Annotated in this window: 31 protein-coding genes (1 of these 31 running past the window's edge); 16 read left to right on the forward strand and 15 right to left on the reverse strand. The window is 69.0% G+C overall.

Features of this window, described 5'->3' with window-relative positions:
- From CFP71_RS43695 to CFP71_RS22170, 6 genes are all read right to left on the reverse strand, one after another.
- A partial coding sequence (locus CFP71_RS43695) for a flavodoxin-dependent (E)-4-hydroxy-3-methylbut-2-enyl-diphosphate synthase (RefSeq protein WP_167406229.1) occupies nt 1–175 on the reverse strand: 175 nt, incomplete at its 3' end.
- Nucleotides 172–1,965, reverse strand: a complete 1,794-nt coding sequence (locus CFP71_RS22150) for a 1-deoxy-D-xylulose-5-phosphate synthase (RefSeq protein ID WP_093935859.1) — start codon at nt 1,963–1,965, stop codon at nt 172–174. The genes CFP71_RS22150 and CFP71_RS43695, both read right to left, overlap by 4 nt.
- Before the next feature lie 26 nt (nt 1,966–1,991).
- Complete coding sequence (locus CFP71_RS22155) at nt 1,992–3,230, reverse strand: 4-hydroxy-3-methylbut-2-enyl diphosphate reductase (RefSeq protein ID WP_208636008.1); 1,239 nt, start codon at nt 3,228–3,230, stop codon at nt 1,992–1,994.
- Between the two features lie 706 nt (nt 3,231–3,936).
- A complete protein-coding gene (locus CFP71_RS22160) occupies nt 3,937–16,212 on the reverse strand; it encodes a WXG100-like domain-containing protein (RefSeq protein WP_482746722.1) in 12,276 nt (4,091 codons plus the stop codon).
- Between the two features lie 158 nt (nt 16,213–16,370).
- Nucleotides 16,371–17,618 carry a helix-turn-helix transcriptional regulator gene (locus CFP71_RS22165; protein WP_093935861.1) on the reverse strand — a complete coding sequence of 416 codons (1,248 nt, stop codon included), beginning with the start codon at nt 17,616–17,618 and terminating at the stop codon, nt 16,371–16,373.
- Between the two features lie 196 nt (nt 17,619–17,814).
- On the reverse strand, nt 17,815–19,200 hold the full coding sequence (locus CFP71_RS22170; RefSeq protein WP_093935862.1) for a helix-turn-helix transcriptional regulator: 1,386 nt from the start codon (nt 19,198–19,200) through the stop codon (nt 17,815–17,817).
- 191 nt (nt 19,201–19,391) lie between these two features.
- Here CFP71_RS22170 and CFP71_RS22175 point away from each other — a divergent pair, with 191 nt between their 5' ends.
- The 4 genes from CFP71_RS22175 (at nt 19,392) to CFP71_RS22190 (ending at nt 23,536) form a co-directional block, all read left to right on the forward strand.
- On the forward strand, nt 19,392–20,021 hold the full coding sequence (locus tag CFP71_RS22175; RefSeq protein ID WP_093935863.1) for a type VII secretion system-associated protein: 630 nt from the start codon (nt 19,392–19,394) through the stop codon (nt 20,019–20,021).
- Between the two features lie 64 nt (nt 20,022–20,085).
- Nucleotides 20,086–20,544 carry an SsgA family sporulation/cell division regulator gene (locus tag CFP71_RS22180; protein WP_093935864.1) on the forward strand — a complete coding sequence of 153 codons (459 nt, stop codon included), beginning with the start codon at nt 20,086–20,088 and terminating at the stop codon, nt 20,542–20,544.
- 155 nt (nt 20,545–20,699) lie between these two features.
- The gene (locus CFP71_RS22185; RefSeq protein ID WP_093935865.1) at nt 20,700–22,952 is read left to right on the forward strand and encodes a hypothetical protein; all 2,253 of its coding nucleotides are present in this window, start codon (nt 20,700–20,702) and stop codon (nt 22,950–22,952) included.
- The gene (locus CFP71_RS22190) at nt 22,949–23,536 is read left to right on the forward strand and encodes a type VII secretion system-associated protein (protein ID WP_093935866.1); all 588 of its coding nucleotides are present in this window, start codon (nt 22,949–22,951) and stop codon (nt 23,534–23,536) included. Before CFP71_RS22185 ends, CFP71_RS22190 begins: the two co-directional genes overlap by 4 nt.
- Before the next feature lies 1 nt (nt 23,537).
- Here the strand turns inward: CFP71_RS22190 and CFP71_RS22195 are convergent, their stop codons facing one another.
- Entirely contained in the window at nt 23,538–26,246 is a 2,709-nt protein-coding gene (locus tag CFP71_RS22195; protein WP_093935867.1) for an AAA family ATPase, read from the reverse strand.
- Between the two features lie 691 nt (nt 26,247–26,937).
- On the opposite strand from CFP71_RS22195, the gene CFP71_RS22200 reads away from it, so the two are divergent.
- The 6 genes from CFP71_RS22200 (at nt 26,938) to CFP71_RS22225 (ending at nt 37,240) form a co-directional block, all read left to right on the forward strand.
- Nucleotides 26,938–29,523, forward strand: coding sequence for a helix-turn-helix transcriptional regulator (locus tag CFP71_RS22200; protein ID WP_093935868.1), 2,586 nt, complete (start codon nt 26,938–26,940; stop codon nt 29,521–29,523).
- 40 nt (nt 29,524–29,563) lie between these two features.
- Nucleotides 29,564–31,972, forward strand: a complete 2,409-nt coding sequence (locus tag CFP71_RS22205; RefSeq protein ID WP_093935869.1) for a right-handed parallel beta-helix repeat-containing protein — start codon at nt 29,564–29,566, stop codon at nt 31,970–31,972.
- Between the two features lie 59 nt (nt 31,973–32,031).
- Complete coding sequence (locus CFP71_RS22210) at nt 32,032–34,557, forward strand: hypothetical protein (RefSeq protein WP_093935870.1); 2,526 nt, start codon at nt 32,032–32,034, stop codon at nt 34,555–34,557.
- Nucleotides 34,554–35,798, forward strand: a complete 1,245-nt coding sequence (gene mycP, locus CFP71_RS22215) for a type VII secretion-associated serine protease mycosin (protein ID WP_093935871.1) — start codon at nt 34,554–34,556, stop codon at nt 35,796–35,798. The genes CFP71_RS22210 and mycP overlap by 4 nt, the downstream gene beginning before the upstream one ends.
- Before the next feature lie 97 nt (nt 35,799–35,895).
- Nucleotides 35,896–36,546 carry a helix-turn-helix transcriptional regulator gene (locus tag CFP71_RS22220; RefSeq protein ID WP_093935872.1) on the forward strand — a complete coding sequence of 217 codons (651 nt, stop codon included), beginning with the start codon at nt 35,896–35,898 and terminating at the stop codon, nt 36,544–36,546.
- Nucleotides 36,547–36,616: 70 nt separating this feature from the next.
- Complete coding sequence (locus CFP71_RS22225; protein ID WP_093935886.1) at nt 36,617–37,240, forward strand: response regulator transcription factor; 624 nt, start codon at nt 36,617–36,619, stop codon at nt 37,238–37,240.
- A 188-nt stretch (nt 37,241–37,428) separates the two neighbouring features.
- Here CFP71_RS22225 and CFP71_RS22230 read toward each other — a convergent pair whose 3' ends face one another.
- A complete protein-coding gene (locus CFP71_RS22230) occupies nt 37,429–39,621 on the reverse strand; it encodes an ATP-binding protein (protein WP_167406230.1) in 2,193 nt (730 codons plus the stop codon).
- 697 nt (nt 39,622–40,318) lie between these two features.
- On the opposite strand from CFP71_RS22230, the gene CFP71_RS22235 reads away from it, so the two are divergent.
- Nucleotides 40,319–40,654 carry a hypothetical protein gene (locus tag CFP71_RS22235; RefSeq protein WP_093935874.1) on the forward strand — a complete coding sequence of 112 codons (336 nt, stop codon included), beginning with the start codon at nt 40,319–40,321 and terminating at the stop codon, nt 40,652–40,654.
- Between the two features lie 68 nt (nt 40,655–40,722).
- Here the strand turns inward: CFP71_RS22235 and CFP71_RS22240 are convergent, their stop codons facing one another.
- Entirely contained in the window at nt 40,723–41,139 is a 417-nt protein-coding gene (locus CFP71_RS22240; protein WP_093935875.1) for a cold-shock protein, read from the reverse strand.
- Between the two features lie 79 nt (nt 41,140–41,218).
- A complete protein-coding gene (locus CFP71_RS22245) occupies nt 41,219–41,668 on the reverse strand; it encodes a hypothetical protein (protein ID WP_208636009.1) in 450 nt (149 codons plus the stop codon).
- Nucleotides 41,669–42,108: 440 nt separating this feature from the next.
- Between CFP71_RS22245 and CFP71_RS22250 the strand changes: the two genes are divergently transcribed.
- Together CFP71_RS22250 and CFP71_RS22255 are read left to right on the forward strand one after the other, a co-directional pair.
- On the forward strand, nt 42,109–43,425 hold the full coding sequence (locus tag CFP71_RS22250; RefSeq protein WP_208636010.1) for a helix-turn-helix transcriptional regulator: 1,317 nt from the start codon (nt 42,109–42,111) through the stop codon (nt 43,423–43,425).
- 27 nt (nt 43,426–43,452) lie between these two features.
- On the forward strand, nt 43,453–44,721 hold the full coding sequence (locus CFP71_RS22255) for a helix-turn-helix transcriptional regulator (RefSeq protein WP_093935877.1): 1,269 nt from the start codon (nt 43,453–43,455) through the stop codon (nt 44,719–44,721).
- Between the two features lie 113 nt (nt 44,722–44,834).
- On the opposite strand, the gene CFP71_RS22260 is transcribed toward CFP71_RS22255, so the two are convergent.
- The 5 genes from CFP71_RS22260 to CFP71_RS22280 are packed head-to-tail and all read right to left on the reverse strand — an operon-like array spanning nt 44,835 to nt 50,007.
- Nucleotides 44,835–46,100, reverse strand: a complete 1,266-nt coding sequence (locus tag CFP71_RS22260) for an acyl-CoA dehydrogenase family protein (protein ID WP_093935878.1) — start codon at nt 46,098–46,100, stop codon at nt 44,835–44,837.
- Complete coding sequence (locus CFP71_RS22265) at nt 46,097–46,819, reverse strand: HAD family hydrolase (protein ID WP_167406232.1); 723 nt, start codon at nt 46,817–46,819, stop codon at nt 46,097–46,099. Before CFP71_RS22265 ends, CFP71_RS22260 begins: the two co-directional genes overlap by 4 nt.
- On the reverse strand, nt 46,816–47,895 hold the full coding sequence (locus CFP71_RS22270; protein ID WP_093935880.1) for a polyprenyl synthetase family protein: 1,080 nt from the start codon (nt 47,893–47,895) through the stop codon (nt 46,816–46,818). The genes CFP71_RS22265 and CFP71_RS22270 overlap by 4 nt, the downstream gene beginning before the upstream one ends.
- A 16-nt stretch (nt 47,896–47,911) precedes the next feature.
- Entirely contained in the window at nt 47,912–48,409 is a 498-nt protein-coding gene (locus CFP71_RS22275; protein WP_244199784.1) for a nitroreductase family deazaflavin-dependent oxidoreductase, read from the reverse strand.
- A complete protein-coding gene (locus CFP71_RS22280) occupies nt 48,406–50,007 on the reverse strand; it encodes a GMC family oxidoreductase (protein ID WP_093935881.1) in 1,602 nt (533 codons plus the stop codon). The genes CFP71_RS22275 and CFP71_RS22280 overlap by 4 nt, the downstream gene beginning before the upstream one ends.
- Before the next feature lie 472 nt (nt 50,008–50,479).
- On the opposite strand from CFP71_RS22280, the gene CFP71_RS22285 reads away from it, so the two are divergent.
- From CFP71_RS22285 to CFP71_RS22295, 3 genes are all read left to right on the forward strand, one after another.
- On the forward strand, nt 50,480–51,703 hold the full coding sequence (locus CFP71_RS22285) for an NAD(P)/FAD-dependent oxidoreductase (protein WP_093935882.1): 1,224 nt from the start codon (nt 50,480–50,482) through the stop codon (nt 51,701–51,703).
- A 399-nt stretch (nt 51,704–52,102) separates the two neighbouring features.
- Nucleotides 52,103–53,092 (forward strand): S1 family peptidase, encoded by a 990-nt coding sequence (locus tag CFP71_RS22290; protein WP_093935883.1) that lies wholly within the window; start codon nt 52,103–52,105, stop codon nt 53,090–53,092.
- A gap of 106 nt (nt 53,093–53,198) precedes the next feature.
- Nucleotides 53,199–57,671, forward strand: partial view of a WXG100-like domain-containing protein gene (locus tag CFP71_RS22295; protein ID WP_093935884.1) — the beginning only. It continues 15,339 nt past the right edge of the window; 4,473 of the gene's 19,812 nt are visible here — the first part of the coding sequence; its start codon is at nt 53,199–53,201; its stop codon lies off the right edge, out of view.

Genomic DNA, 57,671 nt, shown 5'->3' on the forward strand with positions numbered 1-57,671 from the left:
CGGCGATCTGCTGCAGGGTCGCGTTGACGTCCGAGGTGAGCGTGGTGGTCATCGACTGCACCGAGATCGGGTGCTCGCTGCCGACGCCGACCGGCCCGACCTGCAGCTGTCGGGTCTTGCGACGCTCGGAGAGGACGGGAGGAGGAAGCGCTGGCATACCAAGCGCGACGGTCATCGAGTGGCCTCCGCCGAGGTGGGAGCGCCCTCGGGAAGAGCCGGTATGGACGCCGACGCCACCCGCGCGATCGAGGGGCCGTCGAGTCCGCACGCGCGAAGGATGGTGGCACGATCGCCGTGGGCGAGGAACGACTTGGGCAACCCCAGAGTCACCACCGGAGTCGTGACCCGGGTGTCCGAAACGGCCTCGCGCAGGGCGGAACCCATCCCTCCAGCGCGGACACCGTCCTCGACCGTCACCACGAGCCGGTGCCGCGCCGCGAAGTGTACGAGCACCGGATTGACCGGCAGGATCCAGCGGGGGTCCACCACGGTCACGCCGAGGCCTTCGCTCTCCAGGAGTTCAGCGGCTTCCAGCGCGGCGGTGGCGGTGACCCCGGCGGCGACGATCAGGACGTCCAACGGCATGCCGGGGCTGCGGCGCAGCAGGTCGACACCGTCCATCCGTTGCATGGCGGGGATCGCGGGTCCCGCGGTCGCCTTGGGAAAACGCACCGCCGTCGGGCCGGTGGACACCGCGACCGCTTCGCGAAGCAACAGCGAGAGCTGGTCAGCGTCCCGCGGGGCCGCGACACGCATGCCGGGTATGCGGCCGAGCAGGGCCAGATCCCACATCCCGTGGTGGCTGGGGCCGTCGGGCCCGGTGACCCCCGCGCGGTCCAGGACGAACGTCACCGGCAGTCCGTGCAGGGCGACGTCCATCAAAGCCTGGTCGAACGCGCGGTTGAAGAAGGTCGCGTACACGCAGACCACCGGATGGCTCCCGCCCATCGCGAGACCGGCGGCCGAGGTCACCGCGTGCTGCTCGGAGATACCGACGTCGATGACCCGCTCCGGGAATTCCCGGGCGAACCGGCCGAGCCCGACGGGCAACAGCATGGCGGCGGTCATCGCGACCACGTCTTCGTGCTCGGCGCCGATCTCGGCGATGACGTCCCCGAACAGGCTGGTCCAGCTCCGGCCCGACCCGGGCTTCTGTTCGCCGGTCTCCGGATCCATCGCGCCGACGGCGTGCATCCGGTCCGCTTCGTCGTTTTCGGCGTGGACGTACCCGTGTCCCTTCTCCGTCACACAGTGCACGACGGTCGGCTCGCGCCGAGACGCGGCCTCGCGGAGCGCCTCTTCCACCGCCGCCGTGTCGTGCCCGTCGACCGGGCCGAGGTAACCGAGACCGAGGAGTTCGAAGAGAGTGGTTCCGGTGCCTTCACCCGAGCGGAGGGCGGCGAGGTGGTCGGCGAGGCCGCCGGCCGTGGGCGCGTAGGAGCGGCCGTTGTCGTTCAGCACCACAACGACGGGGGAGCCGCCGGCGCCGAGATTGTTCAGTGCCTCCCAAGCGAGACCACCGGTCAAGGCTCCGTCACCGACCACGGCGACCGCTGTCCGGTCGTTCTCGCCCCGCAACCGGAACGACTTGGCCAGGCCATCCACATAGGACAGGGCGGTCGAGGCGTGCGAGTTCTCGACCAGGTCGTGGACGGATTCGTAGTTCTGCGGATACCCGGCGATCCCACCGGCCTTGCGCAGGGTGCCGAAGTCGACCGCGCGTCCGGTGAGGATCTTGTGCACGTAGGACTGATGGCCGGTGTCGAAGACGATCTTGTCCTTCGGCGAGTCGAACACGCGGTGCACCGCCAGCGTGAGCTCGACGACCCCGAGGTTCGGGCCGAGGTGACCGCCTGTGCGGCTCACCTCCCGGACCAGGAACGTCCTGATCTCCTCGGCCAGCTTGGACAGTCGATCGTGGCCGAGCTCCTTGAGCTCCGAGAGGCCCGGAAAGGATCGGGTCACGTGAGTTCACCTCTTCCCATGAATAGTCAGCCGGTCTGCCGTCGTACGGCCGCGGGCAGTCCGAAGTGGATCGTCTCGCGGGTGACGGCGCGTTCTTCGACGGTGACCTCGCCGAGGCCGCCCAGGGCGGCCACGACCTGGTCGACCAGTCCCGGCGGAGTGGAGGCGCCGGAGGTCACTCCGACCGTGTCCGCCCCCGCCAGCCATTCGGGCCGGATGTCGGCGGTGTCACCGATGAGGTGCGCGGACTTGCCCGCGCGGCCGGGGATTTCGGCCAGTCGCACGGAGTTCGACGAGTTCGGGGATCCGACGACCAGGACCAGGTCGGCCTCGGCCATGATCGCCTTCACCGCGTTCTGCCGGTTCGTGGTGGCATAGCAGATGTCTTCGGTCGGCGGTTCGCGCAGCGCGGGGAACTTCGCGCGCAGGGCCTTGACGACGTCCGCTGTCTCGTCGACGCCGAGCGTCGTCTGCGTGAGGTAGGAGATCCGCTCCGGATCGGGCAGGTCGAGATCTGCGACGTCGGCCGCGGTTTCGACGAGCACTGTCGCGTCCGGTGCCTCACCCATCGTGCCCTCGACCTCTTCGTGTCCCGCGTGACCGATCAGGACGATCGTGTCACCGCGTGCCGCGAACCTCTTGGCTTCGGAGTGCACCTTCGTCACCAGCGGGCAGCTGCCGTCGATCACTTCGAGACCACGTCGGTCGGCTTCCTTCCGTACTGCGGGGGAGACGCCGTGTGCGGAGAAGACCACGGTGGCCCCGTCGGGCACCTCGTCGAGCTCGTCGACGAACTTCGCGCCCCGGCTCGCCAGGTCGTCGACGACGTGTGCGTTGTGGACGATCTGTTTCCTGACGTAGACAGGGGTTCGCCGATCCTCGAGGACTCTTTCGACTATCTCGATCGCCCTTTCCACCCCCGCGCAGAAAGACCGCGGGGAAGCCAGCAACACCCGTCGGGGCGCGGTGACCGCGCTCCAGGTGGCCACGACCCGGCTGACGGTGTCGTGGTGGGCGGTGGAAGCACCGGCGAAGACCGCGAGATCCTCGTAGTCATCGAGAGGTTTGCTGACGATGTGCAGGGTCTGGTCCGCTGTGTCGAGCCGCGAACGTTCCTGGATCGGGACACCGGCGCGACGGAGTGATCCACGGAGCAGACCGCTCGCCGGGCAGCGGAGGATCCTGTCCCCATCGTGTAGTTCCGGGCTCAGTACCGCGTAACCCGCCTCGGTCTCAGCCTCGGCAGCTCCGGATTCGGTACGCATCGACACCTCTCTCGCGGACGCTGGGCGTTCCGAGCCCGATCGTCGTCCGTGTGGCCCCGGAACGTGCTGTGTCATCTCCGGATTCTGGAACAGGGCGTGGCTGGACCAAAACGGGCGTTCCACGCGGCGGACCCGCGGGACGGCCCTCCTGCTGCCTGGCAGCTCCATGACGACTTTTTGAGGGTTGCTGTGGTAGGGGGTCGTGAGCGGCGGAGGCTCGGAGGTGTCGCGAAAGCCACTTTCGCAACGGTGAAGGTTGTGAACGTGGCTTTCGCATCACGACCACCCCGCCTCAACGGACCCGACCCAGCGGTCCCGATGGCATCACGCGTCGCGACATGCCCACAACTCCTTCGCCAGGTCGGTCCAGGTGGTCGTGAGTGGCAATGAGTGTTCTATTGAGGGGTAGGCAAAGGTGTCCTGTCGGGTGTCGAGTCCGTGACCTGCGCTCGACGGTGACGACCGAGGCGAAGGGGACTTTCCCCTCATCGCATGAGCGGAAAGTCCCCTTCACCTCGGGTCTTGCGGTCGTCGTGGGTGACGGAGGCCCGGAGGTGTCACGAAAGCCACTTTCAGGACGCCTGATGTCCCGAAAGTGGCTTTCGCGACACCCGAGGCCGACGTGCGGACGAGCGACACAACACGCCACATTTGCCTTACCCCTCAAATAGAACCCGAAACGCCACTCACGACCCGTGCGAGCCGGTCAGGGGAGCGGAGCCTCGTCGTCGCCCGACGTGTTCATGATCTCGATCACCACATCGTGCGACTGGCCGCCGGTGCGAGCGCGCGACTCGCCGACCCGGAAAAGGTGCTCCGCGACGGCCGAAATCTCCGAGTCGGGGCCGAACCGTTCTTGCCGGCGGGCTCTCCTCGCCGCTTCTTCACGAGTGAACCATTCAGCCGCACGTGCTTTGAGCTCGGACGCGCGCGCCTTGGCTCGCGCCGAGGCCTGCGCGGTGCCGGTGGCGGGGGAGTCGAAGAGGCCGGTGATGAAGACATGCGGGTAGTCGTATCCGGCGTTCGCCGCAACCCGAAGCGCGCGCACGTAGACGTGACGGAAGAGGTTCTCCAGATGCCGGTTGCCGTCGCGGACGACAGCCGGACCTGGCGGGAACCTGACCTCGACCTGCCGGGGGAGCGTGATCGGCTCCGCGCCGGGGACCGGTGGCCTGGCGTAGGCGGCGCCGGGTGGAGCGACATGGGCGTCGAGGACGGACGGGGCGGGTGCGGCCGGCGTCGCGGGCCCCACCGCCGGTGGCGCCAGGTAGGCCTCGGCGGCTTCGGCGGCCATGGTGGCCCGCTGCTCAGCCATGGCCGCTCGCTCGGCGTTCTCGGTCGCGGTCAACGGGTGCCACGGCACCGACGGCGCGGCGAGGCCCGAGTCCCGGACCGCCTCCGTGTGGCCGAGCTCGTGCCGCCAGCCGATGGGCTCCCGCGAGTGGACGGCGACGAGCTCACCGTTTCTGAACAAACCCCAACGTAGAGCGAAAGAGGTCCGGCCGTCGGACAAAAGCTGGTCGATCGGTGCGAGGACCGAGCCGCCCAGGGTTTCGGAGAGGATGGCGGCGAGCGACAAATCGGGCCGGACCGGATGGTCGGGACGCTGCCCCGGCTGTTCACCGGCTCGGTCGGAAAGCAGCAGCACCCTGTGCGAGCCGGGCGCCATATCGCGCACCCAGGTCGCGAAGTCGCGATAAGAAACCCGGGTGCTGTCCCTCAGAAGCACCTCACCTCGGGGATTCGGCTGGGCCCAGATCGTCAGGACACCGTGGAACGGACGCAACGCTCCCCAGTCCAACCCCATGAGATCCGTCCGCGACGGGAAGATCATCGCCCCGCCGGGCGCCTCCATGGCCAAAGCCGGGCCTTCCGCTACGAGGAATCCGAGCTCGGCCAGGCGCTCTGGGCCGAAGGAGGGGGAAAAACGGAGTGGCCCGAGCATCGACGAGTCGACTCCGTGAGGATCCCGATAGGTGAATGTGGGCACCCGCGCCGGAGCCTGGGGGAAGGGCGGAATCTCGACGAAGGCGCTGCGACGTCGTTCCGTCAAGGTGCCGCCGAGGCTCTTGGGGGATGGGGCACGGCCGCCTGAAGTGGCCACGATCGCCTGTGCCAGCTGCGCGGGATCGGTGCTGGCTGTGCCGGACTCCCGGCTTTCGTGCTCCTCCCTCATGCCGTTCAGGATCCGCAAGCGCACCGAATCCGCGCGTTCCTGACCGGTCGCGGTGGCCTGCGCGGTAATCCGGGAGTTTCCATACCCGGTGATCTCGATCCTGGGAAAGGGTCCTCCGGCCCGCTGGGCGTTCACCAGGGGAGAGTAGAGAGCTGTCCCTAAAGCGTGGAGTCGGTCCACGGCGTCGTGGTCCACAACCGAGCGTGCGCCTTGAGGAAATCTGATGGTTTGGTTTGTGGGGTTGAGGATGACGGCTTCGGGGTGGGGGGTGTCGCCGGGGTGGAGGGGGCGTGCGCCGTGGTGTTCGGTGATTTCGGTGTGGGGGCTGGTGGTGGTGTGAATGGTGCCTTGGTAGCCGAGTTCTTGTGCGGTGGTGCGGATTTGTTCGGTGTGGGTGGGGTCGGGGAGGCAGGTGACGAGGAGGATGTCGTGGTGTTTCCAGGTGGTGCCGAGGTAAGCGAGGGTGGTGTCGAGGGTGGTGAAGAAAGTGGCTGGGCCGGCGGGATAGGGGATGGTGTAGCCGGTGTGGTCGTGGTGGGCGAACACGAGCCGGGCGCCGGGGTGGCCGAGTTGGGTGGCGAGGTCGTAGCGGGCCGCTGCGACGCGCAGGGCGGGGGCTTCGTGCTCGGGTAGGAAGCCGACTCCGGTGATGGTGCCGTCGGCGTCGACGAGGTGTTGGTAGAGGGCGCTCGGGGCGGCGTGCGGTGTGCTCGGCCGGCTCGCGGACGAGGCGCCCGCCGCTTCTTCCGCTGTTTCCCGGAGATTGAACAGTTCGATGACGACCTCGTGGGTCGTGTCGCCGTCGTAAGGGCGGGAGCCGAGGCGGATGAAGGACTCCAGAAAAGCTTTGCTCTCTTCCGGGGATCCCGCGTCGAATGTTGATTCACGGCGTGCGGCTCGCTCGTCGAGTTCCTTGGCCATCCACTGCACTGCCAGGTCTTTGACGGTCCGTGCGCGAGTCTTTCCCAGCTGTTTCGACCTTGGCGTGTCTTCTTCGAGACCGGTGATGACCACCTGGGGAAAGGTTTCCGCCTCGTCATAGGCCTCTTGGGCGTGAAGGTATACCTGGCGAAAGAGTCGTTCGAGTTCGTTGCGGTAGCGAAGTTCGATTCTGGGCGAATCCGGTGAGAATTTGATCCTGGTTCGCGCGGGAAGTTTCACCGGCTTGGAAGCGCTGGGCAGCGGAGGCGGTGGAGGCGGTGGATTGATGTAGGCGTCCGCGGCCGCCGCAGCCGTCAACCGGTCCACGGATTGTGCGGTCTCAGCATGCCGCGGGTATTCCAGGCGGGCGGCGGCGACCGCGTAATGAACCGCGGAGCCCTCGTAGTTCCCAGTTCTGGGCCTGTCGTAGACCTCGAGCAGGGCGCCGTCGTGGAAGAGGCCCCAGCGGTTGGCGTGCAGTTCGCCTCCGTACGTCCAGGTCGTGCCGGTGAGCGTGGTGAGGACGCGGCCGTGTGTGATCGAGGACAGAATTCCGCCGAGCGAGGCTCCGGGCACGCCGGGCTGGCTTTCGGTGCGCCGCGGTTGTTCGCCGCCATGGCTGGTCAGCAGCAACAGCCTCTGGGCGTCCGGTGCTCCGTTCAGCATCTCGTGGACCCAGGTCGCGAAGTCGCGGTAGGGCATGGTGAGTCCGCCCCGGAGTAGCACCTCGCCGGTATGGTGATTCACCCGGAGCCACAGTGAGATCACACCCTGATACCGGCGAATCCGGCTCCATTCCGATCTCATCGCGACCAGGCAGTTAGGGAAGATCATCGCACCGGTCGGGCTCTCCAAGGCCAGGGCGGGGCCCGGGGGGACGAGAAAGTCCCGGGGAACCCTGATCGGATCGAACCGGCTGCCGAATCGAAGAGGCTCCATCCAGGAGATGTCCATACCGGACGGATTCCGGTACGTGAACGTGGGAACCCGTCCGGCGGGCAGTGGGAACGCCGGTATGCGCACGAACACGCCGCGGCGTCGTTCCTCGAGATCGCGGCCGCTGCTCAACGGGGATCCCGCTCGGCCGTGAGTGATCTTCGTCATCGCCTGGGGCACCAGATCGAAGTCGGGAAGCCTGTCGGCGGCGGGCCGGTTCTGGTGGGCGACGTTCAGGCCGAACAGCAGCGCGACGACCACCGAATCCGCGCGGGCGACACTCGTGGCCATGGCCCGCCCCGGACGCCGGGAGTTGCCGTAGCCGTGGACCTCGATCTCGGGAAGCTCGCCCCTGGACTCGTAGGCGTTGAGCAGGCCGTCGTAGAGGGATTCTCCCAGCTGGATGACCCGCTGGGCCGGATGATCGGCGTTGAACCAGTCTCCCGCCATCAGGTCACGGACCCCTTTGGCGAAAGTGACCGTCTGGCTTGTGGGGTTGAGGATGACGGCGTTTTCATGGGGGGTGTCGCCGGGGTGGAGGGGGCGTGCGCCGTGGTGTTCGGTGATTTCGGTGTGCGGGCTGGTGGTGGCGTGGATGGCGCCGCGATAGCCGCGTGCTCGTGCGGTGGCGCGGAACTGTTCGGTGTGGGTGGGGTCGGGGAGGCAGGTGACTAGGAGGATGTCCTGGTGTTTCCAGGTGGCACCCAGCCCGGCGAGGGTGATGTCGAGGGCGTCGAAGAGACCGGAAGCGTCGGTGGGGTCGGGGACGGTGTAGCCGGTGTGGTCGTGGTGGGCGAAGACGAGCCGGGCGCCGGGGTGGCCGAGCTGGGTGGCGAGGTCGTGGCGGGCCGCGGCGGCGTGGAGGGTGGAGGCTTCGGTTTCGGGTAGGAAGCCGACTCCGGTGACGGTGCCGTCGGCGTCGATGAGGTGCTGGTAGCGGGCGGTCGGGGTGGCTCGCGGTGTCGGCGTGGGAGCGGGGAAACCGGCGCCGACAGTGGTCCCACCCGAGCCGAGCGGTGTCGTTGCGGGGCGGGTGAGCGCGCTGTGTGCGTGGGCGGTCAGCAGGTACTGGGGGCCGGTGACCTTGTGGAGGCGCATCTGGCGGACCAGCTGCGTGAGCCGCTCCGGGTTGCGGGAATCGCGCAGGGAAGGCTTGTCGGCGAGGATCTGTTCGACGCGAAGCCTCAGGAGGTGGTGATACGCGGGGCGATCGGCGGGCAGGGATTCGAGCCGGTCACCGTGGAGGTCGGCTTCGGCCACCGCCTCGGTGATCACGCGGAGCAGGTCCGGCTCCGGCCCGGTGACCCCGTCCCGGCGCAGTCGCGTGGCCAGCTGCTCGACGGTGTCGGTCTTGTGGGTCCAGGCGGTGGCGTAGGCGAGATGCCCGATGATCTCGCGGTTCCCGGCATCGGCCGAGTCGAGAACGCGGCCCAGGATCGCCCCGGCCGGCCGGGGAGCCAGCAGCGCCCGGGCGGCCTCGGGGTCCATGGCGGGGAGCCCCAGGCGGGCCTCCACCAGCTGATGCAGGCCACGGAGTCCTTCTTGGACGCTGTGCCCCCGCAGACGGTCCACTAGAGCGGGAGTGTCGAGCCCGGGTTCGCTGACCAGCAGCGCGTCGATCAAGGAGTGGATACGCGGATGGTCGCTCGGCCTGGCCGCCGAGAGGACCCTCCGCTGGTCGTGCACGGCGGAGTCGACAGCCAGTTCGGCGTTGCGCACGAGGTCTTCTCCGCCGAGGAGGCCCGCCTGCTCGGCGCGATGCGCCAAACCGGCGGCGGTGTCCCGCGGGTGGTCGACGGCCAGCCGCCAGAGTAGAAGAGTGGCCGGGCCCGGTTCGTCCGGGGCGAACACCCCCGGCCGCCGGTCTCCTCGATAGGCCGGGCGCCACGCGGAACCTTCGGCTTCGGCCCGCGCCAGCGCCTCGGTGATCGCTGTGTTCAGTTCCGGGTGCCGGATGCCTTCGGTATTCAGCTGGAGGCGTACCGCGGCGGGAGTAAGGCTTCCGTGCGCGTCGACCACCTTCCTGGCCAGGATTTCGGCGATCTCCCGTCCTGTCACCAAACCACCGGTGCGTCCCGCTACCTCGGACAGCGGTAGTGACCGGTTCCCCGTCGAACGGCTTGAGAACTGTGCTTCGACCCAGGCGTTCAGGTGAGATGCGGGGGCGAGGCCGGGGGCGTTGTCGACCCGGAATCGCTCCAGCACCCCGGCCAGCGTTTCGAGGGGAAGCCCGGCCAGGCGCGACATGGTGGGCAGCGTGGCCCGGTCCAGCAGCGCCCCATCGGCTTCCGGCTTCAAGGAAGCGACTTCAGCCAGCGGAGCAGCAGGGGCGGGCAAGGCGGGAACGGCTGTGTCACGCGAAACCGCTGAAGACTCCGCTTCATTTTCCTCGACGAATCCGAAGCGGATGGCGCGACCGCCAGCGCCGCCCCCCTCTGGAGTCTGGTCGTTGCCGGAATTCGCGCCGCGCGCTTTCGGAGGCAGAAGTGAGGCACCGGCGTCCGGATCGATCTCGACGATCTGGTCCGTGATCACGCGTAGGTCGCCGGTGTAGCCGTGGTCGCGCGCGAGCTCTCGGAATTGGTCGGCTTCGGCCTGGCTGACTTCGCACGAGGCCAGCAGGAGGTTCTCCTGGCGCCAGGGCAGGACCCCATCCTGCACGAGCGCGTCGAAAATCCTGAACATGATCGTTGCGCTCGCTCGGCGTAAGCGATCCTCCTCGCGCGAGATCAAGAACCGGTCCCGGACATGGTGGGTGAAGATAACCCGGGCACCCGGATGACCCAGCTGAGCGGCCAGATCCCGGCCCTGCATGGTTTGCGCGAGGGTTTCGGCCTGCTCCTTGTGCCAGAAGGCGACCGCGCGGACGACCCCGCCACTGTCGATGTAGCGGTAATAGATCGACCCGTCTATCTCGCCTCGGACCGCCGACACCGAGGCGGCCTCAGAGCCGAGGATGAGAGTGCCGGCGGGGTGATTGCCGTTGTCGGCGAGACGGCGGCCACCCGTGGGAGTGAAGGCGACGGGCTTGTTCGGATGCGCGACGGTGAGATCCAGATGCCGCCAGCCGGTTCGCCGGCGGATGAGCCGGGTGAGGTTCGTCCCTGACTCGGGGGTGACACGGCAGGAGAACAGTTCGATCGTGCCGGTCGACGCCCAAGCGGCGATCGAGGCGGGGAGCTTGGCGAGCACCTCGGCGAACTGATCGGGGTCATGCCCGACCTCGACGGAAGTGAGGAAACCGGGTAGGAGGAAGGCGCCCCCTCGGTGGTGTTCACGGGGGACGACGACGCGCAGGGTGCCCGTGTTCGGCTCCGGGAAAGCGTTGAAGATGTTCTGGGTGAAGGCTTCGCTGACGAAGGCGACACCGCCGGCGAAGGGCATCGCCCTCACTGGTATCCCGGTAGGTGAGGTGACAGGGATCGACAAGGAGCCTGCTGGCGGAACATCGGGCCGGATCGCGAGCATGGTCTGGGCGTGGTCGCGCAGAACGTCTTCCGGTGTGGTGACTTGCCGTTCTCCCGGCGCCCTGACGAGGCCGGTCATCCTGTCGGGGTTGTCGGGATCCCGGAGTTCCGGATCGGACAGCAGGATCTCGCCGCTCCGCCGGCGAAGGACTTCGTCCACGAAGGGGAGCGGCGGTGCCGGGGCGCGGCGCCGGGCCGCTTCGGCCGCCGCCTGAACGACCACTTCGGTCAGCGCCGCGGGATCCCCGAGGAGCCCCTCCTCGATGAGGCGGGTGACAACTTGCTCGGTAGCGGCGGAACGGAGGGACTCCGCCTGTTCGGGACTGAGGCCGTGATTCGGATCCTCATCGATCCGCGGGTGTTTGACACTGCTTTCGGAGTATGTCGATTGTCCGCGTTTGCCGCCGAGGGTGAGCGTGCCGGGCGGCAGGCCGGTGGGTCGCTCGACGGTGGCGACGATATCGCCGCCGCGGGTGATGGAGACGAAGCGGCCAGGGTGGGCGGAAGTGAGTTCGACACCGAGAGCCGCACGGGCGATGGCGGCGAGCCGGCCGGTGTGGCCGGCGGGGAGATCGCAGGCGAAGAGCTCGATTTCCCGGTAGTTGTGCCATCCCGCCAGCCGTGAGGGCAGGTGTCCGAGGGTTTCGACCAGCTGCGCGGCCTGGTGGGGGACGGGCCGCACACCCTCGCCAGGCAGCAGGAACAGGTCGTTCCGGTGGTGGACGACCAGAGTGAACACGCCCGGCCTGGGGTGGGGAAAGGCGTTGAGAACGTTGGTGGCGTAGGTGGTGGGGACGAAGGCGACGCCGCCGTTGCCGGGTAGGGGGATGGCGTTGACGATGAGGCCGTCGTGGGTGGGGATGGGGATGGTGTGGGTGCCGGGTAGTGGTTGGTGGGTGGGGAGGGTGTAGACGGTGTGGGCGATGTCGCGGAGGGTGTTTTGGGGGCCGGTGATGTGGTTGCGGCGCATGTGCCGGACGAGGTGGGTGGTGGCTTGGGCGGGGTCGCGGGTGAACAGTTCGTGGTGGTTTTTCAGGACGAGTGATCCGGTGCGGCGCAGGATGGCGTTGTGGTCGGCGGGCCGGTGGGTGGAGAGTGTGGTGTAGCGGTCGCCGTGGGTGTCGGCTTCGGCCAGGATTCGGGTGACCAGGGGTGTCAGGGCGCCGTTCGTGTCACGGATGCCTTCTTGGATCAGGAGGGTGACCAGTTGTTGGATGGTGTCGGTTTTGCGTTCCCATGCCGCGGCGTAGGCGAGTGAGCCGATCCAGTTTTGATCGGCTTCGTTGGCCACGTCGAGGAACCGGCCGTGGTATGTGCCGGTCGGTTGCAGGGTGGGCAGGCCGTGCTGCCGGGCGGCTTCGGCGAGCGCGGGATCGTCCGCCAACGCCTGTTGACGCTCGCTCGCCAGCGCGCGCACCGCGGATTCCTCTCCGTGTGCGTTGAATTCGATCAGTGACGCGGCTATCTGTTTTTGCGTGAGAGAGGAGCTGTTCGCGAGAATCCGGTCGAGCAGAGCGATGCCCCTGTCGCGGTGCTCCGGTTTGGTGATCGTCAGGTGCATGTGACGGCGGCCGTCGTTCGTGGCTGCTTCCATGGCGGCCCTCGCCGCCTCCAGGAGCTGCTTAGTGCCGGTGGTGAAGCCGGTCGCTTCCGCGATGGAGGCTATCGCGGTAGGGCCTTTCGTGGGGTCGAGGACGACTTTTCGGTACAACCAGGCGGAAAGATCGTCGGCGTGGCCGTCTTTACCGGAGTTGAGGAGTCCTCGGTAGGTGGGAAGCCACAGCTCACCACTGGCCCTGAGACTGGCTCGTTCCGCGGTGAGATGATCGCTCATTTCTTTGACCGAGGGCTTGCTTTTCCCGCTGGGGTCCGGCCATCTGGTGACCAGGCATCTGATGTTGAGGTCGCCGAATTCGAGCAGGAGTTGCTTGGCGGTGGTGGCGAGTGCCGCCTCGGCCGGTGAGGTGTCCGGCCCGTAGCCGGTGGGTTCGCCCTCCACTCCGATGGCCCGCGCCGCGGAAGGGAGTTCGTCCAGGTCGAGCGGGGCGAGCGAATAGTCCGGGGTGAGCTTTTCCACAGGGGTCTCGAAGATGGTGCGCGCGATGGTTTCGAGGTCGTCCTGAGAGCCGGTGATGTGTCGGGTCCGCATGTGCGTGACCAGGACCGTGACCGGGTCGGCGGAGGCGTAGAGGGCCGGGGTCACGTTGACGATCGCGCCGGTCCGGGCGTGGATGGCGGCGTGCTGGCCCTGATCGGCGGCGTCGAGGACGGGCAGCCGGTCGCCCTGGAGAGTGGCTTCGCCGATGACGGTGGTGACGATCTCGCGAAGGACGCCGGGATCTCCCGTGATGCCTTCATCCAGTAGCAGGTGGGTCAGCTCGTCGGCTGTGGCGGTCTTGTGTTCCCATGTCGCGGCGTAGGCGAGGGAGTCGATCCAGCTTCGATCGGCTTCGTTGGCCACGTCGAGGAACCGGCCCAGAAACGCGCCGCTCGGCCGCACGATGGGGAGCCCTAGCTGCCGGGCGGCTTCGGACAACGCGGGATCGTCCGCCAACGCCTGTTGACGCTCGGTTATCAGCGCGCGTAGCAGATTGCTGTGTCCGTGCACGTTCAAGTCATTCAGTGAGGCGAGTGTCTGAACTTGAGTGCGATCGCTGGTGTTCACGATAATCCGGTCGATCAGGGCGATGATTTTGTCGCGGTGCTCCGGATTGGCGAGCGTCAAGTTCGCGTGGCGGCGGCCGTCGAGCATCGCTGCATCTATCGCGTCCCTCGCCGCGTCCACGAGATGCGAGTAGCCGGTGGCGAAGCCTGCTGTCGCCGCGGTCTTGGCTATCGCGTGGGGACTGCTCGCGGGGCCGGCGATGACTTTTTGGTACAGCCACGCGGTGAGATCGTTCAACTCGTCTTTGTTGTAACTCTCGTAATTGCGTTTCCCGCGATAATGCGGACTCCACAGTGTGCCGGAAGCGGCCTGCTTGTTCCGTTCCTGCCTGAATTGGTCTCTGGCCAGCTTGGCGAATTTCTTCTGCGGGAAGATCTCATGAGGAATCGAGTAGGAGAGCCACTGCGTGGAGATGTCGCCGTACTGGTGGAGGATGTTCGCGGTGGTCTCGGCGAGCCTCGCCGCGGTCTGGGGATCTTCGGGATCGGCCGCCATCGTGCCGCCCCAGCGGCGTTTCGGTGCGAGGTGGAGCGTGTGGGGGATACCTGGGTCGGTGAGGCTGATGCCGCCGGTGGGTGCGACGAAGAGAGGGGTGTGGAGATAGGGGGCGTGGAGTTCGACGCCGAAGGTGGCGTGGATGGCGGGGGTGAGGTGGTCGAGCAAGGCGGGGGTGAGGTCGCAGGCGAGGAGGTCGATTTTGGTGTGCTTGCTCCATGCGACGAGCTGGGTGGGGAGGTCTTGAAGGGCTGCGATGAGCCTGGCGGGCTGGTGTGCCGGGTCGAGTGTGTGGTGTCCGGGTAGTGCGAAGGTGTTATCGCGGTGTTGGGCGATGACGCGGAAGACGCCGGGTTCGGGGTGGGGAAAGGCGTTGGTGATGTTCGTGGTGTAGCTGTCGGGGACGAAGGCCACGCCACCGTTGCCCGGTAGCGGGATGGCTCGCACCGGTTCGATCGGTAAAGACGTGGGGACGTCGTGTGGTCGTGCCGTGGTGATCGCTGAGGGCTCGGACTCCGGCGGTGACGGTGCGAGGTCCGTGAGAGCTGGGACATGGAGGGTGTCCGGCATGGCGGGGGGCCGGGTGGTGGCGGGTGCGGTCTCGGTGAGGATGGACTGGGTGCTGTCCGGCAGCGCCGTGCCGTCGGCGCGCGCGGTGGCGGCGAGGTGCCCGCCGGTGGTGTCGGGTCGCGCGGTGGGCAGGGCCGGTGAAAGGCCCGCGGTGGTGCTCAGCGGGGCGGCGGCGCGATCGGCCTGAACACGTGATGACGTCGTGTGCGGACTTGTGGATCTGGTCCGGTTCGACGTGTCGGGCCGGGTCTCCGAGCCGACCGCGGTGTCCGGGGTGAGGAACCGGTGACCGGGTGGCGCACTCGCGGTGTCGGTGGGTGAACCGCGTTCCACCTTCGGCGCGAGGGTGTCCGGCGTGGAGGTGCCCTTGTTTCCCGGTGCCGGTGTCGTGTCGGCGACAAGGGGCGCGTGAGGGTTCGCGTCACTCTGCGGCGAAGTTGTCGTGACTGTGACACCGGAGCCGCCGTACGCCGCGGCGGTGGTATGGAGTGTGCCGAGGGCGTGGGGGCTGGTGGTATAGGCGGGGGTTTTGTCTTGGCGGAGGTCTGATTGTCCGGCAGCCGGGGTGTAGGAGGGTGGTGATTCGTGTGTTTTGGTATTGCCTGGGCCAGGTTGTTCGGTCGTCTCCGCTTTTTCGGTGCTAGAGGGTTTCTCCGCGTCCTCGGGCTTTTCGACTTGGGGGATGGTGAGGTCGGGGATGTGGGGTGGGTGGATGGTGTCGAGCGTGCCGCTGGTGGTTCCGGTGGTGCGGCTGCCACCGTAGCGGGAGAGGGCTCCGAGGGCGCCGAGGGCGGGGTTGCCGACGGGGGCGCCGAGGGCGAGGTTGATCAGGGGTGCGGTGGCGACGACGGTGATCATCTGGCCGGTGGCGTAGGCGAGGTCGCCGAGGGCGGCGAGGGGCTTGTCGATGGTGGTGACGACCTGGCCGACGGTGACGTTGTCGGCGAGGAGGTCGTCGGGATGGCGGGTGGCGAGGCGGTCGCGGAGGCTGAAGGTGGTGGTGCGGATGCCTCCGGCGGCGGAGTGGAAGATGCCGGCGAAGGCGCCGCCGAGTGCGCCGCCGACGAGGGATGAGGTGAGGGATTTGGTGTCCCAGCCTTGGCGGTCGCCGTCGGCGATTTGGCGGGCTTGGACGCCGAAGTCGGTGCCGCCCATGAGTGCTGCGCCGAAGGCGGCGAAGCCGCCGGTTTTGATGGCGAGGTCTTTGGCGAATTTGAGGAGTGCGGTTTTGGTGGCGTGGGAGAGGCCGCCGCTGAGGGAGAGTTGACCGAGCCGGGTGATCAGGGCTCGCCAGATCGCGGTGAGCGCGACCCTCGCCGCGGCGATGACGACCCCGGTGAACAGCGCGCCGATCAGGGTGGCCATCAAGTGGATGATGGAGGCCAGGGTGAAGGCGGCGAAGACGACGAACATGACTTTGGTTTTGTAGACGTCGGCGGCGGCGTTCTGCGCCATTTTCGCCAGCTCACCCGCGGCCTCGCCGAGCCCGGCGACACCATCAGGGATCGTGGTGTTCAGGCAGTGGGCGAAGAACTCCCCGGTCTCACCCTCCAGAACGTGCGGTACCTGAGTTCCGGCCGCTCGGGCAGCGGCCTCGTACACACCGGCGGCGTCCTCGAACGCCTCCCACGCCTTCCACAACGCGACCAAGCCCTGATCGTCACTCTCCGGCCACGACAACCCCAGAGTGAACTCCAAGAACTTCCGCACATCCGGCGGAATGTGCACGCCACCCGCACCCACAGGCGGCACCTCCTCCGAAAAACCGAGTCGTCATCCACTGGCGGGCACAAAACGGCCCGATGCAAGTCACCTTGCACCGGGTCGGTGGCCACTATCAGGGCGGAAGAACCCGATCGGTCTAAACGGAGGGAATCACTTCGCGAACGAAACTCGTCGTCGGTCCAGGCTCAGCCGAGGTCGAGACCCGGGGCCAGCAGCTCTTTGCGGCTGGAGAGCCGGAGCTTGCGGTAGACGCCGGAGAGGTGGAACTCGACCGTTCGTACGGTCAGCTCGGTTCTCGCCGCGATCTCCTTGTTGGTGAACCCGGCCCTGGCCAGACTGGCGACGCGAAGTTCTTGCGGGCTCAGCGACTTGCGGGGCGGGGCGTTGTCCACCTTCCGTTGCTCGACGGCGACTTCCCCGGCCAGTCGGCGGTTGCCGATCTCGTGCGCGAGCTCCGTCGCGAGCGAGAACTGACCGGCCGCCCGGGGGGCATCCCCGGCGGCGTCGAGGGCACGCCCGAACTCCAGGCACACCGTGGCGAGCTCGACCCGGGCACCGGCGACTTCGAGCAGCTGGACAGCGTCGCCGAGCAGCGCGACCTCCTGGCCCTGGCCTGCGACCATGGCCTTCACATACAGGGCGTAACCGACTCCGGCCGGGGCGCCGCAGTGCTTCGCGGCTTCGTATTCACCCTCGGCCAGCGAACGGGCGAGGTCCGGACGGCCGCATCCCGCGGCGGCGAACGCGGCCATGGCGCGCCAGTGCAGGACGGCCTGACTGGCCATGTGCTCGAAAGCATGGGTCTCGCCGCAGGTGACGAAGTCGTTCAGTGCTTGCTGATACCGGCCTTCGGCGAGCCGGACCGTGCCGCGAGCTGCCAGCAGCAGCGGCCGGTGGGCCGAGGGACGCCCGGTCAGGCCGTTGAGATCGCTTTCCTTGGCGAGGGTCGTGGCTTCTTCGATCTCGCCCGCCCGGACCAGGGTCTCGAGCTGCCAGGCCAGGGCGAGGTGCCGCACGCTGCGCGGAACACCGGGTCCCAACAGCCCTGACAACCTGTCCCGGGCGCCGGCCAGATCGCCTGCCAACCGGGCGATCTGAGCGCGGACCAGCGGCCACACCAGATCGGTGGCGGGGCCTGCCGGTCCGGTCCGGCCGGCGAGGCGGGTGCAATGTGCGTCGAGCGCTCGGATGGCACGGGCGATGAGCAGCACGGACACCGCACGCCACACGCAGCGGAGGTCGTTCATGCACGGTGCGGTGGCGAGGGCCCGGTCGGCCAGCTGGGTCGCCAGGTTCCGGTCGATACCCTGCAGGCCGACCGCCATGGCTTCGGTGGCCAGGCAATCCGGGTGCAGGGGCGCGGGAAGGAATTCCTGAGGCTCGTCGTGCCCAGGTGTGACCGCCGACGTCGTGTGGTCGAAAAGCTGGGTCATCGCCTCGGCCTCGTCTGGACTCGCGCCGTCATCGGACTCTCTTCGGCCATCGGTAAGTCCCCGCTCTTGCTCCTCGATCTTCCGTCGTGTCACGTCCGGACCGTCGATCCGGACATTTGGTCAACGACGTTAGGCCGCCCTTGACAGCGCGTCAACTGCGGAAACCGCCGTTGAGACAACTTTTCACCTCGGATCGTTACAGCGGAGGAAAGAGGACGGAGCGGAGTCCGCCGCGTCCGGAGATACCGAGCTTCCGGTAGACCGTGGACAGGCAGAGTTCCACCGTGCGGAGGGAAACGTGCAGCCGTCCTGCGATGTCCTTGTTTCCGAAGCCCAACCTGGCGAGATAGGCGACCCGGAAGTCCTGGCGGCTCAGCTCGCGGTAACTTCCCCCGTCGCCCCAGTTCCGGAGCGCGGTGTCGATGCGGTCGACCCAGAACCGGTTACCCGATCGGGTGGCGAGGTGCCGTGCCGCGGAGAAGGCCTGCTCGCCCTCGGCGAAGTGGCGCTCCAGGCTGAGTTTGGCGCCGAAGTCGTACCAGAGGGCCCGCAGGTCGGCGTTCGCTCCGCCGGTTTCCAGCAGGGCGGCGGCGGTGTGCAGGGGGTCGGCGCCCTCGTAGCTGTCGGTGATGAGGGCGTCCACCCCGAGCGCTCTGCCGATCGGATTGGGAGCGCCCCAGCGGTTCGCCTCCACGACCTCTTCCCTGGCGAGCGCGAGCGAGATGTCCCGCCGCTCGATGGCGTAGGCGTTCCGGGCCGCGGCCGAGCGCCAGGGAATGACCGCGGGGTTGATCACGGACCGTTTCAGCAGTTCGCGCCCGCAGGCCATGAAGTCCCCGAACGCAGCCTGCGGGCTGTCGACGGCTTGGTGGAGGAGTCCTCTCGACCACAGCACCTCGGCACGGTCGCCTTCGTCGTCGAGCGGGCCGGTCAAGCCGTTCCGGCGAAGCAGGTCTCCGGCGTCTTCCAAGGCGCCGAGGTCGATCAGCGCGGCGACGGTCCAGGCCACCGCCAAGCCGTGCTGCTGGCTGTGCACACCGGCGGCGAGCAGTCCGGTGAACCGATTGGCCGCGGTGGCCGAGTCCCCGGTCAGGAACGCCACCCTCGCGTGCAGCACCGCCGCCGCGTGGCGATGGCGCTCGGAACCCGACCGTGTGGCGTCGTGCACCGCTCTCGCGCAGTGCTCCCGCGCGGACTCGAGGTGATCCGCGTACACGAGAGCCAGCACCGCATACCAGAAGGTGCCCACTTCCCAGCGTCCAGGCGAACTCAACGCGGTTTCCGCGGCTTCGACCGCTTCGTCGAGCTCGCCGATGCGGTTGACCACCGACAGCGCCTGCATGGCGATGGCGCGTTCGTCCGGGACGATCAGCCGTTCCCCGGCGGGCAAGGACTGGCCCGGCCGGGGGCCACCGGCGACATAGACCAGGTCCGCTAGTTCGGCCGCGATGACGCCGGTGGGTTCGGACTGCAGGAGCCGGACGCCTTCCAGTGCGGCGTTGTTCGCTTCACTCCAGCGGCCCAGCCTGGCGAGTTCGGCCAGGGCGCCACGGTTGGGAGCAAGGCGATCGGCGGGTGGCATCGCTCCTCCGGGGGTTCGAATCGGGACGGTCCAGCGATGATACCTGTCACGGAAAGTGACGTGAACCGAACCGTCGGTGTTCGATCGGGTGCGCTTTGGGGCGGGATGCACTGAACGTAAACGCGGAATCGCGCAATGGGCTGACCTCGCTGCCTAAGGTGCTCGAAAAACTTCGGCCGGAGAGGATGAGGATGATCGGCGAGGAACCGACGGATCCGGAAGGCAGGCTGCTGCTCGTCGACCAGTTCTGGTACCCCGATCCGGATGACGACGAAGAGGACCCGCCGCCGGAGGCGATCATCGGGCATTGGCCCGTTTCCGGCGACGGTCAGCTCGGCACCTTCTCGGCGAATACGGACTACCTGCCGTCCGACGAGGAATCCCCGTCGGATCCGCTGGACGCGGTGCTGCACATGCTGGTGGACGGCGAAGCGAGGTCGGCGCACCTGCAGGTGATGATGGCCGGCTGTCCGCTCGACGTCGCGATGAACGGCGACGGCAGGCCGATGGTGCTCAAGGAAGAAGACGGCACCCTGTCGCTGGTGGTGACCACCGGCGACGCCCATCGGGAACGGTTCCGCGCGCCGGACGTCCGGCGAACCGATCTCGCGGGTTTGGTGGACATGCTCGGGGAAGAGCACGACGTCGTGCTCAACCCGGGCGGCCCGTCCGCGACGCGGCTCGCCAACGGGTTCGTGCGCTCGACGGCCGAGTTCGGAGCCGACGAACTGGACGCCATCACCCAGACATTCCGCGACATCGAGCAGCTGGTGATGACCGGATCGGAGTCCGCACTCGATCAGGCCGTCGCGACCACCTGAGGTTTCGCCGTCTCCAGTGCGCCGAGTAGGGCTGAAATGAAGTCACACCAACGAAAATCCCTTCATGAGTGAGTACGTACTGCCACCGTCCGGCCCGGGCGGCGGGGCCGGCTATTCCACTTGCAGCCATCCGATGGATTTCGCGGTCCTTTGCGTGGTCAACGGACGCGCCGAGGTACGAGGGCATTTCAGTTACGACAGCCGGGACCCGTACACGGTTCGGGCCTTCTTCGCGCAAGGCGAGGACGATTTCGTCGAATGGGTCTTCGGGCGTGATCTGCTGGCCGACGGGCTGCTGAGACCGGCTGGGCACGGCGACATCCGGATCCGGCCGTCGTCCGACGACCACGCGCTGATCGTGATCGAGCTGACCAGCCCGTTCGGGACCGCGGTGCTCGCCGCGCCGCGCCAGGCGCTGGAGGAGTTCTTGGCGTGCGCCGCCGAAATCGTGCCCTTCGGTGAGGAACACCGGCTGCTGGACTGGGATTCGGAGCTGGAGCGCCTGCTCGCCGGAGAGCGCTGAACGACACCGTGTGTTCGTGAGGGAAGTCCAGCCGATCCCGCGGGTATCCGGGGAACGAGGTTCTCCGGCGGCCGGGCCGAGGGCACCATTTCTCGCGGACACGGGGTTTCCCCGCCGTCCGGACGGACTCGTCGGACCTGCCCGAAGGAGCACGTGTGTCCATTTGGAAAAGGCTTCGCGCACGAGCCGGTGCGGGGCCGAGCACCAAGCCCGAAGCCGCGGCCGGGATCGAACGAACCCCCGCCGGTCATGTCGAGATCGTCCACTTGGCGGGTGCGGTTCCCCATCGGGCCCGTCTGTTCGCGTCGTCGCTGGCGCCGGATCCGCATCACCGCCTGCTGGTCGTCGACCTGCCGGAGAGCGAGCTGGAAGAACTCGCCGGTGTACTCCCGGTGGGAACGCGAGGAGTGCGCCTGGTTCCCGTCCCGTCGGGGCAGGACCTTTCGTGGGTGGACGGCCAGTCTCTGGCGGAAACCCTCGGAAGCGCGGTCCTGCTCCCGCACGGGACGGTGCGGCCCTCGCACGCGGGTGTGTCCTTCGACGACCCGCTCACCGACGGCCGCTGGGTGCGGTACCGCCCCGGAGCCGAGGCGACCTGGGCGGGCCGGAGGTTGCCGCAGCCGTCCTGGGACGTGCCGGGTTCCTTGGCCGAGACCCAGGTGCTCGGCAAGGACGTCGTCGCCGAACCGTTGCCGTCGGGCGTCTGGTTGCGGGCGGCGGGCGACGATCGGTGGATCCGCGCCGCCCGGGCCAGGCTGACTCGCTGGGTGCCTTGCCGGTCCGACGAGATCCTCGTCGCGCTCGGCGCCGAAGGCCTGGCGCCGTTGCCGATCGACGTGGTTTCGCGATGGTGGGAATCCCTCGTCGGGCCGCGTCGGGAACTGCTCCGCTTCGTCCAATTCGGACCAGTGCGGACCGCCGCCGGGAAGTCAATGGGACAGGCGCTTTCCGACTCGACCGGCGCGGAGATCGTCGTCTACTGCGGCCTGCCGGTGCATTCGGTGAACGGACCCGAAGTCGTCGCGCTGCGGCCCGACGGCTCCCACGGCTGGCCGATGTTCGCGCACGCTCTGGCCTACCGGCCACACGGCACCGACGAGACCGGCCCGGTGGCGCCGGTCTTGCGCGCGTACCGGAAACCGATACCGAGGCTGCCGAAGGTCGCCGCGGGGATCTACCGGTACGACTCGGACACCGTGGTCGAGGTCGTGCCGGCGGGACTGTGGGTCCGTGGCGAGGACGAGCCCGCTTACAGCGACTTCGTACGTACACTGCCGCCGGACCCGCAGGCGCCGACCGTGTTCCACAACGCGTCGGACGGGGAGATGACCGCGCATCACTGGCAGAGCGCGGAAGAAGTGGCCGAGAGGCTACGGCAGACCACCGGGGCGGCGGTGCGGGTGGTGCCCACCGACGGCATCGAACCCGCCCCGTCGACCAGTTGGGTGGCTCACCCCGGAAAACGGGAAGCGTCCGGCGAGCCGAAGATTGCCGCCCCGGTCGCCGAAGAGCAGGCAGAGGCGGAGGAGCCGCTGGTTCTCTTGATGCAGCTCGTCGGCGGGAACCAGGACGCGGACACCGAAGACGCCGGGTCGCCTGGTCTCGGCATGGCCGTTCTCGAAACGGACCCGCCTGCTGAATCCGACGAAGCCGAAGATCCCGAGCCGATCCACGCCGCACCGGACGACGCGTTCGTACCGGAGCAGGGCGCTTCCGCCGACTCCGTGCCGGACCCCGCCCACGATCGCGCGCTCATCCGGGAAACCTGGCCGGAGCATTTCGCCGGTGCGGCCGATGCGGAAGACCAGGACGCGTTCACCGATCTGATGGCGGCTCGGTTGCACCTCGGTCCATTGGGCCGTGAAGCCGGGATGGACGCGACCGGTCCGCTGGCCGCGCTCGGCAGGCGCGCGGCGGAGGGGATCGTCGACCTGCCTCGGCACCGAGGGGCGACGGCCGCGACGGTCGCCCCGGACAGGGACCAGTGGGCGTCGCTCGACGGGCGTGCCGTCCTGGTCGAGCCGGGCGTCTGTGCGATGTCCCTCGCGCCTCCGCCGATCGGGGCCGGAACCACCGATCTGCTCGTCTGGTCCATGTCCGGACGGTTGGTGGAACGGCCCGATGGGACAGGGAAGGGGGTCGTCTTCCCGCCGGGGACCTCGTTCGCGGTCCTCGACGTCGTCGAACCGGCGGACGGCCTTCGAGGACGAGTGCTGCTGAGGGAACTGAGCGATCGCGAGCTCGAGAAGCGCGCGCGTTCATTGGACGATCTGATCCTGTCGTCGCTGCGGCAGTCCGCCGAACGCTGGCGCCGGACCGAAGCCGATGAGCCGACGCCGGACGGCGAGGTCGGCCGCCTGCCGGGCATGTCCACCGGATCCGTGCTCGAAGGGAGCCTCAGCCGATGACCGGGAAGCAGGACACGGCGCCGACCCTGGTCGAGTTGTTCGACGGCGGCGAGGTGAAGCTGCTGCTCGATCCCGCCTGGGCCGCGGAGAACGAGGACGACGCCGAACCGCCACCGGACGCCATCATGGGCGGCTGGGCCGTGACCGCCGACGGGATGTGGACCCGGTTCCGGTCCAATCCCGACTACCGGCCGCGGTCCGCCGACGCACCGCTGGATCCGGTGGACGCCGTGCTCCGCGCGATGGCCCGTGGCACCGGCGAAGACCTCACCGACGACCTGACCACCACGCTGTTCGACACGGTGTTCGGGGTGGCCGTCGACGAAGAGAACGTCGCCCTGGTGCGAAGCGCGCCGGACGGTGTCTCCTCGGTCCTGGCCACTACCGCGTACGGGCACCGCGGCCTGCTCGATGTTCCCGGCTGGGTGGAGGTGACCCTGCCCCAGTTGGCGGCCGCCTTGCCCGAAACCGGGGTGGACGTCCTGCTCAATCCCGGATCCCCGGCCGCGATGCGGGTGCGGGCCGACGTGATCAGGGCGACCGCCGAGTCACCGGACGGTGTCCTCGACACGGAAAAGCGGTGAATCAGGCGGATGGTGCTCCCGTCTCGAACTCGCCGTTGAGCAAAGCCTTCGACAGTTCGATCCGTGACCGGTGGCCGGTTCGGGAGGCGAGCCTGCTCAGCCTTCCTTCGACGCTCTTCTCACTGGTGCGCAAGGCCGACGCGAGTTGCTTGTTGCTCAGGCCCTCGGACATCAGCACCGCGAGCAGATGTTCGTTCTCCGCGACGGCTTCCTGACGTCCGGGCACCGGAATACCGCGTTCACGCATGATGCTGCGGGTCCGCGCGCGCACGAGCAGGCAACCGTGCGCACCGAGGGTCTCGTAGACCTCGCTGAGCCCGTCAGGATCGGCGACCCCGTGTTTGATCAGCTTGGCCTGGATCTTGGTCTGTTCGAGCGGCTGCCCGCGTTCACCGCAGCGGCGCAGGCATTCGGCCGCCGCCGCGCGATCACCGGTCACGATCGCGCGGACGAACAGCGCGTGGACGATGTTGCGGACGGTCGGGGTGGTTTCCGCGAGCCGTTCGATGTCGGCGAGGCAGCGTTCCGCGGTCGCGCGATCGCCCAGATCGATCGTCAGGTCGGCCAGCAGGGCCCAGACGAGGTCCAGGCCGATGACGATCCCGCGTGCCTCGGCGTAGGCGAGGGCAGCGCGCACCTTCGCGGCCGCGCTCACCGGATCGCCGAGCAGGAGGTCGTATTCCGCGTCGGCGAGATCCAGCAGGTGCGCGAGCACGGGGTTCGTCGACCGTGCGTTGGCGAGCAGTTGCCGGGCGGTGGCGAATTTCCCGCAGGAGGCCAGCATCGAAACGAGCAGATGGTGCATGCCGCTGTAGCCGGCGTCGAAACCGCCACTGGACCGGTAGGCGAGGGCGCGGCGCGCGATGGCGGTCGCCGAGTGGATGTCGCCCTTCAACGCGGAGATCATCACCCGGCTGCTCGGGTGGAGCTCTTCCTCCGGCAGCTCCTCCTCGGCGAGCAGGCTTTCGGCGGGCCCGAGTTCACCGCTCGTCAGCAAACCCGCGACGTGCAGATTGACCTGCTCGGCGTGATAGCGCCGAACGGTGCGCAGCGGCCACCCTGCCCGGTCTTCGATGGAGGTCTCGAAGTAGCGCAAGTCGCCGACGCACAGCCGGGCGAAGCTCCGGTGGAGGCTCGCGAACATCGCGGACGTGGTGTTGCCCGCGGTCCACTGCTCGGCGCCTTCGGCCAGCAGCCGGTCGGTTTCGGCCCAGCGGTCGAGCATGCCGCACGCCAGCGCCCTGGTCACGAGCGTGGCTTCGGGGGTGCCCGGCCAGTGGTGGTGACCTTCGGCCAAAGTGGACAACGGCTCGGTCCGGGCCAGCCGCCCGAGCGCGACCACTGCCGCGGCCTGGAGTTCCTGCGCGGTCCCGGCGGAAAGGTGGTCGGCGAAGTTCTCCAGCAACCGCCGCGCCCCGTGCAGGCTTTCGGCGTACTTCCCCCGGGAATGGCAGATCGCCGTATGGGTCAGGAGGATCATCATCCGCTGCGAACGGTTCTCGGCCAGTTCGACGGTGGCGCCGAGCCAGCGCAGCGCGACCTCCATCCGGTCTTCACTCGCCGCCGTGCTCTGCCGGAGCAGGTGCCCGAGAGCGCGCCGCGAGTCGACGAGCTTGCCCGCGTCGACCACGCGGTCGCTCAGGTAGTCGGCATCCGTACAGACTGCCGCACCCGTCCAGACCGCGGTGACCGCCTTCGCCGCGAACTGCTGCTTCGTGCAGGGCCCCATCCCCGCGATCAGCGAGGAGGCGATCTGCGGGATCACGAATCGCCACCCGCCGTCCGCCCCCTTGTGCAGAACGCCGTGGCGGCGCAGGATTTCGAGGTCGCGGATCACTGCCTCCTCCGCCACCTCAAGCGCTTCGGCGGCCAGTACGGGCATGTCGGGCCCGAGGGGAGCGAGGACGGCCGCGGCTTCGGCGGTGCCGAGCACACTCGGACCGAGTCCCGCGCACATCTCGGTTATCCCTCCGCGTGTCATCGGCGCGCCGGCTCGCGGAGCGGGCACCAGGTAGGCCCGTTTGTCCACGACCCTGACCTGGCCGAGCCGTTCGAGGTGCTCGTAGGCCTCGCGGAAGGCCGCGCGGACCCCGCGGCTCTGCGCGTGCAGGAAATCGACCAGTTCGGGTTCCGGGAGCACACTCGCCGTCGAGGTCACCTCCCGGCCGATCTCCGTCCTCGACATCGGACGCATCCGGAAATGCCGCACGAGACCGGATTTCCGGAGCTCGTCCACCGCTTCCGAGGCCACCGGCTCCAGCACGGGGGTCCGGACAGCGCACACGCAGCGGATCGTGCCGCTCGCCGCGCGGCGGGTCAGGGCGGAGAGGATCGCGAGTGAGTCGGGGTCGACCCAGTGCGCGTCGTCGATCAGCAGGAACGACCGGCCGCCGGGCTGCTGCAGGGAAGCCAGCAACGCCGCCGCCGCCCGTTCGGCCACCGCCTGATCGGACCGAGCCCCCGTCACCGGGCCGAAGGAGGCCAGAGTCGGCTCCCGGGGAACGGACACCGAATCGGTCGCGCCGGTCCTGAACAGCAACGGCAGCACGTCCCCGCGCGCGGTGAACCGGACGGCGGAAACCCGGCCCCCGTCCTCGCGCACCCGGGTACCGAGTTCGGCGAGCGCCGTCGTGCGACCGGCGCCGGCCCGGCCGGTCACCAGCACGAGCGGCTCATCGGATTCGTTTACGGTATCGAACAGATCCTCCACGCCGAGAATCGTCGCCGACGAAGAGGTGGCTTCGAGCCGTTCCTCGCCGCGAGAAGTGAAAATTTCCGGCGATTCTGCCCCTAGGAACGCCGGATGGATTCCCGTGAAGGACTTGGCCCGTTGGAAAAAAGGGCGATTTCGTTCGCTGCGAACTCGTTCCTTCGGTCACCGATATTCGTTTTCCGGTAGATCGTCCCATGGGGTCGGAGAATTTTCCCACCAGACGAGACATGGATTTTGCCTGGTCGGTGTCTCGGCCCATACTGCGTTCCGGGACCTGATTCCCTGTGCCCTGGAAGAGGGGTGCGGGACAAGTGGCCGAGGTGATCGAATAGCATGGCTTGTCGTTGGTGGGAGCAGGAAACCAAGCCGAAACGTCGCGCCAAGTCCGCGAAAGGATGCGGATGCCGGACAGTTCCTGTGTCACCGTCGCCGGCCGAGGTGACGGCGTCGGGTGCCCTTCGTGTTTTCGGTGAAATAGCTCTTTTCTCGAAGGTGGCGTGTCGATCCGATGGCAGCTCGGAGTAGCTCGTCTGGGCATCAGGAGCGTCTCCGGTGCTTTTTCATCCATCGGTTCTGCCCGAAAGAGCATCGGCCGGGCCTGCGGATGCCGATTTCGGCGGATAGAGATTTACTTGAGTCGTGGGTGGTGTGCTGGATATCCGGGTGATGTAGCGGAAAGGACCATGGGATGGCGCGGCAGGGCAATGGTTTTGTCGGACGCCGTGCGGAGTTGACCGCGCTCGCCGGCGCGGCGGCGGTCGCCGCGGGCCCGGCGCCCTTGTCGGTGCTGTCCGGCGAGCGCGACGCGGGCAAGTCGGCGACCTTGACACAGCTCGGCCGTCGATTGCGTGAAGGAGGCGTCACCACCCTTTGCGTTTCGTGTGACAGCCCTCTTCCGGCGTGGGACCGCTACGGGATCACCTTGCTCGTCGCCGCGATCCGGGGCGCCTTCGAATCCTTCGCGGGTCGTCCACGGCTTTCCGAAGCCGTCGACGCCGTGGTCCGCCAGTGCCAGGAGGAGGCCTATGCCTCGGCCTGGGATCGTTACCGGCTGCTCAACGCCGTGGGTGGGTTGTTCGCCCGGCTCGGCGGGACGCGCCGGGTCGTGGTGCTTCTCGACGACGCGGATCTGCTGGCCGAGCCGGAACCGGTGCTCACCGCCCTGCAGCGGTTCGGCAGGCCGGTCGTGGCCGCCTGCACGCCCGGCGGGCCGGTGGCCGGACGGCTGCGCACTCTGGCGGACACCGTCGTCGAACTCGGGGCGCTCACCGAGGAAGAGTCCGAGAGGCTCCTGCGCAAAGCCATCGGCTCTCCGGTCGACATCGCGCTTCGGGACGCCGTGCGATCCGCGCTCGGTCCGCTCTGGGGGAATCCGGGGACCCTGCTGTCCACTGTGGCCGATCTGCGACGGCGGGGACGGCTCGTTCCGGTCTGCGGAGCGGTCTGCCTCCGCGAGCCCGGCCGCGACGTCTGTCTCGCTCCGGACCACCACCTGCTGGAGACGGTCTCGGAGTTCGGCGCGGACGGACGGGATCTCGTGCTGCTCGCCGCCGGGCGGGGCGGCCTGGACATCGACGGTCTCCCGGTGCTCGCGATGGCGACGGGTGGTTCGCCCACCGGCTTCACCCGGCGGGCCGACGCGCTGGTCCGCGCCGGGGTGCTGCACACCCGCGCCCCCGGCCGGTTGACCTGCCTCTGTCCCGCGCTGGCCGCCTCGGTCGTCGAGCAGACCGGAGCGGACCGGGTCACCTGGTTGCACCGCATGATCGCGCGCCAGCTGCTCGACGCGCGGTCCCGGTACTCGCGCCCGATCTCCATCCTCGCCGAGCACGTCGTCGCCGCGGGCCGGGCGCTCGCGCCCCGCCCGGAACTCGTCGGCCTGCTTCGCGACGACGAGGTTCGGCTCCAGCCGTTCGACCGGTCGAAGCTGATCGCCCACCGCTATGCGTCCTGGTGGCACACCGAACCGGGTGGGGAACGTGATCGGGCGTGGACCGAACTGGTGCGCCTGCTGGCCCGTTCCGGTGCGCCGATCGAGCTGGCGGGCCTGCTCCTGGAGCAGGACGGGGGTTCCGGCGGGACGCAGGTTGCGGCCGCGGCCATGGTGTCGCTCTGCGCGGGAACGGCGGTGTCCACCGAACCGCCGGTGGCGCAGGGCCCGGTCGTGAACCGGTGGCTGTCCGGTGCCCCCGTCCGGTTCGAAGACGTCTTGGCGGGATTCGCCGTTCTCGGTGCCCCCGTCGCCGAGGTGGCGGTCGCGGACGCCCGGGTCGAAGCGGCCTGCGCCTCCGGCGACCTGGTCCCCGCGCTCGATCTGGTCCTCGGGCCGGACCACCGGCTGCCCGCGCACGGGCCGCTGGCGGCCTATCACCGCGTGTACGGCGGCTACCTCGACGGTGACTGGGACGAGGCGCTCAGCGCGGCCCGCGAGGTGGAGCTCGACCCCGCTTCGCCGGAACCACTGCGGACGCGGACGCGGCTGCTGGCGGCCGAGATCTGCGGCTGGCGCGGGGACGAACGCGGCGCCGCGGCCTGGCTCGACAAGGCGAAAGCGGCGGAGGTTTCCCCGTTGGCGTGGTGGGCGGCCAAGGGGCCGCGTGTCGTGAGCGGGACGGCGTCCGAAGCCCTGGACGAAGGCTGGGCGCTTTACCGAGCGGGGGCGGGGCTGCCCGACGAAGCGGGGATCCTGCGCTCGCTCACGCGCTTGCTGCTCATCTCGGCGGAGTACCGGGAAGCGCACTGGATTCGCCGGTTGCGCTCCGAGGCCGACGCACAGCACCAACGGTTCGGGTCGCGGTGGAGCGCCGAGGTGACCGCTCTCGCCCATGGCCTCGCCGAGGACGCGCGAGTCGGTTCGGCCGCCGTGGTGGAGCTGGTCCGGGCCAGGGGAGACCGGTTCGGGCTGGCCACCGTCTGCCTGGCGGTGGGCAGGATCGCCGACGAACCGCTCGAACTGCTCACCGAAGCCTACGAGATCGCTCAGGATCTGGGCGCGACCAAACTGGCGGCGGCCGTCCGGCAGGCGATGGCCGACCGCGACCTGACCGTGCCGGTCGTCCGGGCCAAGAGCCTCGAACTGTCCGAGATCGAGTTGCGCATCATCGGGTTCGTCCGGCAGGGACGGACGAACAGGCAGATCGCCGGGAGCCTCCAGATGAGCGAGAAGACCGTCGAAAAGTACCTCACCCGGCTCTACAGCAAGGTGGGCTGCCGCAACCGGTACGGCTTGGCGACGTCCGATCTGGACGGCTGGACCGAGCAGGTCGGGGCATGAGCACGCGAACCGGGACAGGCCCGGAGGAGGAACGCGGAACGTGAACCAGAACGTCATCATGGTCGCGCAGGGGCCGGGCAACGGCTACCGGCGCATCGGCGACGCGGTGGCCGCCGCTCCGCACGGCGCGGTGATCGTCGTGGGGCCGGGCCGGTACGCCGAGAACCTGGTGCTCACCAGGCCGGTCACGATCACCGCCGAGGACGGGCTCGGTTCGGTGCGGGTGGCCCCGCCTTCTGGGGTCGCGGTGATCCTCGACTCGGATTCCGCGGCACTCGCCGGGCTGACGATCGCCTCGGCCGACGAGGAGAATCCCGCGATCCTGGTCGCTCGCGGGCAGTTGAGCGTCTCGGAATGCGCGGTGCGGGCGGAGGGCTGGACGACCGTGTTCGCCGCGGCGCAGGGCACCCTCCTCATGAGGAACTGCGAGATCGGCAACTCCGTCGGCGCGGGGGTGGTCGTCACCTCACCCGAAGGCGGAGTGCTCGACGCCTGCCGCCTGGAAGCGCTCGGGACCTCAGGGGTCGTCGTCGCGGAGGACGGGGTGCTGCTCATGCGCTCCTGCTCCGTCGACACCGCGGCGGGGAACGGGATCTGCCTCAACGGACGCGGAAAGCTGACCGTCGAGGACACGACGGTCGCCCGCGCCGCGAAGCCCGCGGTCGCCGTCGAGCAGGAGGCGACGCTCACCGCCACCCGGCTGACCGTGTCCGACGCCGAAACCGTCGGGTTCTATCTCGCGAGCTCGAAACCGGTGGTGCTGGAGGAGTGCGTGGTCGAGCGATCCGCTGCCGACGGCATCTTCGTGGCGGAGGGATGCGCCCCGGTGCTGCGGGGCTGCGCCGTGCGGACGGCCGGAAACCACGGCGTGCACTACACCGGCCGCGCGGCGGGGACCGCCACCGGCACCGAAGTGTCCGATGTGGACGGAGTGGGCATCGGCGTGAGCGCCCGGAGCGTGCCCGAATTCGACCGGGTCACCGTTTCCGCCTGCACGATCGCGGGGGTGCGCGTCGACGACGGCGCCGATCCGTTCTTCCGCCGCCTGCGAGTGCTCGGCTGTGACGGTGCGTCGGTCGAGGTGACCGGCGCGGCGAGGGGAACTTGGGAGAACCTCGAAGTCGAGGAAGGCCGCGGCGTGGGCATCATGGTGACCGACGGGGCCCGCCCCTCGATCACCGGGCTGAGTCTCAGCCGCACGGCGGACGCCGGGGTGCGCGTGCTGGGCGCCGCGCTGACCCTGACCGACAGCGCCTTGTCCGGCACCGGTGCCGAAGGAGTGCACGCGGGCTCGGGAGCGGACGTGTCGGTGACCGGGAGCCGGGTCCACGGCAGTGCGGGAGCCGGATGCCTGTTCGCCGACGGCGCTTCGGGCACCATCACCGATTCGGAGTTCACCGGTGGATCGGCCGACGGGATCCGGCTGGACACCGAAGAGGCGGTCCGCGTCTCCGGCTGCACGGTTCGCGACAATCACGCGAGCGGGTTGCGCCAGACCCATCCGAATCCGGCCATCGAGGTGCACGGTCTCGTCTCCGGCGGCAATCTGGCCCCCGACGCCTACGGCACTTCCGCTTCGGCGGGCGCGGCGGCTCCCGCCGCGCGGCCGGATCAGCCGGCGGCGGCCGCCCGGAACAGCGTGGCGGACCCGCTGGCCGAGATGCAGACGCTGGTCGGCCTCGCCGGGGTCAAACGGGAGGTCAACTCCCTGATCAACCTCAACAAGATGGCGCAGCGCCGCAAGGACGCGGGGCTCTCGGCGCCGCCGATGGCGCGCCACCTGGTCTTCGCCGGGGCACCGGGCACCGGGAAGACGACCGTCGCCCGGCTCTACGGTCAGGTGCTCGCGCAGCTGGGCGTCCTTCGCAAGGGACACCTGATCGAGGTCGCGAGGGCCGATCTGGTCGCGCAGATCATCGGCGGTACGGCGATCAAGACGACCGAAGCCTTCAACACCGCGCTCGGCGGGGTGCTGTTCATCGACGAGGCGTACACGCTGAGCTCCGGTTCGGGCAAGGGCGGGACCGGCCCGGATTTCGGTCGTGAGGCGATCGACACCCTGGTCAAGCTCATGGAGGACCATCGCGACGACGTCGTGGTGATCGCCGCCGGGTACTCGAACGAGATGCTGAGTTTCCTCGAGGCCAACCCCGGGATGGAGTCGCGGTTCAGCCGCACGATCGAGTTCGCCAACTACACGCCGGACGAACTGGTGACGATCGTGCGGGTGCAGTGCGCGAAGCACGACTACCGGCTGACCGAGGACGCCGTCGAAGTCCTGCTCAAGTACTTCGACGCGATCCCGAAGGACGGCACGTTCGGCAACGGCCGGACCGCGCGCCGGGTGTTCGAGCGGATGACCGATCGCCAGGCCTCGCGGCTGGCCGAGATCGACGATCCCTCGTCGGCGGACATGACGTTGCTGACCGCGGCCGACGTCGAAACCTGAGAGACCGGACCGGACACGGCGCCACCCGGTGCCGGAGCTGGAAAAGCTGGAGCGAGAAGATGGCTGAAGATTCCGCGGCCGCGCTGGTCGCCGACCGCTGCGGGGCGCACCTGCTCGTGCGGGAGCGCCATGAAACCGTGGACCACGCGGGACGGTTCGCGTGGCCGCCCGTCGTGGACGGGCAGTTGTTCGTGCTGGTCTCGCCGGTCGCCGCCAGAAATCCTTCGGTCTTCGGTGTCCTCCCGGATCTGGTGGGGGTCGCCCGGCGGGAGACCGGCGCCCTCACCGTCCGGATCGGGCTTCCCCGGCTGGGGGCGCACACGGCGATCGCGCAGCGGCTCGCCGACCGGCTCGGTACCGACCTGTTCGCCGCGGACGGTGGCTTCCTCGACCGGCCGGGCGCGGCCCTGTTCGCCGGGCACGGGACCGGCGGTACCGGCTGGCGCCTGTTCCGGCCGGGGCAGGGGGCCGAGTTCGGCGGGATGCGGCATCCGCGGCCGGGGTGGGAACTCGCCGTGGCCGCTCAGCCGTTCGTGCGGGGACCGGTCGCGGTGGAGCCGGTACCCGCCGGGCTGGTCGTCCGCGACCTGCGGACGGCTCCCACGAAGCTGTCCGACCCGGTGGCTTGGATTCCGGTGGACCCACGCGCGCCCCGGGTGTTCGTCGGCGGTCAGGGGGTGGCGCCTTCCCCCGCGGCGGTCGCCGAGGTGCTCCGATCGCTGCCGGAGTCCTTCGTGCTCGTTCCAGGGGAACCCGCGGTGGCGGGTTACGCGTGGCTCGCGGAGACCACCTTGCGCCTCGGGCGGGACCTCGTGACCGTTCCGGGCGGGTTCTCGACCGCGGGGCCCGGCAACCGGCCGCCGCGGACGCGGTTCCCGTCGTTCGCCACCTTGCTCCGCCAGCCGATGGGCGGCGGGGACCAGATGGTCCTCGACGTCGTGCCCCCTCCCGCAGGTTGGGAGCGGGTCGGTCCCAGCACCTACGGGCTGGGTGACGTGCGGGCCGACGTCGTGCCCTCGGGCCTGGTCGTCCGCTCCGGAGCTGCGGACCCGGCTTCGACCGCGCTGCCGTTCGATCCGGCAGGCTGGACCCTGCAGCTGGGCACCCCCGGATCCCGGGTCGACCGCGTTCTTCTGCACGCGGTGGAGAAGCTGCTGTCCGGGCTGGACCCCGCCTTGCGGGCACGGGCCAGGTTCCGCGTCGCCGGCGAGCCGGACGACTCGACCAGGGCGGTTCTCTCCCGGCTCGCCGCGACGGGCGGCCCCTCGACGGCGAAGGCCGCACCGCACCGGAATCCGGCACCCGTCGACCCCGCGCCTGCCGCCCCGGCGCCCATCGCTCAGGCTCCGGCCGCCCCGGCGGCGGAACCGGTCACGCCCGCCACACCGCCGAACGCTCCGGCGGTGCCGAGCGCGGCCGCGGCGGCGAGGATCGCGACGATGTCGGCGATGCCCATTCCGACGGTCTCCGGGATGCCGGGCACCCGGCCCGGCCCCGTCGCCGAGGCGCCTCCGGCACGCGGGGAGGAGCCCGCTCCGCCACCGCCCGCCGACCCGCGGCCGGTCACCCCACCGGCGACCGGTGGTCCCCCCAGCGCGCCGGAGCCGTCGCCCTACCCGCCAGAACCGCTCGTGCCGCCCGCCGCGCAAGGCTCTCCCGGACGTGCCGGGACCGATCCGGCGCCAAGCGCACCACCCGTCCCCGTGACGCCGCGGCGCGACCCGCTCTCGGTGGCTCCGGGACCGACGCCGCTGGCGGTCGCCGACCGGGGCAGCAAAGCGACGGAGCAGGCCAGTTTCACCGCGGCGGCTGGGCACGACTTCAGCGAGGCCTTGGCCACCGTCAACGCGGCGCTGGCGACCTGGCCGTCGATGCGGCAGGACGATTCGGCCGGGGTGAAGGCCGATTACGCCGCGGTGTGCCTGTTCCTGGGCGAAGGCCGTGGTGGAGCGCAGGCTGTCAATGGAGCGGTCCGGTCCGGCCAGGAGAACGGCTTGCCCGGTCAGCTCGAGTGCCTGTCCTCGGGGATCCGCCGCCTGCCGATGCACCGGCGGCCGGTCCTGCGCCAGAGCCGGTCCGATGAGCCGGTCGAACCTGGTTCGGTGCACGTCGAGCCCGGATTCCTCACGGCGAGTCTCGACCTGGACGTCACGGTCACCGACGCCGCTGTCGATGTGCTGATCTGGCCCGCCACGGCCCGGCGCACCACGGAGCTGCTGGGCCAGCGAACACCGGACGAAGTGGTGTTCGGTGCCGGAGCGCGGTTCAAGGCGCTGGCGGTGCGCCGCGCCGACGACAGCGAGGATCCGGACGTCGAGGGCCCCCGGGCTCCGCGGATCGCGGTCCTGCTGCGCGAGCTGGCGCCGGGCGAGGTCCCCGGCGACACCACCGAACTCGACGAACGCGATCAACGGGCGCTCGGCAAACTCGACGCGGTGCTGGCCCGGCGGCGGAAGAACACCCTCCGGCTGGTGGACGGTCCCGGGGCGGTCGCCCGGCTGACCAGCCCACTCGTCGAATGGGACGCCGAGACCATGGCGGCACCGGGACGGGCGGGCGGGCAATCGACCGTGATGGCGTCATGAGACCGCCACGGTTGCTCGAAACGACGGCGAGCCTGGCGGCCGTCGTCCTCCTCACCGTTTTCTCCGGTGCCCCGGCCTTCGCGCAGCAGCCTCCGCAGCCGCTGCCGACCGACCAGAAGGGCTGCCTCGGTCCGCCTCAAGGGACCGAACGGTCGGCGCCGTGGGCCCAGCAACGGCTGGCACCGGAACGGGTCTGGCCGCTGACCACCGGGACCGGGATCACCGTCGGCATCGTCGACTCGGGGGTGGACGGCGGTTCACCACAGCTTTCGGGCGGGAAGGTGACCGCCGGGGTCGACGTCACGGCGCCAGGTGGGCGGGCGGACACGGACTGCTATGGCCACGGCACGTTCGTGGCGGGGATCATCGCGGCCTCGCGGGACACCACCACCGGGTTCGCCGGTGTCGCGCCCGGCGCGTCGATCCTGCCGATCCGGTGCGCCAAACTCGGCGAGGACGGCTCCGCGCCGGTCCTGACGGCGGCGTCGCTGGGCGACGGCATCCGGGCGGCCGTGGACGGCGGCGCGCGCGTGATCAACGTGTCCGCTAGCACGACGGTGGACGATCCGAAACTGTCCAGCGCGGTGTCGTACGCGGCGAATCGCGACGTGGTGGTGGTCGCTTCCGCGGCCAACAGCGCGCAACAGGGCGATCCGGTGACCTATCCCGCCGCGTACCCCGGGGTCATCGCGGTGGGGGCGATCGACCGGGATGGCAAGCACGCCGACTTCTCCCAGACAGGGTCCTTCCTGTCGCTCGTCGCTCCCGGTGTCGGGGTGACGAGCATCGGCCCCGGCGGGCCGGGGCAGTGGCAGGGCACCGGGACGAGCTATTCGGCGCCGTTCGTCGCCGGTGCCGCGGCGCTGGTGCGGGCCTACCATCCGCAGCTCAGCGCGGGCCAGGTCAAGCATCGGCTCCAGGTGACCGCCGATCCGCCCGCGGCCGCTCGTCCCGATCCCGGGCTTGGCTGGGGCACGGTGAACGTCGTGGCGGCCGTGACCAGGGTGCTCCCGGAGGAGGCCGGTGTCCTGAGGCAGCTGGCGAGCCCGCCGCCGATGGGTCCCGTACCCGATCCCGAAGGCGAGGGGAACGGTCGAATGGTCGCGGTCCTCAGCCTGGTCGTCGCGGGGGCACTGGCCCTTGTGCTGGTGCCGGCCCTCCGGCTGATGCGTGGCGGCAGTGAACGGAACTGGGCGGTGCGGCGGACGGTGCGCGTCCGGTCGCGTGAAACTGGTCCTTGAGAACCAGCCGTCGGTGCGCCGGTCGGGCGATAGAGGTCAAGTGAAGTGTGCGAGCCCAGGCTTTCCTCACTGGTGAATCAGTCAGAGGGAGGCAGTCGTGGAGAGCGCCGAGGTCTTGGTGCACGCGCCCGACCCGTTCACGGCGTCCGGCGTCCGCACCCTGCTCGAACGGTCGCCTCACCTGCACGTTCGTGTCGACGACCCTGAGCAGGACCGGGTCGACGCCCCGGACGTCACGGTGGTGGCGGTGGAGGGGGTCGCCGGTGTCGAGGTGTTCGCCTACCTCCGGCGGCTGCAGAACCGGCTCGGTGCCGACGCGGCGCTGAAGTGCGTGGTGGTCTGCCGGGAGTTCCGTGCCGAGGACATCCTCACCGCGGTGGAATGCGGTGTGGTCGCCTTCCTGCACCGCCAGGACGTCACCAACACCTCCCTCACCGCGATGGTCACCGCGGTGAGCAGGGGAGCGGCATTCCTGCCGGGCTCGCTCCAGGGCACCCTGCTCGAACGGTTGAACTGGCTGAGGACCGAGGTCCTCGATCCGGAGGGGCTGACGCTGTCCGGTCTCGAAGACCGTGAACTCGCGGTGCTCCGGCTCATAGCCGACGGCTACCAGACCGAGGAGATGGCGGATCTGCTGCCTTACTCCGAGGGCACGATCAAGAACGTCCTCTACGGCTTCATCAACCGGATGGGACTGAATTCGCGGGCGCACGCGGTGGCGTACGCCTTCCGGACAGGCGCGATATGAGGCGCTCCAGGTGATTCAGGGGCAGCGGATGTCGCATTCGGACAACAGATACAGCGAGCGGGAGGTTCTGGTGAAGACGGTACGGGTAGGGGTGCGCGCGTTCGATGCGATCACGCAGGTCGGGCTGACCAGCTACTTCCGGTCGCGGCCGGAAGTGGAAGTGGTGGACTGCGCGGCGCTGACCGCGAACGACGTGCGGGTGGTCCAGGCCGATCGGATGTCGTCGCAGGTGGTGGCCGAGCTCAAGCAGTGGGCGGCCGAGGTGGCCGTGCCCACGGTGCTGGTGACGAACGAGTTGCAGGAGCACGAGGTGATGACGGCCGTGGAATGCCGCGTGGTGGCGGTGTTGTCCCGCGAGCAGGTCTCCGCCGATCGGCTGGTGGAGGTGGTGCGCGCGGCGGGTTCCGGTCGTGGAGCGCTGCCCCCGGACCTGCTGGGACAGTTGCTGGAGAACGTGCGGCGGTTGCAGCGCGACGTGCTGTCACCCCGCGGGCTCGGAGCGGCCGGGCTGACCTCGCGGGAGGTGGACATCCTGCGGTTGATCGCCGACGGTTTCGACACCGCGGAGATCGCCGAGGAACTCTGCTACTCCGAGCGTACGGTCAAGAGCGTGATCTACTCGATGACGAACAGGCTGCACCTGCGAAACCGCCCGCACGCCGTGGCGTACGCCCTGCGAGCCGGCGTCATCTGAGCCCGAGGAGCCGTCGCGCGCTGGGGGCGCGACGGATATGACGGGCCTCGGATGTGTGAAGGAGTGACAGGAAAAGTCGAGGACCACGAACACCGCCGGACATGAAGACAACCCTCCTCGCCAGTCGGCGAAGAGGGTTTTTTGCGCGTTGCAAGTACCGCGTTCAGAGGACGAAACGCGTGTGTCCGCTACGGGGGTTCGGGACGGCAGGCCAATTCCGGCGGCAGGCGGTCCCTGAGACGGCCTTGGGTGCCGTCAGGAACGCCGTCCGAAATCCGTTGTGGCGGTATGTCGGGTGACGAAGATCCCGGATCGCCGTGGGCGAACCCTCTGATCAGTCCTCTATGGACACTTTCGGGATGTCCGCGTTCGCCTGCCGTCGTGCTTGGCGCCGAGCTGACCCAATGGACGAGCCGGAGCGCGGTCTTGGCCGATTCCGGGGCCAGCGTGTGTCCATTGCGGAGCACCCAGTCCCGAACCCGGGAATCCACCGTGGACGGTGCGACATCGAGCCGGTCGGCGACATGGTCCACCTCGGTCCCGGCCGCGTCGAGGACTTCCGCGAGCTGCCGGTGAAGCGCGAGCCGGATCGCCTGCGGCATCGTCGTGTAGAAAGCCTGGCGGACGGCGGGATGCCGGAAGCGCAACCCGTTCCCGGTGCGCGCCAGCAGTCCGGCGTCGACGAGCTCGTCCACCAGACGCGCCACCTCGGCCGCCGGAAGCTCGAGGACCAGTGAAAGGTCGCGCTCCGGGAACTCGGGGCCTGACAGAGCCGCCCAGCGCAACGCCTCCTGGGCGCGCGCGGACAGGAACGCCAGCCGGCGTTTGATCACCTGCGCGGCGGATACCGGCAGCACGGGCCGGTCTTCGCCATCCGGTTCGGTGAGCGCGCCGTGGGCCCGCCACGCGTCGACGAGGTCGGTGAGGATCCGGGGGTTTCCCGCCGCTGTCCTGGCGAAAGCGACGACCGCGGGCTCCGGTGAAGGTCCGGCGAGGACGGTCAGGAGGTCGGCCGCCTCGTCGTCGCGCAGGTCCCGCAGCCTGAGGGTTTCCCCGGCCTGGTCGCGCAGTTCGCCGAGAGCCGCGCCCGCGGCGAGCGGACGATGCGAACCGATGAGCAGCAACGGTGACCGAGCGGTCAGGCGGACCAGCTCCCGCCAGACCGACAGACCCGCCGAATCGATCCACTGTAGATCGTCGGCGAAGAGGATCAACGGGGCCTGCGCGCAGAGTTCCCGTACCAGCCCGATGATCGATTCGGCGTCGGCCCCGGAATTCCGGTCACGGGGGACCTTCAGAGCGCGCGCGAGCGCCGCTCGGCGAGGATCGGCCGCGGTGAGCCGCACCCCCAGGCATTCGAGAACGAGGCGAAAGGGCGCCTCCGGGCTGAATTCGTCGGCGACGCCGATCCCCACCGCGCAGCGCGCCCCGGCGAGGGCTTCGGCCGCGAGCGCGGACTTGCCGACACCCGCCGCGCCCTCGATCCACAGCACACCACCGCGGCCTTGCTCGACCCCGGTGATCGCGGACCGGAGCCGGGAAAGTTCGGCGGCCCGGCCGACGAACTCCGTCGCGCGCAGGCGTGCCGGCCCCGAGGCGTCACCCGTCTCCAGCGGCCACAGCGCCGGGTCGTCCGACCGGATCTGGTCGTAGCGGGTGGTGAGGGCGGAACCCGGTTCGGTGCCGAGCTGCTCGATGGTGATCGCCCGTACCGATTCGAAGACCTCCAGCGCCTCCTCGCGGCGGCCGCTCCGGTAGAGCGAGAGCAACAGAAGGTCCTGCAGATGTTCGCGCATCGGGTGCCGCGCGGCGACGTCACACAATTCGGTGGCCACCTGTGCGTGCTCACCGAGATCCAGCAGCGCTCGCGCTCGTTGCTCGACGACGTCGAGCCGAAGTTCCTTGAACCGCTCGCGTTGCGCTGCCGCGAACGGGCCGGGAAGTTCCGCCAGTGGCTCCCCGCGGTACAGGGCGAGGGCTTCGTCGAGCGCGGCGATCGTCCCGGCGGGATCGGCGTCCCGGTAGCGGTGACGAGCTTCTTCGCGCAGGGTTTCGAAGCGGACCATGTCGATCGCCTCGCCTGGAACGCGAAGAAGATAACCCGTCGCGCTCGACTCGAGGACCGGGGGAGCGCCGGTATCGGTTTCCTGTGCCGCCAAGACCTTGCGAAGCGCGGACACGTAGGTGTAGATACTTCCGCTCGCGCTCGCCGGCGGATGCTCACCCCAGACCGCGTCGATCAACTCCGATCGCGTGACGACCTGATTGGCGCGCAACGCGAGAACGGCGAGGACCGTGCGGCGATGGGCCGGCCCCAGGAGGATCTCTTCGTCGTCGTGCCAGACCCGGACCTGGCCGAACAGGGCGAAGCGAAATCGCATGACGGCCTCCTTGACGCTCGGAGTATTGGTCCGGGAACGGTGGACGACTATCGAAATGACCGGCCTTCGAAGCGACTTTTCCACCCCGTCGAGTCCGGTGTCGAGCGCGGCACGGGCCCTTCGGGGAACTCTGCGGTTCATCCACAGGGGTGTGCCGCAGCGAAGCCGTCCGGAGGGCGAAGAGAGGCCGGTAAGCAAGCTCTCGTCGGCTCGCCAATATGCCTTTGACCTGGAGTTTGTTGTGTCGACGCTGGGCCGTGGCGACGGGTTTCGCACATGACCGACCGTGGCTGTCAAGTCACTGCCGAGAGCTGTCGCGGGGCCGAGCAGGGCGACCGGCGCACTGGCCCGGTATCGGTGAGCTGCTTCGCCGATACCGGAAATCGGAAACCGTCGAAGCGGGTGCACGACATTTCTCATCGGACAGGAAAAATGGACCCATTCCATTCTCTGTCTCAGTGCGCCGGGAATTCGGTCGCGGTCACCCGGGTACCTGGCGTGCACGGGTCGTCGCGCGGCGAAGAAACCTTTTGAGGTCAAGGGGTGAAGGCCCGCGCCGGGTGGCTTCGGTGTGGAAGGGCAGAGTCGTCCGTCATTTGTCTTGTGATCAGGTCGATTCCACTGAACGGCGGTAGTGTCGACAGTGGAATATGACAGGATCGTCGGGATGTCCGAGCCGCCGAGAAGGGGGGATGTCGTGGTGTTCGAGGATGACCGCCGGAGTCACGCAGAACCGGGGGAGAGGACGACCTGTCCGCCCCCCGATGACCGGGAAGACGTCTTCCGCCCGCAGCTGGAACTGGCGAGTCACTTCGACGAGTACGTCGACCAGCTGGCCGGCCTGGTGGTCGTCCAGCCCCGGGGCGAGGTCCGGGACTCCTACATCGACATCCTGGTCGGCCTGAGCAACGCCGCCGAGGCGTTCCGGCGGTCCGAGGCGGGTGACACGCAGGAGGCGGCCGAACGGCTCCGGTCCGCTGTGGACTTGCTCGCCAGGGCGCGGACGGACGGATTCGTGCTCGTCCACGCCTGACCGCCCTTTCGGGCGAAGTCCTTGACCGAAAAGACCTCTTCCGTCACCGCGGCCCTGATCCCGGGCCGTCAGGCCTCCACCCAGCCGTGCTTGTGTGCCAGGTGGACGAGCTGACGCCGGATCAGCGTGATCTGCTCGCCGGTGACACTCGGCGCGGCGCCGATGAGCGACTCGGTGACCTCGTCGAGGAATTCCTTGACCGTCAGGACGTCGCACATGCCGTCGTCCTGGGTGTTCGCCGCCGCGCTCCGGCGCGCGAGGTCGCTGGCCCCGCTTTCCGGGGACTCGACGAGGTCCACACGCGACGCTTTCAAGCCGCGTTCGCTCTCCAGCACGTCGAACTTCACCGAGACGCCCGGCCCCAGCAGCCGTTTGTCGAAGGTGAGCGCGTTGACGTGGACGAACACATCCTCGCCACCGTTCTCGGGCGCGGCGAAACCATATCCGCGGATCTCGTCGAAACTGACGATTTTTCCTTCGGGCACGACGGAAATCCTCCGGCTGTTCGATGGGTGTCCAGGGGCGCTCGGGGCAGGCCGCGGGGCTGGTCCTGGCGCCGGGTGATCAGAAGCCGCGCTCGCCGTCGGACGTCTCGGTCTTGCGGGCGAGCAGGATCGGCAGGGTGTACTCCGGTTTCGGCTGCTGATCCGACCGGTTCTTCCGGGCGCCGCGATCGAGGAAAAGCAGAAGTGTGCCGCAGATGATGCAGACCAGTTCGGTACCCGTCGCGCAGTACTCGGCGAAGGTGCTGAAGTGGTCTCGTTGCGCGAAGACGCCGACGGTCTCCGCGATGGCGTACGAACCGAGGGTGGCCACTCCGAAATCGACGGCCAGCCAGGTCATGAGCCGATGGCGCCACGCCAGCAGCCCGATGGCGATGAGCGGACCGGATATCGCGTTGAGGAGGAACAGGGGAGCGAGGAAACCCAGTCCTTCGATGGTCCAGAGGTAGAAGTGGACGCCGGAGGAACCCAGCAGGCCAATCACGACGGCGATGCGCAAAGCTGCTTTCATCGTGAACTCCTTCGATCCCTCTGCTCCTTCGCTTCTTACCACGGAGCCCGCTCGTCGTCCGGAACTCGTTGCGCCGGATGGGACGATCGCCGGTCGTGGACGTGGGAAGGCGCCCTGCACTTGAGACATGTTTCGACCGCATTCTGGCACTTCGCCAATGTCCGATGGCTCTTTGCGGCGGCCGCTGCCAGATCCGGTGAGCACGACTGCCTTTTCTGACACGTCTTTTAGGATGTCTTCTCGTGGCAGGGCAGCGCGTCGGCGATGTATTTTCGGGTGAAACCCTTGTCCCGAACCGCACGCGTGATGGATCGTCCTTATCGTCGGAGATACGCTGGCTTGTCTTGTGTTCTTGGACGGAAACGCCAGAGGTGACCATGGTTCGGCGCGGTAACGGCCAGCTCCGGACGAGGGAGCGAGCCGACACACCAAGCGGTGGCTTGGATCTTCGTGGCGTCGAGGGGTTGTGCACCTCGGAAGTCGAGGCGCGGCTGGACGTGGTCACCCCCGGATTGACCGCCAGCGTGCCTTGGCTGATGGCCGGACAGGACACCGGCCCCACCCCGGCCGTGCCCGCCGGGCTGTGCGCCTCGGCCAAGTCGGCCCGAGAGATGACCCGAGGCAAGGACGTCGGCCTCGCCGTCGCGTGGGCCGAGGAAGCCTTGGACGAGGCTCCGTGCCGTCACGACCCGCTGTGCGTGTGGCGTGCCCTCGTGACACTGGTGAGCGCCGGTGAACTGGTGACCGTGGACGAGCAGTGCGCCCGGTTGGTGGAGGACGTCGAGCCGGGGCCGTTCACCCGGGCGCAGCGCCGCAGCATGATGCTCCGCGCTCGCGCGAGAGTGGCCCGGCACACCGGCGATCTGCCGGGCGCGCGACGGATCCTCGGCGAGCTGATCGAGTCGGACGTGAGCCAGAACGTCCGGCTGCTCGGCGTGTCCTGGCTGGTCGATGTCCTGCTCGAAGAAGGGGCGATCGACGAAGCGGTGGACCTGATGGCCGACAGCGGCCTCGAGCGGGCGGCGCAGCAGTGGCTGATGTGCCGCCCGATGCTGCTGTCGGCCCGGGCGGCGGTCCGGCTGGCCACCGGCGACGCGGACACCGGCTTCCAGGACTTCCTGCAGGCCGAGCGCCTGTTCGAGGGGCAACGGATGTCGAACCGCGCCATGCTGCTGTGCCCGACGCAGATCTCTCTGGCCGCCAAGGCCACGCGACGGGACGAACTCGCCGCCCGGATCGCCGGTCAGGTGCTGCTCAGGGCTCGTGGCTGGGGCGAGCCGAGGGTGCTGGGCATGGCGCTGAGCACGCTGGCGACGGTCGAAGACGGACCGGACGCCTGTGCGCAGCTCACCGAAGCGGCCGAGCTGCTCGAAGTCGGCGGTGCCCGCAGCGAACTGATCACCGTCAATCAGGAGCTCGCCCGGCGCTTGGCGGCCCGCGACGACGTCGCGGGGGCACGCTGGCGGATCGGCCAAGCCGTGGGAATCGCGAAGGAGATCGGAGCGCACGGCAGGGCCCAGAACCTGCGCGCCGAGTTCGGCGGCATGACCGACTCGGTGCGGTTGACCAAACAGGAGAGCAGGGTGGCCTCGCTGGCGAGAGGCGGCCACTCGAACGAACAGATCGCCGGAAAACTCGGTCTTTCACTGAGAGGCATCGAGTTCCATCTGTCCAATGTGTACCGGAAACTGGGCGTGCGGGGAAGGAGAGGGCTCCGCGACGCGCTCGGTGAAGAAGTGGCCGGTCGGCAGATGTGACGGTGCAGGGTGAGGCGAGAGGACGAAATGTTCGAAGAAGCCGGATCGAAAGAGCCGGTGGCCGGTCCGGTGGATCCCGTCGGTGCCGTGCGGACCGAACTCGAGCGGCTGGTGGCCGACGGCCGGTGGTATCTCGCCGGGCATCTGGTGCGGATGCTGTCGGCCCAACACTCACTGTCACGTCCCGTCACCGGCTACGCTCAGTTGGTGCACATCGCCGGGGCACGCTTCCTCGCCGGGCTCGAGCAGGACGAGTCACGGCACGCTGGGCGCGAGTCCAAAGAGGTGCTCCGGGTGGTGCAAGCCCTCAATCGCGGCCGCCAGCGGGGTGAGGTGGTGCGGCTGGCTCGGGCGCCGCTGACCTCGGAGGATCTCCCAGGGGCGGCGAGGGTCTGGGTCGGTGTGCTCGCCCTCGCGTACGCGGGGCATCTGGCCGACGCACGGGCCTTGCTGAGGCTGGCCGAGGACACCCGCGGCGCGCACGGTACCGCGGTGACACGGTCGGGTCTCGCGCTGCTGCGGGCGAGGGTGGCGTCGTGGGGAGCGGGGCGGGAAGCCGCCTCGGAAGCGATGAGGGAGATCCTGACGCGCGGGATCCCGGCGGAGCTCCGCAGTCTCGCCGTCGCGTGGACGGTGTCCGCGTCGGTGGCGGCGGGCGAATTCTCGCGGGCACGGGCTCTCCTGCGTGAACACGACTTCGACGGTCCGCTGACCGATGTCGCCGACGAAGCGGAACTCCTCTTCGCTCGCGGCGGCCTGCATCTCGCCACGGGTAAGCACGAACTCGGTTACGACGACTACAAGGCCTGTGGACGTCTGTTGCTCAGCCGTTCCGTGCACAACCCGGCGGTGCTGCCTTGGCGCGCCCACGCGGCGCTCTGCTCGCACGTGCTTCAGCGGCCCGTGCTGGCCGCCTCCCTCGCCTCCGCGAGTGTCATCGCGGCGCGCCGTTGGGGTGCCAGGGAAACACTCGCCATCTCGTTGTACGCCTCCTCGACCATCGCCGCGGATCCCGACGGCGCGCCGCGCCGTGACGAGCACGGGGATTTCGCCGGCGTCGTGCTCCGGCCGGAGTTCACCGCGGTACTGAACGATCTGTGCAGCGCCACCGAGCACGCGCCGTTGACCGACCCGGAACGTGAGGTGACCGAATTGGCTCGCGCCGGACTGCGCAACAAGGAGATCGCCGAACGGCTGTCCGTGTCGACGAGAACGGTGGAGGCCCGGCTGTCCAAGGTGTACCGCAAATTGGGCGTCACGGGCAGGGACGGGTTGCGCGGCATCTTCACCCTGTGATCAGACGGACGACACACGTGACTGGGTGGACGACACACGCGATGTCCATCTGATCACGCGTGTCGTCCGTTCAATCACGTGTGTCGTCCCCCTGATCACGCCGCGCCGCGGGGTCACCGGAGGTGGGCGGCGCCGATCAGGGCCAGGAGGTCGTTCTCCCCGTCGGCGACCTTGAACGATTTCGCGTCGCGGAGCAGCTTTTCGGGATAGAAGACCTCCCCGCCGGGGAGTTCGACACCGTCGAGGCGGGTCGCTCGCGCGCCGCAGAGCTGGATCGCGAGGTCGCACACCTCGAAGGCGGTGTCCGTGGTGAACACCTTGCCGGCCGCGGAATGCGCGATCGAACCGAGGTCACCGGAGTCGGCCTGACCGTAGTTGTGGGCGTAGACCGCCCGGTTGAGCGCTCGGGCGGCTTCGAGCCGGGAGAACATCCGGAAAAGGCGCAGCTGGACGGACTGATGCTCGCGCAGAGGTTTGCCGCCTTGGACACGATGCCCGGTGTAGCTCAGCGCGCCTTCGTAGGCGGCCCGGCCCGTGCCGAACGCCAAGAGCGCCATCGAGACACTGGCCAGCGCGTGCGTCGCGTGCATGGCGATCGGGTAGGCGTTCTCACCGATCAGCAGGTATTCCTTGGGCAACCGGACGTCGGTGAAGGAAAAGCCACCCTGGTTGAGGGCCCGGAGTCCGAGTTTCTCCAGTGGCGCTGTCCGGGTGACGCCCTCGTGGTCCAGGGGGACGACGAAGATGCCGCCCTTGGCCAGGCTTTCCCCGTCGAGCGTGCAGCAGACCAGAGCGTGGGACGCGGTCACCGCGCAGCTGATCCAGTCCGCTTTGGTCCCGTTCAGCACCCACTCGTCACCGTCGAGGTGTGCCCTGGTGTCCCCGCCGCCGACGGTCAGGGACGGGGTGTGCGCCGCCATCATGTCGGAGCCGTGGTTCGGGTCGGTGATCGCGAAACAACTGGACCACGACGGCTGTTCCCCGGTGTAGTAGGGACGGCTCAGCTCGTCCACGAGCCGAGGGCTGCCGAAGTTGTAGACGAACTGGAAGACCAGCGGGGCGATGAACAGGCTGGTGGCCAGCCCGGCGTCCCCAGTGGCCAATTCCTCCAGGACGAGGAATTCCTCGAACCGGGTCAGGCCGAGCCCGCCGAACTCGGCCGGGGCGGTCAGGGTGAGGAAGCCCGCCTTGCGGGCCTCCGCCATGAACTCGAAGTACGGCGAGCCGGTCGCGACCGCTTCGGCCGCGGTCATCCGGTCGAGCCGGTGGCCGATCGGGGCCGCGTACTCCCGCGCGAACACCCGGGCACGGTCGCGCCACTCCTTCGCGTGCTCGCTGATCGTCAGGTCGAGTTCGGTGTACGGATCCCGTCGGGTCATTTCTCCTGCTCCTTCGGTCGGTTCAGGCGCTCCAGTACCACGGAGCAGGTGGCCAAGATCGTTTCGCGGTCGACGACGTGCCAATCCCGGCCGCTGCTCAGGGCGTGGAGTTCGTCGTCGGGTTCGAACGCGAAGGCGGCGCCCGCGTGGGTGAAGACCTCCGCGTCGATTCCGCCGTTGCCGACGGCGACGGTGACGCCGCGTTCGACGTCGCCGGTCGCCATGAGCTCCCGGACCACCGCGGCCTTGCCACCGGGTAACCCGGGGGTGCTCAGGAGTTCGCCGGTGAACCGCCCGCCCGATTCGGCCAGCCGGGCGCCGTACGCCGAATGCAGGCCGAGGTCGGCCACCGCCTCCCACAGGGGGAGCTCGGAATTGCCGGAGACGAGGACGATCCGGTAGCGATACCGTTTGAACAGGGCGATGAGCTGCCCGGCGAAGGGGAAGAGCTCGTCGCGGCACGCCCGCCACGTCCGGGTGGCGGTTTCCCTGGCCTCGGCGACCGCGGCACCGCGCAACGCCTGCGCATAGGCCTGATACGCCTCGGTCATCGCTTGGCGACGCGAGTGCCCACCGGACGCGTAGCCGCGGATCGCCCGCAGGCAGGCCAGCCCGTCGTCCTTGTCGCAGACGCCGTCCTCGATGAGGTCCTCCAGGTAGCGGGTGCCGAGAACACCGCGCAACAGCGTGCCGTCCAGGTCCAGCACGGCGTAGCTCACGATTCGCGCTCCACCAGCAGTGCGGCGAGGTGACGCAGATCGGCGGCCGCGGAGGGCGGTAGCGGCGAAGTGTCGAGCACGGCGAGGGCTTCGGCGGTGCGGTCGGCGATCATGTTCTCCACCATCGCCGGGGCGCCGGTGCCTTCGATGACCTCCAAGACCCGGAGCGCGTCTTGCTCACTCAGCCGCGGGTCGCCGACGTGCTTCTCCAACAGCGCGAGCCCGGCGGTGTCCGCACGCTGCGCGGCCAGGGCGAGCAGGACGGTGCGTTTACCCTCGCGCAAGTCGTCGAAGACGGGTTTGCCGGTCGTGGCCGAGTTCCCGAAGAGACCGAGAAGATCGTCTCGCAACTGGAACGCGTCCCCCACCGGCAGGGCGAACCGGCTGAGTCGATCGAGCAGGTCGGAGTCCGCGCCGGCCAGCAGCGCGCCCAGTTGGAGCGGACGTTCGACGGTGTACCTCGCCGTCTTGTACCGGATGACGGTCAGGGGAGCGCCGTGGTCGTCGAGGGGGTTGAGGCAGGTGAAAAGGTCCAGGTACTGGCCGTAGTGCATCTCTTCGCGCATCTGGTCGACCAGCGAGCAGACGGCGGAGCGACGGCCGGGTGGCAGCGCCGCGCCCGTGAGCAGCTCGGTCGACCACATCAGCGCCATGTCGCCGATCAGGATCGCCGCCGCCTCACCGAAGCGCCGCGCGTTCCGGGCACGCGGATACCGGTCCGCGATCGAGCGATGGACGCTCGGCCTGGATCGACGGGTCGCGCTGTCGTCGATCACGTCGTCGTGGATGAGCGCGAACGCCTGGTACAGCTCGAGTGCCGCCGCCACGTCGATGACCGTGTCCGGTAGCCCGGTGCCACCGGCGGCCCGCCATCCCGCCGAGCAGAGCATGGGGCGTAACCGTTTGCCGCCCGCGGTGACGAAATCCCTGAGTGTTTCGGGAATCTCCGGACTGAGACCCCGGCAGGCGGCGTCGTCCCGTTTGGCTTCCAGGAAGAGGGTGAGCCGGGTCAGGACCCGCTCCCGGACCTCGTCGAAATCCAGGGACAGGCCGGTGTGTTCCGTGTAGACGGTCATGGGGTGACTCCTGTGCTCACGAAGACGGTGCCTTGTCGAGGGCGAAGATGCGGAAGCTCCCGCGCCCGCTGTTGTCCAGGTAGTCCTGGTAGGCGGGGCCGTAGCTGGTGATGAGCCGCCACTGCGAGTCGTGGTCCTCGCCGGTGAGCAGTCGCGCGGTGACCGGGAGGACCTGGTTGCCCAGGGTGACCGTCGCCCTCGGATCGGCGAGGAGGTTTTCCGACCACGCCGGATGCCTGCGGTCGCCGAAATTCGACGCGACCACGGCGTAGGAGTCCCCGTAGGGAGAGAAAAAGAGCGGCGAGGAGTACTGCTTGCCGCTACGACGGCCGGTGGTGGTGAGCAGCAGCGTGCCGGCGCCGGTGGTGCCGCCGAGGCTGAACCTGCCCTTGGTCCGTTCCAGCAGGAAGCGATCCGCGGGCACCAGCACCGTGCGCATGAACGTGATGAACCAGCGTTTCGGGGCGACGCGGATCATCGTCTTCCAGAGGATGGCCTGCACTCGTTCTTTCACGACGAAAACTCCCGGATGATGAGGTCGGCGGCCCGCTCGGCGAGCATGACGGTCGGGGCGTGGGTGTGCCCCCGGGTGATCCGTGGCATGACCGAGGCGTCCACGACCCGGAGGCCGGCGACCCCGCGTACGCGCAGTCGCGCGTCCACCACGGCGCCGTCGTCCGTCCCCATCCGGCAGGTGCCCGCCAGGTGGTAGACGGTGTCGGTGTGCGCCCGGACGTGCTTCTCGACGCTTTCGGCGTCGTCGGGGTCGAGCGCCGGATACCAGGACTCGCCGACGTACGGCGCGAGCGCCGTCGTGCCGAACATCCGGCGCGCGATCTCGACACCCTGGGTCAGCCGCCGCAGGTCATGGCCGTCCGGGTCGGAGAACGTGCCGAAATCGATCTCCGGAGCGTCGGCCGGGTCCGCGGACCGGAGCCGGACCTGTCCGGAGCTCTCCGGTTGCAGCAGCACGACGGCGATGGTGAGCGCGTGATCGGATGGCGGGTCGATTCCGTGGTTGACGAAGGCCACCGGCAGGAAACTGATCTCCAGGTCCGGCGCGGGTTGCTCGGGGCCGCTCGCGAGGAAGCAGGCGGCTTCGGCCACATTCGAGGTCAGCGGGCCGCGGCGGTCGGACTCGTAGAGCGCGGCGGCTGCCGGCTCGCCCGCGGACGCCAGTGTGACCGGCTTCTCGCAGTGGACGATCAGCGGCGTGAACACGTGGTCCTGCAGGCCGAGCCCGACACCCGGGACATCGGCGACACAGGCGATGCCGTGCTCGGCCAGTTGCGCCGCCGGACCGATGCCGGACAGCAGCAGCAGTTGAGGCGAGTTGACGGCGCCCGCGCTGAGCACGACCTCGCGCCGCGCGGTGAGCGTGACCTCGTCGCCGTCGGAGGTCAGGACCTCGACTCCGGTGGCCCGGCCGTCGTCGACGACGATCCGCTGGACGTGCATCCCGGTCAGGAGCTCCAGGCCGGGATGCCGGAGGGTACGCAGATAGCCGTCCGCCGCGCTCCAGCGTTCACCACGACGCTGGGCCGTGGGGATGCGTCCGGCCCCGGTGTGGTCGCCTCCGTTCACCCCTGCGGACCGTGGTAGCCCGAGCTCGTCGCAGGCGTCGAGGAAAGCGGGCGTCGCCTCGGACTCGCCGCGCACGTCTTCGACGTACAGCGGGCCGTCCGAGCCGTACACGTCCGCCTCGTCCTCGCCGACGCGGCGTTCCGACCGGCGGAAGTAGGGTTCGACGTCCGCGTAGGACCATCCCTCGGCGCCCGCCTCCGCCCAGCCGTCGAAGTCGGCGCGGTGACCGCGGGTCCAGACGTTGGCGTTGATCGACGAGCAGCCACCCAGAACCCGGCCCCTGGGGACTCGGATCGCACGTCCGGTCAGGCCGGGCTGCGGGGTGCTGCGGTAGTCCCAGTCGGCTTCGCTGCCGAAGAGGGCGGGGAACGCGACCGGGATCTTGATCGCCGGGTTGTCGTCGGGGCCGCCGGCTTCGACCAACGCCACGGTGACGTCGTGTTCGGCGCCGAGGCGGGCCGCGATGGCGCATCCGGCCGATCCGGCGCCGACGACGATGTAGTCGAAGGCGCGTGCTGCGTCCGTCATAAGGGATTTCCCTCCATCTGGCCCTCGTCGGGAAGAGGATGGGCTGCGGCGGTGTGGCTGCGGGTATAGGCACTGCTGGTCTACCGGATCACGATCGCCCGATCGTGGCGGGCGGTGTGAATTTCCGGTATTTCCGCCCCAAAGGACACCGGACGGGACCGCGCCGGTCGGCGCGAAAGCGCCCCGGTACTGAACAAAAAGTCCTGGTTTCGGCGACGGGAACGCGATGTGGCGCACACTTGCCGACGAAGGACACGGTCGTCGCCGTGGGTCGAAGTGTGATCATGGTTTTGTTCTCGGGGATGGAAACTTCGAGAATTCGTTCAAAGAATTTGCTCGAAAACACTTTCTTCGCGCGCCGAACCTGAGATTTCCGTTAGGGTCTGCGAACCATCATCGGAAAGAAAATCACGCGCTACGCGTCTTCCGTGGTTTTCCTGCGAGGCCCGCGATCGCTTGAGGAGTACGAGCTATGAGTACGACCGAACAACGGCGCCATGTCGTCCTGCTGGGCGCGGGTTATCTGTCGATCTGGTCGTACCGGGCGTTGAAGCGCAAGGTTGGCAAGCAGGTCGACTTCACCGTCGTCGCCCCGGCGACCGCGCACACCTTCCATGGCTGGACCGGCGAGGTCCTTTCCGGCGAACTGCCGCCGGACGCGCAACTGAGCCCGATTTCCGAAGCGATGCCCACCGCGCGGCACGTGCGAGGACACGCCAGGAGCGTGGATCGCGCAGCCCGGACCGTGGAAGTCGAACGGGTCGACGGGACGAAACAGACCCTCCACTACGACCATCTGATCGTGGGCACCGGGCAGTACGAAGACGTGAGCCGGGTGGAGGGGATGGAGGAGCACGCGTACCGGCTGCGGGACGCGGGCCGGACCGGGAAACTCGTCGCCCACCTCGACGAGTGCGTGGAGAGCGCCCGTTCGTCGACCGAGGAGAAGCTGCGCGCCAAGGCACTGACCGTGGTCGTGGCAGGCGGCGGTCTGGCCGGGATCGAAGCGTCGGTCGCGATCGCGCAGCGGCTGGCCCGTGCCACGGAGGGAACCCCGGAACGGGAGTACGCCGAAGTCGTTCTCGTCACTCCCACCGGTGAACTGGCGAAGGAGATGCCGCCCAAGCTGCGCGCGCATGTCCGCAAAGAGATCCAGGACAACGGAGTACGTCTCATCGCGCCGGCCCGGGTCGTCGCCGTGGGCTCCGACGGGGTGAAGCTCGACGACGGTTCCTGGCTGGCGGCGTCCACTGTGGTCGCGGCGATCGGGAACAGCCCGCGTCCGTTGCCGGGACTCGACGATCTGCCGGTCGACGACCGCGGAGCCGTACGGGCCGATCGCATGCTGCAGATCGCGCCGGAGGTGTGGAGCGGCGGCGACGCGGCGTCCGTGCCACTGGCGTCCGGCGAACCGTGCCCGGTCGACGCGGCCTGGGCGATCGGACAGGGAAGCTGGGTCGGCGGGAACGTGGCACGGGTGATCCAAGGCCGCGCGCAGCGTGAGTTCACCTGGAAGAGCGTCGGGGTCACCGCCGGTTTCGGTCGCGGTCACGCCGTGCTGGAGGCCTGGGGGATGTCGTTCCGCGGCCGCCCCGCCTGGCTGTCGAGGGCGGCGTTTTTCGGTTACTACCTTCCTTCACGGCCCCAGTTGCGCCGTGTGCTCCGGATGCTCGTGGCCCGGCGCCGGGGAAAGTAACCGGCGCGGGTTGGTGTGTTGCGAAAGCCACTTTGGCAACCTTCACCGTTGTGAAAGCGGTTTTCGCAACACGCCTCGCCGCCGATCGGCACGGCCTTTGAGGCGTCGGTCCAGGTGGTCGTGAGTGTTTTGGGTCGTTCTAACGACACTTTTCACTCACGACCACCTCGACCAGGCGCGCTCCGGCAGCGCGCGACGTCGCGAAAGCCACTTTCGGGACGTCTGGTGTCGTGAAAGTGGCTTTCGCGACACGCCTCGCCGCCGGGCTGTGTCGGGCAGGCCGGGTCGCGGTTCGTGAAGTGATTCCCTCCTTATCGACGGGACCCGTCCGATGATGTGGACGCAGCGGACCCATGCGGCGAAGGTGGCTTGAAGGAGCACTGGGCCCGAGGAGGAACAATGCGATACCGAAGACTGCTCACCCTGTTCGCCGCACTCATCGCACTGCTGGCGGCCACGGCCGCTATTCCCGCGACATCGTCCGCGCAGGGTTCGGTCGACGTCGCCACCCGCGTCGCGGATTCGGTCGGCTTCGCGTCCGGGGGAATCCACCTCGAGAACGGGAAAGCCGTCGTCAATGTCGTCGACGACGCCGCCGAGCGGAAGGTGCGCTCCGCCGGGCTCAAGGCGAAAAAGGTCAAGCGTTCCCTTTCGGCCCTGACCGCAGTGAAGAACCAGCTGGACAAGATCACGAACGTCCCCCAGACCGCATGGGGCATCGACACGAGTGCCAATCAGGTCGTCGTCACCGTCTACGACACGGCGGCGAAGACGTCCGCCGACCGGGTCACCGCGGCCGCCGCGGCGTTCGGCGACAGCGTCCGGGTCGAGCGGCGCACCGGAAAGCTCTCTCTTCACATCGCCGGCGGCGAGCAGATCAGCAGCAGCGCCGGGGCCAACTGTTCGCTGGGCTTCAATGTCACGCGCGACGGCCAGCCGTTCATGCTCACCGCCGGGCACTGCACGAACGCCGGTGGAACGTGGTCCGGTGGCGACGTCACGGGCGCGCCGGTCGTCGCGAGTGACTGCCCTGGCGCGGACACCGGTCTGCTGTCGCGCCCGAACGGTACCGGGCCGGGACAGATCGTCAACGGTCAGCGCATCACCTCCGCGGCGGTTCCCCTTGTAGGACAGCAGATCCAGTCCCATGGCAAGACGACCGGGACACGCGCGGGCCGGATCATCGCGGTGAATCAGTCGGTCAACACCGACGTCGGCGTCATCAACAACACGTTCATCGCGGAAATCGTGACACTGCCCGGTGACTCCGGCGGTCCGGCGTATGCCGGGACCCGCGGTCTCGGCACTCTTTCCGGCGGTGACGACCGGGTCAGCTTCTACTACCCGCTCACCCTGGCGATGCAGGCCTACCGGCTCAAACTCGCCTGACGACCCACGGCACCGTCCCGACCGATCCGGGCCGTACCGACGGCCCGGATCGGTCATGAGCGGACAACGTACTGGCACACAACGATTTTGAGGGGAGGTGAGAGAAGTGTCGGGTGGTTCGGTCAAGTTGCCTGCCGAGTTGCAGACCTTCTTTTTGGTGACGTTGGGGATGCCCTGGCCGGAGGGTAACGACGCGGCGCTGGCCGAGTTGGCGCGGGCGTGGCGTGAGTTCGAGGCGGCCGCTGAGGAGTATCGGGAGGCGGTGCGGGCCGGAGGTTTGGGGGTTCCGGGTGCGCTGGTGGGGGAGACTGGGGAGTTTTTCGCGTCCTACCTGGGGGGTGACGTGGTGCCCGGGATCGAGGCGTTGGGGGAGGCGTCGGAGAGCCTGGCGGGGATGGCGAAAACGGCCGCGGCGGATGTGGTGAAGGCCAAGGTCATGATGATCGCGATGGCGGCGATGGCGCTGGCCACGATCATTCACTTGCTGGCGACGCTGATCGGTGCGGCGTTCGTGGGTTTGGCGCAGTTGACGGCGCGGCAGGCGTTGATGGCGATCTGGCGTGGTCTGGTGGCCAAGATGCACGCGCTGGTCGCGATGAAGTTCAACCAGGAACTCGCGATCCGCCTGCTGAAGGCGATCGGTGCCGGAGTGGTGGCCGCGACACCGCATACGGTGAAGTTCGCGGCGGCGGGCGCGGGGATCATGGGTGGTCTGGATCTGTCGGTCCAGACCGGCCAGATCGCGGCGGGGAAACGTGACGAGCTGGACGGCAAGTCGCTGCTGGGCTCGTTCGGTGGCGGGGCTCTCGGCGGCGCGTTCGCGGGAATCTTCCACGCGGCTGCGGTGTGGGCGCGGGGCGCCGCCGCGGGGTGGGCGGACAACGAAGCGGCGAGGTCGCTGGCGGAGCGGCTGAAAGTCGAGGGGGTGACGCTGGAGACCCTGAAGGAGGCGGGGGAGCGCCTGGCCGTGGCGCCGCGGGCGATCCCCGGCTCGGTGGAGGCGCTGGGACATCTGTCGTATGGAGCCGGTCAGGTCGGCGTGGTGTTCATCACCGCGCCGGTGATCAACCTGGCGACCGGGTCGCCACACGCTAGTCCGTGGCTGGGGATGCTGGGGGCGTTGTCGGGGTTCGGCGGTGGCCGCGGCGGTGGTGGCGCTGGTGGCCGCCTCGACACGCTGCTGGTCGATCTGGGGCATTTGCCGAAGGCGGTGGAGTTCACGATCCCGGCCGGCGACGTCAAGACGGACATCAAGACCGGCGGCGAGGCGAAGGTCCCCGTCGCCGACGTCAAGACCGAAAGCACGGCCGACATCAAAGCCGGTGGCAAGGCCGACGGCGGCCTCACCACCGGGGAACGGCTCTTCCTCGAACCGCCACCGTCCTATGCGGACACGATCGCGGCCGATGCGGCACAGCGTCCCGTGGCCTCGACTACGCCGGGGCAGGCGATCGGCACTCTCTTCACCCCCGCGGTCCACGAGAACCCCGCGGGCGCGGTGGCTTCGGCGGCCGACACGAGTTCGACAGTCCACACCGGACAGAAGGTCGAGCCGGCAGGCGTCGCGAGCCCGGCTTTCGCCGAAGAAGGGACAACGGCACACTTCCTCACGACGGCGGCAGAACCGCAGCCGGGTGCGGCGAACGGTGGCCGCGCCACCCTCACTACCGCGACGCCCGGCCCTGCAACCGCCGCGAGCATCACCACTACCGCCACGTCCAGCGCCACGACCACGTCCAGCACGAATACCGCCACGACCGCGGCGACCACCGCCGCCACCACCACGACCGGCGCCGCCACCACGACCGCTACCACCGGGGCGTCCGCGACCACGGCCGCCGCGCAGACGGCCTCCGGTGCCGAAGCCGGCAGAGGCGCACCGGAACGCAACGCCGCCGCCGCGCCCGAGACAGCGGCCGCGCGAGACACCGGCGTGGCCACCCCCGAGCAGGCATCCGAGACGAAGGCGGTCGACACTTCGTCGGCCGGCCCTCAACGGGTCGAGAGCACTTCCGCGACCACCAGCGCGGAGACCGCGCGAGCTCCCGAAGCCCCTGCGGGTTCCGAGCCCGCCCCGGTCGCGGCGGAAAGCCCGCAGCGGGTCGAGAGCGCTCCCGCGACCACCAACACGGAGCCCGTACCGGCTCCCGAAACACCTGTGGTTCCCGAACCCGCGCCGGTCGCGGCGGAAAGCCCGCAGAACCGGCCGCAGCCGGCGGTCACCCGTCCGGCGGCCGCCGAAGTACCGACGAGCGACCGCGCGACCCTCCCGGAGAAGTCCGCACCCGAACGCGCGACCGGCGACCTGCCTGGCAGGCAGGGGAAGACAGAACTCTCGGAGCCCAAGGTCGAGACCGCGGGGGCACAGAGCGGAAGATCGGGCGCGGCGACCCCTGCCCGGGTGGAAGGCAAGCCCGTCACGGAGGCGGTCACCTCCACCGCCCAGCCGTCCGACACGGCCGCCCGTCCGGCAGCCGCACGGCCGGCACCGGACAGTAAGACCGCCGAACCGGTCGGCCGGGCGGCGGAGGTCCGGACCTCGGTCACGGCCGACGCGCCGGGACGTCCGGCCACCGGCGGCGGACGCGACGAAAACCGCGGACAGACCCGCGACGACGCCGGTTCCGACGAGGCGTTGCTGATCCCGGTCGCCTACGCCGACGAGACCCCGCACACCGCGGTCCACGGCGAGGAGCCCACGGCGCGGATGGGCCGCGCGGAGTGGGCGGAGTGGGAAAAACTGCGAGAGACACTGACGGCGACGCCCTACAAGGCGGAGCGTTTCGAACCCTACGCCAAGGGGGAGAGCGAGGACGGCAAGCTGGGCGGCCGGATCACGCAGATCCGGTTCACCGTCCGGCGGGGCCAGGTGGCCAACGGGACCTGGATCCGGGAGATCGCGGTCCCGCTGGCCCTGGTTTCCGACGACGTCGATCAGAAGACCCGGGAAACCCTCATCGAGTCGCTGCAAAGGGAACTCGCCACGCTCGAAGCCGCCACCGATCCGCAGCTCTTGCGCCTCGGCAACGGCGACCGGGCACACTTGCGTCTGGAAGCCGTCGCCGCGGACGGGTTCGCCGAGGGCTGGGACCGGTACTCCGGGGAGAGCCTTCCGGTCACCGTCAAGAACGGGGAAGGCGAGACCAACCAGGTCGAGTGGTACCTCGGTTCCGGTACGGGCGCCATGCTGCACGAGATCATCCACGCCGCGGGCGGTAAGGACGGTTACCGCGATGCGACCGCCGGCGCCCGCCGCGAGCCGGTACGGGGCATCATGGGGCCGTTCCCGGAGGCGGAGCGGTTCATCGCCCGCGAGACCATGGCCGTACTGGACGGGCTGTCCCTCGCCGCCGGAGACCACGGTGGCGGGCTCCGCAACCCCGACCCGGCACGGGCGGGCTCGACCTCGGTCGTCTCCAGTGAGCCGTACAACTCGATGCATCGCCCCGCCGAAGCCCCGAAACCCAAGAAGGACCCCGACCCGCCGCCGCCGTTGTCGACCCACCGCCGCGGCTCGTCCGGGTCGCGGCCGCGATCCCAGGGATCCGACAGCGGCCCGCGAAAGTTGTGGCGGAGGTCGAACCCGTCGCTCGGCACCCTCCCGCTCTCACCCTCGATGCCCACGCTCATCGAAAGCGATGCCGAGGCGCGGGCGGGGTTCGCCCGGCTCGTCCGTCCTTCCTTGGTCGCGGTACCGGATTTCGAACCCATCCGGGCGGCCGTCCTGGCCAAGGTGTCCAAGTACGAAGACTGGGTGCGGGAGAACCTGTCCGACGTCAAGCTCGCGGATTTCGGTGCCACCCTGGACGGCCTGAAGCTGGACATCAGCCCTCGGCTGAGCGTCACCGTCGAGGTGCACGCCATCGATACGGCGCAAAATCCGGTGGACCGGACGACGGAATCGGTGACGTCGAGCGAGCATCTGGCGAAAACGATCCAGGTCGCCGACCAGATCGAGCGGACACCGGTGAATCCGACGAGCTTCAGCGCTCCCGCCGGACCGGTGACCGTCTCCGGCGGGATCCGGGGGATCGGCTCGGCATCCCAGAGCAGCGTCGTGGCGAAGCGGGCATCGAGCAGCGCGTTCGACGTCACCGAACAACGGCAAGGCACCCGTTCCCGGCATGACGTGACGTACCGGGTCAAGGTCTTCGAAAAGGGGCACTCGCGGGGGACCCGGGAGCGCGACCCGGGCGACGACGTGCTCCTCGACCTCGAACTCGACTGGCCCAAGAACGCCCCAGTGGAACCGCTGACCCCGGCCGATCCGGTCGGCGGCAAGCCATCCGGGCAGCGGGCGATCGACTTCGCCGAAGTGCACAAACGCATCAAGCACGTCGAACTCAAGGGTACGAAGAGGGTCTACGACGCCATCGTCGAACAGCTCGACCTCAAGGAACGGCGAGACGGTGAGGTCGTCGCGCTCAAGACCTGGCTGGACAACCTCGGTGGCGACCACGGCAAGGAACTCGTCACCGGCGGTCTCGCGAAACGGACGTTCGAGTTCAGGCACCGTGAGCGGCTGGAGATTTTGGTCCGCAGGCACAAACCGGAAGCGGGATCGCGACCGCATTCCTCG

It is taken from the genome of Amycolatopsis thailandensis (assembly GCF_002234405.1).
In the GTDB taxonomy this organism is placed as follows: Bacteria; Actinomycetota; Actinomycetes; order Mycobacteriales; family Pseudonocardiaceae; genus Amycolatopsis; species Amycolatopsis thailandensis.

Bases quoted from the DNA above. Each gene is read 5' to 3' on its own strand.
- CFP71_RS22155 (WP_208636008.1), bottom strand. From the start codon at position 3,230: ATGCGTACCGAATCCGGAGCTGCCGAGGCTGAGACCGAGGCGGGTTAC.
- CFP71_RS22165 (WP_093935861.1), bottom strand. From the start codon at position 17,618: ATGACCCAGCTTTTCGACCACACGACGTCGGCGGTCACACCTGGGCAC.
- CFP71_RS22170 (WP_093935862.1), bottom strand. From the start codon at position 19,200: ATGCCACCCGCCGATCGCCTTGCTCCCAACCGTGGCGCCCTGGCCGAA.
- CFP71_RS22175 (WP_093935863.1), top strand. From the start codon at position 19,392: ATGATCGGCGAGGAACCGACGGATCCGGAAGGCAGGCTGCTGCTCGTC.
- CFP71_RS22180 (WP_093935864.1), top strand. From the start codon at position 20,086: ATGAGTGAGTACGTACTGCCACCGTCCGGCCCGGGCGGCGGGGCCGGC.
- CFP71_RS22190 (WP_093935866.1), top strand. From the start codon at position 22,949: ATGACCGGGAAGCAGGACACGGCGCCGACCCTGGTCGAGTTGTTCGAC.
- CFP71_RS22200 (WP_093935868.1), top strand. From the start codon at position 26,938: ATGGCGCGGCAGGGCAATGGTTTTGTCGGACGCCGTGCGGAGTTGACC.
- CFP71_RS22210 (WP_093935870.1), top strand. From the start codon at position 32,032: ATGGCTGAAGATTCCGCGGCCGCGCTGGTCGCCGACCGCTGCGGGGCG.
- mycP (WP_093935871.1), top strand. From the start codon at position 34,554: ATGAGACCGCCACGGTTGCTCGAAACGACGGCGAGCCTGGCGGCCGTC.
- CFP71_RS22230 (WP_167406230.1), bottom strand. From the start codon at position 39,621: ATGCGATTTCGCTTCGCCCTGTTCGGCCAGGTCCGGGTCTGGCACGAC.
- CFP71_RS22245 (WP_208636009.1), bottom strand. From the start codon at position 41,668: ATGAAAGCAGCTTTGCGCATCGCCGTCGTGATTGGCCTGCTGGGTTCC.
- CFP71_RS22255 (WP_093935877.1), top strand. From the start codon at position 43,453: ATGTTCGAAGAAGCCGGATCGAAAGAGCCGGTGGCCGGTCCGGTGGAT.
- CFP71_RS22260 (WP_093935878.1), bottom strand. From the start codon at position 46,100: ATGACCCGACGGGATCCGTACACCGAACTCGACCTGACGATCAGCGAG.
- CFP71_RS22270 (WP_093935880.1), bottom strand. From the start codon at position 47,895: ATGACCGTCTACACGGAACACACCGGCCTGTCCCTGGATTTCGACGAG.
- CFP71_RS22280 (WP_093935881.1), bottom strand. From the start codon at position 50,007: ATGACGGACGCAGCACGCGCCTTCGACTACATCGTCGTCGGCGCCGGA.
- CFP71_RS22285 (WP_093935882.1), top strand. From the start codon at position 50,480: ATGAGTACGACCGAACAACGGCGCCATGTCGTCCTGCTGGGCGCGGGT.
- CFP71_RS22290 (WP_093935883.1), top strand. From the start codon at position 52,103: ATGCGATACCGAAGACTGCTCACCCTGTTCGCCGCACTCATCGCACTG.